Raw genomic sequence first — 57,193 nt, 5'->3', positions numbered from 1 at the left:
CGGCACCCGCACCACCCTGACCGTCGTCTGCCCGGCCTGCCACGGCACCGGCACAGCGCCCCTCTGGCTCGTCACCACCCGCCGCCCCGCCGCTGCCTCGTCCGGGCAGGAGGCAGTCCGGTGATGCGCCGATCCGCTACCTCCCGGCCGACGTCCATCCATCTGTTCTGCGGTGCCGGTGGGGACTCCGACGGGTTCCGCCGCGCCGGCTTCGACGTGGTGCTGGGCGCCAACCACTGGCCACGGGCTGTCGAGACCCATGCGGCCAACTTTCCCGAGGCCGAGCACCTCTGCGTGGATCTGGACCACTACGACATGCGGCGTCTGCCCAAGGCCCGGGTCCTGGTCGGTTCCCCGATCTGCACCGAGGGCAGCCCCGCCGACGGCATCAGCCGCCCCAAGCCCCCGCCCACCCCCGGCCAACTGGATCTGTTGGAAGAGGGACCGATCCAGGACGCCGCGTGGGAGCGCACCCGGGCCACCGCCTACGACATCCTGCGCGCCGCCGAGGTCCACAACTTCGACGCCGTCGTCTGCGAGAACGTCCCCCGCTTCGCCACCGCCTGGCCGCTGTTCTCCTGGTGGCTGCACGCCTGGGAAATCCTCGGCTTCCGCCACCAGATCGTGTCCGTCACCGCTGCTCACATCGGCGCGGACGACAACCCGCACGCCCCGCAGTGGCGGGACCGCATCTTCATCGTCTTCACCCGACGGGAATTGCGGGCGCCGAACCTCGATGTCCGCCCGCCCGCCTGGTGCTCCGGCTGCGAACAGGACGTATCGGCCGTCCAGTCCTGGCGCAACGGCCGGAAGATCGGCAAGTACCGGCAGCAGTACGACTTCCGCTGCCCCAACCCCGCCTGCCGTCATCAGATCGTCGAACCGTACGTACGGCCCGCAGCCGGTGCGATCAACTGGTCAGACCCCGGTATCCGTATCGGTGACCGGCACACCAAGGGCATGAAGCCCCTCGCCTTATCCACCCTGCGCAAGATCCGCCTCGGACTGGACAAGCACCGGGTGCCCTCCGTGGTCACGGTCAACCACAGCGACCAGGGCGACGGCCGCGCCTTCCCCGCACTGGCGGCGCCGCTGCCCACCCGCACCGTGCGGATCGGCGACGGCATCGCCATCCCGCCGCTGCTGGTCCCCGTCGGCGGCAGCTGGAACACCGATGCGGCCGCGGTCACCGTGCCCATGCGCACCCGCACCACCCGCGAAAGCGAAGCCCTGCTGCTGCCCGGCCCGTTCATCACCGAGCACCGCGGCGGCGGCTCCACCACCCGGGCCATCGGCGACCCGCTGGCCGCGATCACCGCCGGAGGCAACCACCACGGCCTGGTCATCCCCTACCGCAGGGGCGGCCCGACCACGACCCGGACACCGCTGCACACCATCGCCACCCGGGAGTCAGCGGGCGTGGTGCTCGGAGCCGACAGCCCGCCAGAGCAGATCGATCCGGAGGACTGCTACTTCCGCATGCTGTCCGCCCGTGAGCACCTGCGCGCCCAGCGCTTCACCGACGACTACACCGTCCTGGGCCACGGGGGAGAGCAGACCAAGCAGGCCGGAAACGCCGTGCCCGCCAACGTCGCCCAATGGATCGCCTCCGCTCTGCTGGAGGTGCTCTGATGCCCCAGCCCCACGCTCGCGAACTGGACACCGCCCCCGTCCTGGCGCTCACCGTGCGGCAGCCCTGGGCAAGCGCCATCGCCTATGCCACGAAGCGGATCGAGAACCGCAGCTGGCCCACCGACCACCGGGGTCTGGTCCTCATCCACGCCGGGCGCACCACTGACCCGAACGCGAAAGACGCACCGCTGGCCCGCCCGTTCCTGCGCCGCCCCTTCCCCAAGGGCGCGATCGTCGCGGTCGCCCGCCTGGAGGGCTGCCACGAAGATGACGGCTACTGCACCCTTTGGTCCGGCCGTAGCCCTTGGCATTGGCGACTGTCCACTGTCGTCCCGCTCGCCGAGCCGCTGCCGTGGCCCGGCGCACGTGGCCTGTGGAGCCCACCCCCGGGGCTGCTCGCCTCCCCGCTCCTCGCAGACGCGCTGGAGGCGGCCCGTGCCTGACACGCTGGACCCGACCACCCTGGGCGACCTGCTCAGGGTGGCTTCGGCCCCCGACTTCGACCGCTGGCAAGACCAGATCAAGAGGACCGGCGGATGCGCCCAACCCATCCACCTCACCGGCTGGAGCCTGACCCGCGACAAAACCTCGGGTCAGGTCCTGCACACCTACTCCACGCAGGACGAGCCCGGCGGCCGGCTGCGCATCGCCTGCGGCAACCGCCGCGCCTCCCGCTGCCAGCCCTGCGCCTACCTCTACGCCGGCGACGCCTACCGCCTCGTCCGCGCGGGCCTCACCGGCGACGACACCATGAACATCCCCACCGCGGTACGCGAGCGGCCCCGTGTCTTCACCACGCTGACCGCCCCGTCCTTCGGCCGTGTGCACAACATCCCCGACACCGGCCGCTGCCGCTGCGGTGCTCGCCACCGTGAGGACGATCCCGCCCTCGGCACGGCGCTCGACCCGGCAACGTACGACTACGCGGGCGCGGTGCTGTTCAACAACCACGCAGGCGAGTTGTGGCACCGGTTCATCAACCGGCTCCGCCGCGAGCTCGCCGCCGCCGCAGGACTCACGCAGAAGGCGTTCAAGGAGACAGTACGGCTGTCGTTCAACAAGGTCGCGGAGTTCCAAAAGCGCGGTGCGATCCACTTCCACGCGGTCATCCGCATCGACGGACCGAGCGGACCCGACAGCACGCCCCCGGTTTGGGCCACGCTCGACCTGCTCACCGACGCGATCCGCGCAGCCAGAAAGCATCCGTACACCACGGTGACGGTGCCCGCTGTCGACGGGCAGCCCGCCCGCACCTTGTGCTGGGGCAAGAAGCTCGACGTCCAGCCCATACAGGCCTTCGACGACGGTGACGACATCAGCGAACAGAAGGTCGCCGCCTACGTAGCCAAGTACGCCACCAAGGCAGCCGAGACCACCGGCGCACTCGATCGCCGCGTCGGCGAACTCGCCGAACTCGACCAACACCACGTGCCCGACCACGCACGCCGTCTCATCCGCGCGTGCTGGGACCTCGACCCGCTCTACCCCGAACGGAAGCTGTGGGCCTGGGCGCACATGCTCGGTTTCCGCGGCCACTTCCTCACCAAGTCCCGCCGCTACTCCTCCACCTTCGCCGAACGGCGTCAGGTCCGTGCCGACTACCGCGCAGCCGAGCAACGCCGAACCCTCGGCCTGCCCGAGCCCGACACCACACTCGTCCTCGCCGACTGGCGATACGCCGGCCACGGCCACACACCCGGCGAATCCGCTCTCGCCGCATCCATCGCCGAAGACATCCGCATCAACCGAGAAACCGCCCGCGAAGCCCTGTGCGACCAGCTCACCGACGAAAGGGAGTGCTGACCATGGCCTCAGAGCTGCCGAACCGGTTCCTGACCCCTGAGGACCTGGTCGAGATGTTCGAACTCCCCAGCGTCGAGACTGTCTACCAGTGGCGCCGCAAGCACACCGGTCCCCGCGGCTTCCGGGTCGGCCGGCACCTCCGCTTCGATCCCAACGACGTACGCGCCTGGGTGAACTCCCAGCTTGGGGAGGCTGCCTGATGGCTGGACACGTCCAAGACCGCTGGTATCGCACCGAGACCGGCCCGGACGGCAAGACTCGCAAGGTGAAAACAGAGCGCCACGGCCTCGGCCTGCGCTACCGCGCCCGCTATATCGGTCCCGACGGCACCGAGAAGTCCAAGAGCTTCCCCGACCGTCAGAAGCGGCTCGCTGAGCAGTGGCTCGCGCAGATCGAGGCGGACATGTCGCGCGGGCAGTACATCGACCCGCAAGCCGGTCGCCTCACGGTTCGCCAGCACGCCGAACGTTGGCTGGCGTCGCTCAACATGGACCCGGGCACGTTCGTGGGGACCGAGCAGCGAATCCGCCTGCACGTCCTGCCGTACCTGGGCAGTCGCACACTGGGCTCGCTCCGCCCGACGCACATTCGTGAGTGGCTGCGGAAGCTGCAGGACGGGGGAGTCGCGCCCGCCTATCAGCGAGTGATCTTCGCGAATCTCTCCACCATGCTGACGGCGGCAGTGGATGACCGCCTGATCCCCGAGAACCCTTGTCGTTCGTCGTCCGTGCGTGCGCCGAAGCTCGACCCTCGCCGGATCGTTCCTTGGCCGTGTGAGTGTGTACTTGCGGTTCGCTCGGCATTGCCGGAGCAGTACGGGGCCATGGTGGATTTGGCTGGCGGATGCGGCTTGCGTCAGGGCGAGGTCCTCGGCCTGGCGGTCGAAGACGTGGACTTCATCGAGGGAGTGGTTCACGTGGTACGTCAGGTCAAACTCATCCGTAACCGTCCGGTGTTCGCGCCGCCCAAGGGAGCCAAGGCGCGAACGGTCCCGCTGCCCGAGAGTGTTGCCCGGTCGATCGAGGAGCACATCAGCCAGCACCCGCCCGCCGCTGTGACGCTGCCGTGGCGGGCGGTCGACGGCTCGCCGGTAACGGCATCCTTGCTCTTCCATAGGGATCACGGTCGCCCGGTCAACCGCAACGACTTCAACCGCTGGGCCTGGCGCCCGGCCCTGAATGCGTCGGGCATTTCTCCCGGCCGGACGAGCGGCATGCACGCGCTGAGGCACTTCTACGCGTCCGTTCTGCTGGACGCGGGGGAGAGCATCAAGGCTGTGTCCCAGTACCTGGGGCACCACGACCCGGGCTTCACCCTGCGGACGTACACGCATCTGATGCCCAGCAGCGAGAAGCGGACCCGGGAGGCAGTGAACCGTGCCTTCGGGGACGGCCCGGACACCGATGACGGCCCCACGACGGCCCAGGGGGAGTGAGGATGCCGGAAACACGCAGGTCAGGCAGTACATGGCCTGACTTGCCGATCTACTGACGCGAGTGTGTGTGCGCTGGGCCCCGGACCGGAACGCCGGTCCGGGGCCCTTCGCGTTCGCTGCCGCAGGCCGGCCCGGGGGTGGCGGGCGAGTTCGGTGGCGGGCGAGTCCGGGGTGCGGGCGAGTCCGGGGCCCTTCGCGCTGTCGCGGACAGCTATCCGCAGGTCTTGCCGTTCGCCGGGACCTTGCCGTCGAGCAGATACGCGTCCACCGTCCCGGTCACGCACGCCCCGTTCCCGTACGCGCCGTGGCCCTCACCCTTGTTGGTGAGCAGCACACCGACGCCCGCGCCGAGCTCGTCCGCCATTTTCTTCGCGCCCTCGTACGGGGTCGCCGGGTCGCCCGTGGTGCCGACGACCAGGATCGGGGCAGCGCCCGGCGCGGCGACCTCGGGAGTCTCGGACTCGCCGGGCACCGGCCAGTTCGCGCACCAGCCCGCCAGGTCCCAGGCCAGATACGGGCCGAAGACCGGCGACACCTTCGTGAACTCGGCCAGATGGCGGGACCTGACCTCGGCGGCCGTCACCCGTCCCGTCGTGTCCGCGCACGATATGGCGCGCTGCGAGTGGTCCCGCGTGCCATAACTGCCGTCCTCGTCCCGGCCGTTGTACGACTCGGCCGACATCAGCAACCGGCTCCCGTCGCCGTTGTCGGCCTCATCCAGAGCCTTGGTCAGATACGGCCACTGGTCCTTTGCGTACAGCGGCGTGATGATGCCGGTCAGCGCGAGGCTCTGGGTGAGCGTGCGGCCCTGCGTGGTCGGCAGCGGCTTGCGGTCGAGCCTGTCGAGCAGCTTCACCACGCGCGCGGTGCCGTCCTTCGCGCCGATGCCGCGGCTCTTGAAGTAGTTGTCCAGGGCGCGCTGGAAGCCGAGGGCCTGGTTGCGCGAGTGCCCCGGGTAGTCGGCGGAGGGGTCGACCACGGCGTCCAGGACGAGGCGTCCGGCCCGCGCCGGGAACAAGTGAGCGTAGACGCCGCCCAGTTCGGTGCCGTACGAGAAGCCCAGGTAGTGCAGCTTGTCGTCGCCGAGGACCTGGCGTATCAGGTCCATGTCGCGGGCGGCGTTCGCGGTGCCGACGTGTGCCAGCACCTTGCCCGACTTCTTGGCGCAGCCGGCGCCGAAGGCAGTGGAGTCATCGAGGTACGCCTTCTCCTCCTCGGGTGTGTCCGGGGTGGAGTCCAGCCGGAACGAGGCCGCCGTCCGCTTGCTGTCCCGGCAGACCACCGCGGAGCTCTCCGCGACCCCGCGCGGGTCGAAGCTGACCAGGTCGTAACGGCTGTGCAGCTTCTTGAAGCCGTCTGCCGAGCCGGGCAGTCCGGCGACCCCCGAGCCGCCGGGGCCGCCGAAGTTGAAGAGCAGCGAGCCGATCCGCCTGTCCCCGTCGAGTGCCTTGGCGCGGATCAGGGCGATCCCGATCGTCTCGCCCGTCGGCTTGCGGTAGTCGAGTGGGGCCTTGAGCAGGGCGCACTGCCATTGCCCGCCCGGCGCCTGTGCGTAGCTGCCCCGGGCCTTCACGGGGGGCTTGCAGCGCTTGAAGTCCAACTGCTGGCCGGTGAGCGCGGCGGGCAGGGTCGGCTCGCCCGGCGCGGCCTTGCCCGGGGCGGCCCCGGGCGCCGAGGGCCGGGCGGTGTTCTTGCCGTCGGCATCCGCCTTGTCCGTACCACTGTCACAGCCGGCGACCGCCCCGGCCAGCAGCAGCGCGGCCGCGGCCAGGGCCCCCGCCCGTACCCGCATCGTCATCCCGTGCCCCCATGGCTCCGAAGATTCTTTCTGAATCCTATGCGGGCCTACTGACAGACCGTCCCGGCGGCAGGCGTCTTGCCTTCGAGGAGGTAGGCGTTCACGGTCTGCTGCACGCACTTGTTGCCGCCGTTGTACGCGCCATGGCCCTCGCCCCGGAACGTGACCTCCACGCCGACGCCCTTGCCGAGGGCGTCGGCCATCGCCCTCGCGCCTTCGTACGGGGTTGCCGGGTCGCCGGTGGTGCCGATGACGACGATGGGCGGCGCGCCGGGCGCCGTGACGGCGGGTGTGTTCCAGGTGCCGGGCACCGGCCATTCGCTGCAGCCCATCAGGCCCCAGCCGAGGTAGTCGCCGAAGACGGGCGACACCTTGCGGAACTCAGGCAGTCTCGCCTCCGTCTGCGGCAGGGACCAGCGGTCCTTGGAGTCCACGCAGTTGATGGCCGTGTTCGCCGCCGCGAGGTTGCTGTAGTGGCCGTTCTCGCTGCGCCCGTTCATCGCGTCGGAGAGCGCGAGCAGCAGCGCGCCCTTGCCGCCGTCGGCCTCGTCGAGACCCTGTTCCAGCAACTCCCAGTACTCCTTGGAGTACAGAGCCTGAGCGATTCCGTTGGTGGCCTGGCTCTGGGTCAGTTTCCGGTCGCCGATGCCGGCGATCGGCTTCTTGTCGAGCTCGTTGATCATCGCGATGATCCAGTTCTGGATCTCCTGGGCCGTGGAGCCGGGCAGCAGGCACTGATCGCCGCGGTCCACGCAGTCCTGGGCGAAGTTGGTGAGCGCCAGCTGGAAGCCCTGCGCCTGGCCCAGCGAGCTCTGTTCGGAGTTCTTGGTCGGGTCGACGACGGCGTCGAAGACGGCCCGGCCGACCTTTTTCGGGAACAAGTGGGCGTAGACGCCGCCGAGTTCGGTGCCGTACGAGATGCCGAAGTAGTAGAGCTTGTCGTCGCCGAGTACCTGGCGCATCAGGTCCATGTCGCGGGCGGCGTTGATGGTGCCGACGTACGGCAGTTGCTCGCCGGAGTTCTTCTCACAGGCCTCGGCGAAGTTCTCCAGGTTTTCCGTGTACGTCTTCTCCTCGGCTGCGTCGTCGGGCGTGAAGTCCTGGGCGAAGTACGCGTCGAGCTGCTTGTCGTCCTCGCACTCCACCGCCGCACTGCGGCCGACCCCGCGTGGGTCGAAGCTGACCAGGTCGTAGCGGGTGTGCAGGGTGGCGTAATCCGCGGCGGCGGCGGGCAGGGTGGCGATCCCGGAGCCGCCGGGGCCGCCGAAGTTGAAGATCAGGGAGCCGATCCGCCGGCCGGGGTCGCGGGCCTTCGCCCGGATGAGAGCCAGCTCGATGGTTTCGCCGTCCGGCTTGGCGTAGTCGAGTGGGGCGTCCATGAAGGCGCACTCCCAGGCGATGCCGCCGGGCAGCGGCGAGGGCGCGGGTCCGCCGCCCTCCGCCTCCGAGGGCGGCGGGCACTTCTGCCAGTCCAGTGTCTGCGAGGCGAGATCCTGCGCCCCCCGCTCCCCGCCCGCGCCCTCGTCGCTGCCGGAACAGCCGGCGGCCGTGAGCAGCACGGCGACGGAGGCGGCGAGTGCGACGGTACGCAAGGCGGTGGTGCGCACGGCCGCGGAAGAGGTCGGCATGACGCCATGGTGCGCCGCCGGGGCTTTCGGCGCGCGGGCGGCGGTCCATGCGGGTGGCGCGGGATTGGTCCTCAATCGCGGGACGGGCCTGATTTCAAGCCCGTGGGGGCCCGGACGAAGTCCGGGGGGAGCGAGGACGGCCGCCGTGCGACCCCGGCGCTACAGCGCGCCCTTGCGGGTCAGGTGGTTGAAGGCGAACCACCCCGGCAGCACCGGCAGCCACAGCGTCATCATGCGGTACAGCAGCACCGCCGGCGCAGCGACCTCCTTCGGCACCCCGGCCACGATCAGACCGAAGGTCAGCGCACCCTCGACCGCGCCCACGCCGCCCGGTGTCGGCGCGGCCGAGCCCAGTGCGTTGCCCGCCAGGAAGACCACGGCGATGCTGGCGTAGCTCAGCGGTTGGTTGCCGTTGTCGAAGGCCCGGATCGACGCGTCCAGGCACATCACGAACACGCCGGTCAGCAGCAGCATCCCGCCGATGCCTGTGAGCAGTTTCATCGGCCGCTGCAGTACGTCGAGCATGCGCGGCACCACTCCGGCGAACAGCGAGCGCAGCCGCGTCGAGACGAACTTGCGCAGGAACGGGATCGCGGTCACCACCAGCACCAGCACAGCGACCGTGAGCAGCCCCGCGATCACCGTCCTGGACGGGGTGAACGACGCCGTCCGCTCTGTACCGGTCAGATAGCCGAAGAGCAGCAGCAGCAGGATGTGCGCGCCGAGCCCGAAGAGCTGGGAGGCGCCGACGCTGGCCACCGCCAGGCCGGGGCGTACTCCCGAACGCTGCAGGAAGCGGGTGTTCAGCGCCACGCCGCCGACCGCCGCCGGGGCGACGATCTTGACGAAGGACCCGGCGACCTGCGCGACGACGGTCCGCAGGAACGACACCCGCTCGGGCACGAAGCCGAGCAGGCTCATCGCCGCCGCGAAGTAGCTGAGTACGGAGAAGGCGACCGCGGCCGCCACCCAGCCCCAGTGGGCGCGGGCGAAGACCGTGCCGAAGTCGATGCCGGCGAGCTGCGAGAGCAGGAAGTACGCGGCGACCGCGCCGGCGATGAAGCTGACGAGCGTACGCGGCCTGATGCGCTCCAGGCGGACCGGCTCGACCGGCGCCTGCGGCCTGATCAGGAGCATCTGCCGGCGGATCTGGGAGAGCAGATCCTCCTCGCGCACCTCGTCCATGGCCTCGTCCATGGCCTTCTTGTCGGCCTGCTTCTCCGCCCGTTCGGTCTTGCGGACGGCCTTGCGGTCGTCGACCGCCGCCTCTTCCGTCTCCGCCGTACGGGCCCGCCTGGCGGCCGCGGATGCCTCCAGCACCGCCTCCCGCTCGCGTTGCGAGCGCTCGCGGGCGAGTCTGCGCAGCGTCGCCCGGGTCGAGCGGCTCAGCGCGATCGGCTGGAGCAGCGGCAGACAGTCGGCGACCTTGTCGGGGCCGAGCTCCTCGACGGCGGTGGCCACCGCACGCTCGGCGCCGACCCGCAGCCCGGTCGTGGTGAGCAGCTGCGCGATGTCCATGCGCAGCACCACATCGCCCGCGGCGATCTCGCCGCCGCGCAGATCGGTCAGGATCACCTTGCCGGAACGATCCACCAAAATCGCGTCGCCGGTCAGCCGCCGGTGCGCGATACGCCTCGACTGGAGCGCCTTCACCTGCCGCCAGGCACCGCGCAGCACGTCGTCGGTGACCTCCTCGTCCGCCATGGAGTCGAGGGAACGGCCGCCCAGGTGCTCGTAGACCAGCATCACGGCGTCCGGACCGAGCTCCGACGTCGCGATCAGCTTGGGCGCGTTGGCACCGGCGGCGATCGCGGCGTACGCGAGCAGCGCCTCCTGCTCCAGGGCCTGGCGCAGCGACGGGATCGAGCGGCGCGTGGTGATGGAACGCAGTGTCAGCCGGCGCCACACCCGGTAGAAGAAGCCCTGTGCCTGCTGCTCGCGGTCGACGACGGTGACATCGAGCGGCGCGCCCTCCTCCAGCGTGACCTGGTAGCGGCGGCCGCGGTCGCCAGGCTCGGCGGAGTCGGGGACTTCCTCGGCGCGCATGGCGGTGACCGGGCGGAAGCCGACGTGGCGCAGACCGGCCAGCAGGGTCCGGCCGGTGGGCCGTACGTTCGGTGAGCCGACGGCGTACAGCGTGCCGTAGGCGACGGTCCAGCCCAGCAGCACGGTGAGGATGATCGAGAACGGGGTGGTGTAGCCGGCGACCAGCATCGCGAAGGCGTCGAGCAACAGGACCACCCACAGGACCGCACGCCAGCGGGGTCTGCGGGACATGCCGACGGCCGTCATGTACGCGATGACGGGCGCGAGATAGCCGTGGACGGGGTCGGTCAGGCCGCCGCCCGTCTGCGCCTGGGTCAGGGCCTCCTGGAGGGGGCCGGGCGCGGCCCTGGAGACCCAGAGGTCGGTGGCGAGGGTGGCGCCGTGTGCGAGTACCGCGGCGAGTACGCCGTCCGCGATCCGCAGTCCGTCCCGCTTGATCAGCCGCTCGATCGCGAAGGCGACCGGGACGAGCAGCACGGCGATGCTGGAGACCAGCCCGGCGATCTTGACGAAGAGGTCGGGGGCCTGTCCGGTGCCCTTGTTGATGTCCTGCTCGAGGCCGGATGTGGTGCCGTGGGCGAAGGCGGCGATGGCGAGTACGACGGCGATCGCGAGGATGCCGATGAGCAGGCGCAGCAGGTCGGCGGGGCGGTGGACGCGGGCGGCGAGCAACGGCTCGTCACCCGAGACCCGGTCGACGCCGGTGTCGCCCGAGGCGTCTGCCGCCTTCGCTGCCGCTTTGGCCGCAGCCGGGCCGGCGGATTTGTCCGCGGCCGGGTCGGCGGCTTCGTCCGACGCCTTGTCCGGAGCCTTGCCTGCGGCTGTGTCTGCAGCTTTGTCTGCAGCTGTGTCCGAGGCCTTGCCGATGGCGTTGTCCGCGGCTTCTTTCTTCCCCTCGGGGGCGGCGGCACCGGCCTGCGGAACGGGCGCGTCCGGGTACGACTCGGACTCAGGGGTGTCAGCCGCCTGAGGAGGCTGCACGCCCTGCTCCTTCGCCGTCTCGGTCTCTTCTTGATCTCGTATCACCAGTCACCGCCCGCATGATGGTGGCACGGCCCGATGGCAGAGGGGGGCATCAGGGTGCATTGCGAGGGCGTGAGGCGGGCAGGATACGCCCCTTTGCCCCTGGGGTCGGGCTGTCCGCTGCGTTGTCGGTGGCGTGCGGCAGGATGGGCCGGATGGAAGAGCTGCCGGAGTACGCGGAGCGGGTGCTCGAGGTCGCCGAGCTGATTCCGCCGGGCCGGGTGATGACGTACGGCGACGTCGCCGAGTGGCTCGGCGAGGGCGGGCCGCGCCAGGTCGGACGGGCGATGTCCCTCTACGGCGGCGGCGTGCCCTGGTGGCGTGTCGTGCGCGCGGACGGCGCGCTGCTGCCCGGCCATGAGCTGCGTGCCATGGAGCACTACCGCACCGAGGGGACGCCCCTGCGCGAGGCAGCGCGCAGCGCCGAGGGCCACGTGCCGCGCCTCGACATGAAGCGCGCACGATGGGACGGCGGTGGTGGTGCCGGAGACAGCGCTCATATATGACAGCTTCCGCCATTCGGCGGTCGTACGGGCGCTCCGACCACCGTATGGAGCGCGCGCCGGACTCGCTGCGTCGCGGCAGCGCGCTCGCGTAGCGTCGTCAGCCCGCGGCACGAACCGCTCCATCACCACCAGCACACCCACCAGGACCGGCGATCCACGTGAGCTCCTCCTCCACCACCGGACGTACGCCGTACCAGCAACAGGTACGGCAGGGGGTCCCCCCACGCCCGCAGGGGCGTAGAGGGAGGACCCCGGGCGCGTACCGACTGGTGCGTACCCCGCCGGACACCGTGGATCCCCCTCTCCTGGACGCGAATCAGCGTTCGGTGGTTGACCACGATCATGGCCCGCTGCTCGTTCTGGCAGGTCCTGGGACCGGCAAGACCACCACGCTGGTGGAGTCGGTCGCCGCGCGGGTGGCCAAGGGGACGGATCCGGCCCGGATTCTGGTGCTCACCTTCAGCCGCAGGGCGGCGGTGGAACTGCGCGACCGGATGGCGCTGCGGCTCGGCGGCGCGCGGGGGCCGCAGGCGACGACCTTCCACTCTTTCTGCTACGCCCTGGTCCGCGCGCACCAGGACGCCGATCTTTTCTCCGAGCCGCTGCGGCTGCTGTCGGGTCCCGAGCAGGACGTCGCCGTACGGGAACTGCTGGCGGGCCAGCTCGATCTGGAGACGGAAGGGCTGGCACGCAATCACTGGCCGGACGAGCTGCGGGCATGCCTGACGACGCGTGGCTTCGCCGACGAGGTGCGGGCGGTGCTCGCCCGGAGCCGTGAGCTGGGCCTGGGCCCCGACTCTCTGGCCCGCTTCGCGGCCCGCACCGGCCGCCCCGACTGGGGGGCGGCCGCGTCCTTCCTCGCCGAGTATCTGGACGTCCTGGACCTGCAGGGGGTGCTCGACTACGCGGAGCTGGTGCACCGGGCGGTGCTGCTGGCCCAGCGGGTCGCCTCGCCTTCCGGCTTCCCCTACGACGCGGTGTTCGTGGACGAGTACCAGGACACCGACCCGGCCCAGGTACGGCTGCTCCAGGCACTGGCCGGGCAGGGGCGCACGCTGGTCGCGTTCGGCGATCCGGACCAGTCGATCTACGCGTTCCGCGGCGCCGACGTGAACGGCATCCTCGACTTCCCCGATGCCTTCCGGCACGCGGACGGCAGTCCGGCGGACGTGGCGGTCCTGACGACGTCCCGCCGCAGCGGCGAGCACCTGCTGGCGGCGACCCGGCTGCTGACCCGCCGGATGCCGCTGCCCCGCCTGCCGTCGGAGAAGGCCCGGGCGCACCGGGAACTGGGCGCGGCCCGGGAGGGCGGCCGGGTCGAGACGTACACCTACCCGACGACCTCCACGGAACTGGACAACGTCGCGGACATCCTGCGCCGGGCCCACCTGGAGGACGGCGTCCCCTGGCATGACATGGCGGTCCTGGTCCGCGCGGGCGGCCGCACGATCCCCGCGGTCCGCCGCGCTCTGACGTCGGCGGGCGTCCCCCTGGAAATCGACGGCGACGACGTCCCTCTGCGCCACGAACCGGCGGTGTCTCCGCTGCTGACGGCACTGCGCGCGGTGGCCAGGGCGGCGACGCAGCCGCGGGGGGCGCAACCCGCGAACGCGGCGGTGGAGGCCACGGACAGCCCGGCGGACGCGGCGGTGGAGGGCGCGCACAGGCCGGCGGACGCGGCGAGGGAGGCCACGGACAGCCCGGCGGACGACGCAGGGGATGGCGCGAACCCGGCCGACGCGGCAGGGGATGGCGCGAACCCGGTCGACGCGGTCGTGGACGGTACGGCCGGCCCGGCCGACACCGCGGCGCAGGCGAAGGCGAAGGACGACCCCACCACCCCCTGGCTCAGCACAGATACCGCCCTCACCCTCCTCACCTCCCCCCTCGGCGGGATGGACGCCGCCGATCTCCGTCGTCTCGGCCGCGCCCTGCGAGAGGAGGAGCGCGCCGGCGGAAATCGCGTGCCCCCGCCCTCCGACCAGCTCCTCGCCCGCGCCCTCGCCGCGCCCGAGCGCCTCGTCGCGCACGACCCCGCGTACGCCCGCGGCGCCCAGCGGCTCGGCGCGCTCCTGCGCAAGGCACGCGCGCTCCTCGAGGGCGGCGGCACCGCAGAAGAGGCGCTGTGGGAGCTGTGGGCCGGCACCCCGTGGCCGCAGCGCCTCGAACGCGCTGCTCTCCGCGGCGGCGCGGCCGGACGCAACGCCGACCGCGATCTCGACGCCGTCTGCGCCCTGTTCGAGACCGCCGCCCGTGCCGAAGAGCGCATCGGCGGCCGAGGCGCCCTCAACTTCCTCGAGGAGATCGAGGCCCAGGACATCGCCGCCGACACCCTCGCCGGGAGAAGCGCCCGCCCCGACGCCGTACGTCTCATGACCGCCCACCGCTCCAAGGGCCTGGAATGGAGCCTCGTCGTCGTCGCCGGCGTACAGGAAGGCCTCTGGCCCGATCTGCGACGGCGGGGCTCGCTCCTGGAGGCGGACAGGATCGGGCGCGACGGGCTCGCCGAGCCCCTCACCCCCGGCGCCCTCCTCGCCGAGGAACGCCGGCTCTTCTACGTCGCAGCCACCCGCGCCCGCGACCGCCTCGTCGTCACCGCCGTCAAGGCACCCGCCGACGACGGCGACCAGCCATCTCGCTTCCTCACCGAACTCGGCGTCGAACCCAAGGACATCACCGGCCGCCCCCGCCGCCCCCTTGCCGTCGCCGCGCTCGTCGCCGAGCTGCGCGCCACCACCGTGGACCCACAGGCGACACCCGCGTTGCGCGACGCCGCCGCCCGCCGCCTCGCGCGCCTCGCGGCGCTCGCTGACGACGAGGGCCAGCCGCTCGTGCCCGCCGCGCATCCCTACCGCTGGTGGGGCCTGTACGAGCCGACCCACAGCCGGCTCCCACTGCGGGACCGGAACCAGCCCGTCACCCTCTCCGGCAGCGCACTGGACCAGCTGGCCAACACCTGCGCGCTCCAGTGGTTCCTGGGCCGCGAGGTGAAGGCGGACGCCCCGTCAACGGCCGCCCAGGGGTTCGGCAACGTCGTTCACGTACTCGCGGACGAGGTCGCCTCCGGACAGACCCCCGCCGACCTGGCCGTTCTCATGGAGCGCCTCGACTCCGTCTGGAGCGCGCTCGTATTCGACGCGCCATGGAAGTCGCAGCAGGAGAAGGAGCACGCGCGCGTGGCGCTCGAACGCTTCCTGCGCTGGCACGTCATGGATCGCGGAGGCCGGGCGCCCGCCGCCACCGAGCACGGCTTCGACGTGACCCTGGAGGCCGGCGAGTACGAGGTACGCATCCGGGGCTCCATGGATCGCGTGGAGCAGGACGCCGAAGGACGCGCGTACGTCGTCGACTTCAAGACCGGCAAGCAGACGCCGACCCGGGACGAGGTCGCCCGGCACCCTCAACTCGCCGTCTACCAGCTCGCCGTGCGCGAAGGCGCCGTGGACGAGGTCTTCGACGGCCGCCGCCCCGAGCCCGGCGGCGCCGAGCTCGTACAGCTGCGCCAGGCCGCGGCCACGAAGGAGGGTGGCGACGCCCTCCCCAGGATCCAGGCGCAGGAGCCCCTCGCGGGGGAGTGGGTCGGCGAGCTGCTGGCCACCGCCGCGGGCCGGGTACTCGACGAGCGTTTCACCCCGAGCGCGGGGCAGCACTGCACCCACTGCGCGTTCCGTTCCTCGTGCAGCGCCCAGCCGGAAGGCCGCCAAATAGTGGAATGAGCGGTGTTTTGTCGAGCATTGTCGTATTTGCTTGCATCCAATGAATGGCGACAAGGCGACAAGCGGACCTGCAAGGGGAGACACATGGCGGCCAAACGGAAGTCCTTGGTTACGGCGGTGGTCTTCTCGGCCGCGACGGCGATCGCCGCACTGGCGGGCTGCTCCAACGGCGGCGACATCAAGGCCAAGAGCGCCTCCGAGGAGAAGAAGGAGCAGCAGAAGCAGGAACCGGCGGCCGTCAGCGGCACGGCACCGGTCGACCTCAGAGGACTGACCGCCGATCAGATCGCGGACAAGGCTGTCGCGACCACACGGGCAGCACGGTCCCTGAGAATGGCCGGTCATGTCAGCAGCGAAGGCGAGCGAACGACCGTCGACCTCGCAATGGACAACAAGGGCGCGTGCACGGGCAAGCTGGGCCTCGTCGGCACAGCCGAGCTGCGCCAGGTCAACAAGATCCTCTACATGAAGGGCGACGAGAAATTCTGGCGCGCCTCGCTCAACGAGGGCAGCTCGTCCGACCCGGGCCGCGAACGCTTCGTCGAGCTGGTGAAAGACCGCTGGATCAAGATGCCGGCGAGCAGCGCGAGGGACATGGGCGGCGTCTGCGACCTCAAGGCCATGCTCGAGGACAGGGACATGAACAAGTCCGACCGGCAGGGGATGGCCAAGGGGCCCGACGCCGAGGTCAACGGTCTGCCCACGACGACCCTTGTGAAGAAGAAGGCCGGCGGCGAAACGATCACCCTGTACGTCGCCAAGAAGGGCAGGCCGTACCTCGTCAGGGTCGTCAAGACCGGCGGTGACGCGCCCGGCACGATGACCTTCTCCGACTTCGACAAACCGGTCAAGGTCGTAGCACCGCCGGCCGACCAGGTCGTCGACCTGGAGAAGCTGGACACCGGTTTGAGCGCGGGCCCGGGGTCCGACTCCGGGGCCGGCTCCAGCTCGGGCTCGGGGTTCGGGTTCGGGCTCCGGAGACTGACGCCGGTCGAGGCCGCGCCCGACGCCCGACCGGGGCGGTTGAGGCCGACGGGGGCCACCGCTGTCAGTGGTCCCCATTAGCCTCTCTGAGGTGACCGCACGCATCACCGACCCCGAGCAGCTCAACGAGCTCCTCGGCATCCCCTTCACCCCGGAGCAGACGGCCTGCATCACCGCGCCGCCCGCCCCGCAGGTGATCGTGGCCGGAGCCGGCTCGGGGAAGACGACGGTGATGGCCGCGCGGGTGGTGTGGCTCGTGGGGACCGGCCGGGTCGCCCCCGAGCAGGTCCTCGGCCTCACCTTCACCAACAAGGCGGCGGGGGAGCTCGCCGAGCGCGTCCGTAAGGCGCTCGTGCGGGCGGGGGTGACGGACCCCGACGTCATCGATCCGGACAGCCCCCCTGGCGAGCCGCGCATCTCCACGTACCACGCCTTCGCCGGGCAGCTCCTCACCGACCACGGGCTGCGGATAGGCCTGGAGCCGACCGCGCGGCTGCTTGCGGACGCCACCCGCTACCAACTCGCCGCGCGTGTGCTGCGCGAGGCGCCGGGCCCGTATCCCTCGCTGACCAGATCCTTTCCGTCCCTGGTCAGCGATCTGCTGGCGCTCGACGCCGAGCTCGCGGAGCATCTCGTACGTCCCGAGCAGCTCGGCACGTACGACTCCGAACTGCTGCGCACCCTGCAGGACGCCCGGCTGAGCAACGCCGAACTGCGCAAGGTGCCCGAAGCGGCCGAGGCCCGCCTTGAGCTGCTCGATCTGACCATCCGATACCGCGAGGCCAAGCGCGCCCGCGAACTCCTCGACTTCGGCGACCAGATCGCGCTCTCCGCGGAACTCGCGCTCACCCGGCCCGAGGTCGGGGCCATCCTGCGGAACGAGTTCCGGGTCGTGCTGCTCGACGAGTACCAGGACACGTCGGTGGCCCAACGGCTGCTTCTGTCCGGCCTGTTCGGCCAGGGAACCGGCCATGCCGTGACCGCGGTCGGCGACCCCTGCCAGGCCATCTATGGCTGGCGCGGGGCCTCCGTCGCCAACCTCGACGACTTCCCGGCGCACTTCGCGTACGCCGACGGCCGCCCCGCAACCCGCTTCTCCCTCAGCGAGAACCGCCGCAGCGGCGGTCGGCTGCTGCGCCTCGCCAACGGCCTGGCGGCCCCGCTGCGCGCCATGCACGAGGGCGTCGAGGCGCTGCGGCCCGCCCCCGGCGCCGAGCGGGACGGGTCCGTCCGCATCGCTCTCCTCCCCACCCACGCCGAGGAGATCGAGTGGCTCGCCGACTCGATCGCCCACCTGGTGCGAACGGGCAAGGAGCCGGGCGAGATCGCGGTCCTGTGCCGCACGGCGGGCGATTTCCCCGAGATCCAGGGCGCGCTGGTCGCCAGGGACGTCCCGGTCGAGGTCGTCGGCCTGTCCGGCCTGCTCCACCTGCCCGAGGTCGCCGACCTGGTCGCGATGTGCGAGGTCCTGCAGGACCCGGGGGCCAACGCCTCTCTCGTACGTCTGCTCACCGGCCCGCGCTGGCGGATCGGACCGCGCGACCTGGCCCTGCTGGGCCGACGGGCCCGGCTGCTGGTCCACCGCGCCTCGTCGGAGGGGACGGATCCGGACGAGCGGCTGGCAGCGGCCGTCGAAGGCACCGACCCGGCCGAGGTCATCTCGCTCGCGGACGGGCTGGACACGTTCCTGGAGTCGGCGGACCGCCAGGACGACGGCCTCCCCTTCTCCGCGGAGGCCCGGGTCCGTTTCGCCCGCCTCGCCGCCGAACTGCGCGACCTGCGCCGCTCCCTGGCCGACCCGCTGATGGACGTCCTGCACCGCGTTCTGTCCACCACCGGCCTCGAGGTCGAACTCTCCGCATCACCGCACGCCCTGGCCGCCCGCCGCCGCGAGACCCTCGCCAACTTCCTTGACACGGCGGCCGGGTTCGCGGCGCTGGACGGGGAGGCCACGCTGCTGGCCTTCCTCGCCTTCCTGCGTACGGCCGCGCAGTACGAGAAGGGCCTGGACAACGCCCTTCCGGGTGGCGAGAACACCGTCAAGGTCCTGACGGCCCACAAGTCAAAGGGCCTGGAGTGGGACGTGGTCGCGGTCCCGGGCCTGGTCGCCAAGCACTTCCCCAGCGACCAGGCGCGCGAGGCCTGGACCTCCCAGTCCAAGGTTCTGCCGCACGCGCTGCGGGGCGACGCGGCCACCCTTCCCTCCGTCGAGTCCTGGGACGCCAAGGGCCTCAAGTCCTTCAAGGACGCGATGAAGGACCACCAGCACACGGAAGAACTGCGCCTCGGCTACGTCACCTTCACCCGCCCCCGCTCGCTGCTCCTGGGATCGGCCCACTGGTGGGGCCCGACCCAGAAGCGCCGCCGCGGTCCCTCGCCGTTCCTGCGGGCGCTGTACGACCACTGCGTGGAGGGCTTCGGCGAGATCGAGGTCTGGGCGGACGAACCGGAGGAGGACGCGGAGAACCCGAGCCTGCATGAAACGACCGCGGACCGGGCTTGGCCGCTGCCACTGGATGCGACTTCACTGACGCGCCGCCGTGCCGCGGCGGATACGGTGCTGGCGTATCTGGACGGGCCGGAGGAGTTCCGGCCCGAACCGGTCCCATTCGGATCGGAGGAGATCCTGTCCGAGCCGGAGGAGGGTCTCGCGTTCGAGCCGGAAGAGCCGGAAGAGCTGGAGGAGCTGGAGGATCTCCCGTCCGAGCCGGAGGAGGGTCTCCTGTTCGAGGCGGATCAGCCGGATCAGCCGGACTGGGACGACCCCTGGGACGAGCCGGGCCTCCCGGAGGACACGGCGGCCGGCCTGCCGCACCCGCGCCGCGAAGCCGACCCTCTGGAGGCGGCGGCCACCACCCCCGAGGACGCCCGCACCATCGCCTCCTGGGACCGCGACCTCGACGCTCTCGCCGGCGAGCTGCGCCGTAGTCGCGCGACCGTCCGTGACGTCCTCCTGCCCTCCGCCCTCTCCGCCTCCCAGCTCATACGCCTCGCCGCCGGCCCCGACGGCTTCGCCCAGGAGCTGGCCCGCCCCATGCCGCGCCGCCCGCACCCCGCGGCCCGCCGAGGCACCCGCTTCCACGCCTGGGTGGAGTCGCGGTTCGAGGAGCTGCCGCTCCCGATGCTCGGCCCGGACGAGCTCCCCGGCGGTGACGCCGACGATCCCGAGATCGCGGACGAGCGTGACCTGGCCGCGCTGAAGGAGGCGTTCGAGCGCACCCCGTACGCGCGCCGTACCCCTTACCGCGTGGAGTCCCCGTTCCAGCTCACCCTCGCGGGCCGCGTGATCCGCGGCCGTATCGACGCCGTCTACCGCAACGAAGCAGCGGACGGAACAGCGGACGGAACGGCAGACGAATCGGCAGAGGAGACGACAGGGGCGTACGAAATCGTCGACTGGAAGACCAGCCGCACGAACACCGCCGACCCCCTCCAGCTCGCCATCTACCGGCTCGCCTGGGCCGAGGAGCACGACCTCCCCCTCGAAGCCGTCAACGCCGCGTTCGTATACGTACGCACCGGGGAGATCGTCCGTCCCGGCCCTCTCCCCACCCGCGCCGAGCTGGAGCGCATCCTGCTGGGCGAGACGGCCGACGAGACGGTCATCCGTGCCCGTTAGGCTCGGGTGCATGAGCGACACCCCGGACAGCGCCGTCCGTACGTACATCGAGCAGCACCGCTCCGCCTTCCTCGACGACCTCGCCGACTGGCTGCGCATCCCGTCCGTGTCGGCCCAGCCCGACCACGCCGCGGACGTCCGGCGCAGTGCCGACTGGCTCGCGGCCAAGCTCAAGGAGACCGGCTTCCCGGTCACCGAGGTCTGGTCCACCCCCGGCGCCCCCGCGGTTTTCGCCGAGTGGCCTTCCGGCGACCCGGATGCGCCCACCGTCCTGGTCTACGGCCATCACGACGTCCAGCCCGCCGCTCGTGAGGACGGCTGGCACACGAACCCCTTCGAGCCGCGGATCCTCGACGGCCGGATGTACGGGCGCGGCGCGGCGGACGACAAGGGGCAGGTCTTCTTCCACACCCTGGGCGTACGGGCGCACCTCGCCGCCACCGGACGCACCACCCCCGCGGTCAATCTCAAGCTGCTGATCGAGGGCGAGGAGGAGTCGGGTTCGCCGAACTTCCGGGTTCTGGTCGAGGCCAACTCCGCACGCCTCGCCGCCGACACCGTGATCGTGTCCGACACCGGCATGTGGTCCGAGACGACCCCCACCGTCTGCACCGGTATGCGGGGCCTCGCCGATTGCGAGATCGAGCTGTACGGCCCTGACCAGGACATCCACTCCGGTTCGTTCGGCGGGGCGGTACCCAACCCGGCCACCGTCGCCGCCCGTCTCGTCGCGGCGCTGCACGACGCCGACGAGCGCGTCACCATCCCCGGCTTCTACGACGGCGTCGCACCGCTCACGGACGCCGAGCGCGAGCTGTTCGCCGAGCTCCCCTTCGATGAGGCCTCCTGGCTGAGCACGGCCAAGTCGCACGGCACGCTCGGCGAGGCCGGCTACTCCACGCTGGAGCGCATCTGGGCCCGCCCGACGGCCGAGCTCAACGGCATCGGCGGCGGCTACCAGGGTCCCGGCGGCAAGACGATCATCCCGGCGTCCGCCCAGCTGAAGCTCACGTTCCGTCTTGTCGCGGGCCAGGACCCGGAGAAGATCGAGCAGGCGGTCGGCGACTGGGTCGCGGCCCGGGTGCCGGCCGGTGTCCGCCACAAGATCACCTTCCGCGCCTCGACCCGTCCCTGTCTGACGCCGCTGGACCACCCGGCCCTGCAGGCGGTCGTACGGGCGATGAGCCGCGCCTTCGACGGGCAGAAGATCCGCTTCACCCGCGAGGGCGGATCGGGTCCCGCTGCGGATCTTCAGGACGTGCTGGCGGCCCCCGTGCTCTTCCTGGGGATCTCCGTTCCGTCCGACGGCTGGCACGCGCCCAACGAGAAGGTCGAACTGGACCTGCTCATCAAGGGTGTGGAGACCACCGCGCACCTGTGGGGCGACCTCGCCGGCGCCCTCCGCTGAACTGCCATCCAATCCACCCGGGGGAGTTGGAAGTACCTGTGAGCACCACCAGCAACGACATCACACACCGTCCGATCGATCTCGACGCGCCGATCGGTCTCACCGCTCCGAGCGGCATCGACCGCGAGGCGCACCACCGACTCGACGAGGCCTGGCTGGCGGCGGCGTGGAGCCACCCCACGACCCGGGTGTTCGTGGTCTCGGGCGGCCAGGCGCTGGTCGACGACACCCCCGACGGCCGCACCGAACTGGTCATGACCCCGGCCTTCGAGGCTCCCGTGACCGAGACCCACCGCTACTTCCTCGGCACCGACGAGGACGGTGTGCGCTACTTCGCGCTGCAGAAGGACGCCCTGCCCGGCCGCATTGACCAGTCGGCCCGCGCCGCGGGCCTGCGCGAGGCCGGACTGCTGCTCTCCCCGCGCGACGCGGGACTTCTGGTGCACGCCGTCGCGCTGGAGAACTGGCAGCGGCTGCACCGCTTCTGCTCACGCTGCGGCGAGCGCACGGTCATCGCGGCCGCCGGCCATATCCGCCGCTGCCAGGCATGCGGGGCCGAGCACTACCCCCGTACCGATCCCGCCGTGATCATGCTCGTCACCGACGAGGAGGACCGCGCGCTGCTGGGCCGCCAGGTGCACTGGCCGGAGGGGCGCTTCTCCACGCTGGCCGGCTTCGTCGAGCCGGGCGAGTCGATCGAGCAGTCGGTGCGCCGCGAAGTCTTCGAGGAAGCGGGCGTCACAGTCGGCGACGTCGAGTACATCGCCAGCCAGCCCTGGCCCTTCCCGTCCAGCCTGATGCTCGGCTTCATGGCGCGGGCCACGTCCTCCGAGATCAACGTCGACGGCGAAGAGATCCACGAGGCGCGCTGGTTCTCCCGGGACGACCTGCGGGCCGCATTCGAGTCCGGGGAGGTGCTGCCTCCCTATGGGATCTCGATTGCGGCCCGCCTTATCGAGCTCTGGTACGGCAAGCCGTTGCCGAAGCCCGGAGATGTGGTCTGAGCGGTCCCTGCTCAGACGCCGATCTTCTGCTTGACCTGGGCCAGCGAGGGGTTGGTCAGCGTCGAACCGTCCGCGAAGAGCACGGTCGGGACGGTCTGGTTGCCCCCGTTGGCCTTCTCGACGAAGGCCGCGGAATCCGGGTCCTGCTCGATGTTGATCTCGTTGTACGCGATGCCTTCGCGCTCCATCTGGCTCTTCAGCCGACGGCAGTAGCCGCACCACGTGGTGCTGTACATCGTCACAGTCCCCTGCATGGTTTCCCGCGCTCCTATGTCTCGTTCGTCTCGGTCGTGTGAATTCGCCCGATGCGTGCTCCGTGCGAGTTCGCTCGGTGCGTGTTCGCACGGCGTAGAACGTACGTGATCCGGCCGCCATTCCCGCATTAGTACGACCGGACCCGGCCCCCTGTGGACAACCGTCACAGCCATCTCTGCCGACCTGGCAGCATGGCGGTGTGACAGCAGCAACGCACTCCTCCCTTTTCCCGCAGGTCCCTGAGTCGGCGGACGCGGTGCTCGACGGGCTCGACCCCGAGCAGCGCGAAGTGGCGACGGCCCTGCACGGTCCGGTCTGCGTGCTGGCAGGCGCCGGCACGGGCAAGACGCGCGCGATCACCCACCGCATCGCGTACGGAGTGCGCGCGGGCATACTCCAGCCCGCCACTGTGCTGGCCGTCACCTTCACCAACCGAGCCGCGGGTGAGATGCGCGGCCGACTGCGCCAGCTCGGCGCGGGCGGCGTCCAGGCGCGTACGTTCCACTCAGCCGCGCTGCGCCAGCTCCAGTACTTCTGGCCGAAGGCGGTCGGCGGCGATCTGCCCCGCCTCCTCGAGCGCAAGGTCCAGCTGGTCGCCGAGGCCTCCGCCCGCTGCCGCATCCGCCTCGACCGAAATGAGCTGCGGGACGTCACGAGCGAGATCGAGTGGGCCAAGGTCACTCAGACCGTGCCCGCCGACTATCCGGCAGCGGTCGCCAAATCGAACCGCGACGCCCCGCGTGATCCGGCCGAGATCAGCCAGATCTACGGGATGTACGAACAGCTCAAGCGCGATCGCTCGGTGATCGACTTCGAGGATGTCCTGCTCCTGACGGTCGGCATCCTCCAGGACCGGCATGACATCGCCGACCAGATCCGCCGTCAGTACCACCACTTCGTGGTGGACGAGTACCAGGACGTCAGCCCGCTCCAGCAGCGGATGCTCGACCTGTGGCTCGGCGACCGCGACAGCCTCTGTGTCGTCGGCGACGCCAGCCAGACGATCTACTCCTTCACCGGCGCCACCCCCGACCACTTGCTGAACTTCCGTACCCGCCACCCGGGTGCGACCGTCGTCAAGCTGGTCCGTGACTACCGTTCCACCCCCCAGGTGGTCCATCTCGCCAACGGCCTGCTGAGCCAGGCCCACGGTCGCGCCGCCGAGCACCGCCTCGAACTGATCTCACAGCGCGCAGCCGGCCCCGACCCCGCCTACACCGAGTACGCGGACGAACCGGCCGAGGCCGAGGGCACCGCCCGCCGTATCCGCGACCTGATCGCCGCAGGGGTCCCGGCCGGTGAGATCGCCGTGCTCTACCGGATCAACGCCCAGTCGGAGGTCTACGAGCAGGCGCTCGCGGACGCCGGAGTCCCCTACCAACTGCGCGGCGCCGAGCGCTTCTTCGAACGCCAGGAGGTGCGGGAGGCGGGTGTCGCCCTGCGCGGCGCGGCCCGCGCAGGTGGCAACGACTCCCTGCTCGACGACGCCGGGGACCTCCCCTCCCAGGTCCGGGCGGTGCTCTCCACCAAGGGCTGGACCACCGAGCCGCCCGCCGGATCGGGAGCGGTGCGCGACCGCTGGGAGTCCCTTGCCGCGCTCGTCCGCCTCGCCGAGGACTATGTACGGGTCAAGCCGGACGCGAGCCTCGGCGATCTCGTGGCCGAGCTGGACGAGCGCGCCGCGGCCCAGCACGCCCCCACCGTCCAGGGCGTCACTCTCGCCTCGCTCCACTCGGCGAAGGGCCTGGAGTGGGACGCCGTGTTCCTTGTCGGCCTCACCGAGGGCATGATGCCGATCACCTATGCCAAGACCGACGAGCAGGTCGAGGAGGAGCGCCGACTGCTCTATGTCGGCGTCACCCGCGCCCGGCTCCATCTCACCCTCTCCTGGGCGCTGTCCCGCTCACCCGGCGGCCGCGCCTCCCGCCGTCCCACCCGCTTCCTGAACGGGATGCGGCCGGGCTCCGTGTCACCCGGCGCAGGCGCCGCGGGCGGTGCCGGCGGCATCGAGCGAGGCAGCGCCGGCCGCCGCAAACGCCGAGGCCCTGTGCTCTGCCGGGTCTGCGGCAAGACGCTCACCGACGCGGGCGAGATGAAACTGACACGCTGTGAGGACTGTCCCTCCGACATGGACGAGGCGCTGTACGAGCGCCTTCGCGAGTGGCGCTCGGACCAGGCGAAGGAGCTGGGCCAGCCCGCGTACTGCGTCTTCACCGACAAGACTCTGATGGCGATCGCCGAGACGGTGCCGGGCAGCGATGGGGAGTTGGCTCAGATCGCCGGTGTCGGTGGACGCAAACTTGAGCGTTTCGGAGCCGATGTCCTGACCATTTGTGCAGGTCAGGAGGTCGAGGGGGCCGACGAAGAGGACTGATACAAACTCGTCGAAAAAATAGTTTGCGCCTGCCCCAGCAAGCCCCATAGGTTCTTAACCACGGGAACAGCGACTTCTCTGAAGCCCTGTCCTCGTGCTGTACTTATCCGAATACGCGTGACTGGCCCCGGCCGGTCCTCTAGACGCCGAGAGGAGGCGATTCCAGTGATCAGCATCAAGACCAGCTTCATCAGCACCGCCAAAATGACCGATCGCTCGGTCGTCTCCGCCTGCTCGCTCGGCTTCTCCGCGGCGTTCAACGGCACCGGTGTGTCCGGCATCTCTGCCGTGCTTCCGGTCTCCGGTCTGGGTGGACTCCCCGTCCGGGAGCGCAATGAGCGACCGACCAAGGCACTGGAAGCAGCAGTAGCAGCGGCAAAGGCTCGCGCCTATGCCTTTGCGGCAGCCAGTGCCGGCACCAAGAAGCAGCAGACGCAGCACCACACGATGTGGGCCTTCCGTGGGCTCGAACCCTGGAGTGATCCAGCCTGATCCAGATCAGGCCGGCGCCTTCAGGGCCGCGGAACCCCACCCGGGATCCGCGGCCCTTCTGTTTTCCCCGAACGGGGCGGACGGAGCGAAGGGGCCTCGGGACATGAAGCACCCGGTACCAAGCCGACACCCGGCCAACAGGCCGGACCGACCAGACGAGGAACGACACCACCGTGCAACTCGAAGCGCACGCCCCGTCCGTACCGCCTTCCGAGACGTTCCCCCCGCCCGCCCTCACGGAGGACTCCACCTTGACTCCGCTCACTACGCTCACCGCGCTCGACGACGCCATCGAGAACCTGGGCGTACCCGTCCCCTGCCGTTCGTATGACCCGGAGGTCTTCTTCGCCGAGTCGCCGGCTGATGTCGAGTACGCCAAGTCCCTCTGCCGTACCTGCCCGCTGATGGAGGCCTGCCTTGCGGGCGCCAAGGAGCGGCGTGAGCCGTGGGGCGTCTGGGGCGGAGAGCTCTTCGTCCAGGGTGTGGTCGTCGCCCGCAAGCGGCCGCGTGGTCGCCCGCGCAAGAACCCGGTCATGGCATGAGTGTCATTTCCTGGGGGACGGCCAAACCCCCGCTGCGCACCGGAACGATCGACCGACCCATCACGCACGATCCCCAGAAGCTGGCCCCAATGACCTCTTCCACCAGCGAGCCGTCTGGCTCCGCCACCCCGGACGTCACCACCAGCGGCGCGAACGCCTCGCGCCAGAACAGGACCCGTGAGATGCAACTCATCCCAGAAGCCATGGCGCGTGCGCATATGCACGATCGCCTGCGGGAAGCCGAAGCGGAACGCCAGGCCGTGCGCCTGATCGCCGCCCGGAGGATGCAGCGCCGTGCCGAGCGCGCGTCGATGCGTGCCCGCCGCGCACTGGCCATGGCCGTCATGAACTGACCGCGGTCAAGGCACTGACAGCACACACTGACCCGGGGGCCGGTCCGAACGGACCGGCCCCCGCGGTGCGTTGTCCCCGCGACCCGTGCCCGACGGGGCTATCGTCACGACGTGGATCAGCAGCAGACTCCTCACCCTGTGCAGCCGGGTCCCGAGAGCATCGTGTGTTCCCACTGCGGCGCCGTCGCCGAGGGACCACCGCCCACCTGGACCTGCTCCGTGGAGAACGGCACCCGTCACTTCTTCTGCGACGACTGCGCGCGCGCCAACATCAGGGCGATCGAGGGCAGGCTCGACTCGGCCTGGTGGTGACCGCCTCCCGCTGACCGCCGGCTGTTGTCGCGCTCCCGGTCCTCGGCGCCGGCCCCTCAGGCCTGCGCCTCGATCGCCGTGACGTCCTCCTCGTCCTCCAGCAGGAAACCGGGCAGCCACGACTCCAGTTCGTCCCGCAGCCGCACCGTCGCGTTCAGCTGGCACAGCACCCCGATCGTGCTCAGCGTCACCCGGTGGATCAGCAGGTAGGAGGGCGGCAGATTGAGCTGCTTTCCCAACTGATGTGCGGGAGACCGGATATCCGCGATCCGGGCTGCCTGTGTGCGCATCCAGCTCCGGGTGAAGGTGAACTCCTCCAACTCCGCCGGCTCTATGATCGGCACCAGATACTCGAGCACCGCCTCCGGGTCGAGCTCTATGGCCTCCTTGACGAAGCCTTCGAGGCACAGCAGCTCGTAGACCCCTTCGGCCTCACCCGCCAGCGTCATCCGCAGACACTCGCCGATGGTCGACGGCAGTCCGCCGGGCAGTCGGTCCACCGTGCCGAAGTCCAGCACCCCGAGCCGCCAGCCCTCGCCGTCGTCCTCCGGGAGCAGCCGGAAGTTTCCCGGGTGCGGATCCGCGTGCAGCAGCCCCGTGCGGGCCGGGCCCGAGAAGAGGAAGCGGGCCAGCAACTGGCCCGCCCGGTCCCGCTGCTCGTCCGTGCCGTCGGCGATCACCTCGGCAAGCGGGATCCCGTCGATCCACTCGGTCACCAGCACCTGGTCGCACTGGTGCACCACATCCGGCACCAGCACATCCGGATCGTCCGCGAACTCCGCCGCATGCTCCCGCTGCGCCTGTCCCTCCAGCTCATAGTCCAGCTCCTCCGACACCCGGTCACGGAGCTCGGCGATCAGCGGCTTGATGTCCATGCCGGGGATAAGCGGACCCAGCAGCCGGGCAAAGCGGCTGAGCTGCGTCAGATCGGACAGCAATGCCTCCCCCGCGCCCGGGTACTGCACTTTCACCGCGACCTCGCGCCCGTCGTGCCACACCGCCCGGTGCACCTGGCCGATGGAGGCGGCGGCCGACGGCTTGTCCTCGAAGCTGAGGAACAGTTCGCGCCACTCCTCGCCCAGCCGCTCGGCCAGGACCGCGTGGACCGTACGCGTCGGCATCGGCGGTGCCGCGTCCTGGAGCTTGGTGAGGGCCGCGCGGTAGGGGCCGGCGATTTCCTCGGGAAGCGCCGACTCGAAGACGGACATGGCCTGCCCGAACTTCATCGCACCCCCTTTGAGCTCGCCGAGCACCTTGAACAGCTGGTCCGCCGTGCGTTGTTGCAGTTCCCTGGCCACGATCTCCGCGGACTTCCCGCCGATCCGCTTGCCCAGACCCCAAGTGGCACGCCCGGCGAAGCCCAGTGGCAGCGCGGCCAACTTGGCGGTCCGGGTGACCGCCTTCCGGGGAAGATCAGACATGAGCCCCTCCAAATCCCAGACAGCCGTGCCGCGTGTGCCTGACGGCGTTACTTCTTTGACGGCGGTTACCCGGCCATTGTCTCGTGCAGCGGGTGGAATCCTGAGGTGTGCTCCCTCTCACTCTTCCCCGACGCGCTGCAGACACAGTCGAGGTGGGGCGTGACGCTCTCCGAACGCCACTCCAGCAGCGGCAGTGACGCCTCCCACCGCGCTCCCGTACTCGCGGGCAGCTCTCCGTCGAGGAACGAGAGCGCGTGCGCCGCGGTCAATCCCGCCACAGCCGTGGCCAGGGCGACATCGCAGGCCGGCACAGCGTTGCGCCGGCGGCCCGAGCGCCACTGCGCGAGCAGCCTCGCCCTGCCCGGGTCGCGGTCCGCCCGGCCCAGTTCCAGACAGCCGGCGCAGGGCGTGCCGCCGGGCAGCACCAGCGGCCCCACCAGTCCGGTCGCTTCCACAACTCCCGCGTACAGATGGGGTGTCCCGGTGGCGATCCAGTCCTCGGCCGCTGCCGGGTCGGGCGCGTAGGCCTCCAGCCCGTCCCGTGGCGCCGCCACGACCAGTGAGAGGCCGGGCTCGCCCGTGCCCGAACCCGCCGCCGACTCGGCCGCTCGTGGCGGGCGGTCGGGCGCCCGCCGCCGCACCAGTTGCCGGGCCGCCGTGTCGCGCCGCTCACCGACCGCCTCCGGCGGCAGCCCGCCGGGCGCCACGTCCCACGGCTCCGTACACCCGCCGTCCAGCACCTCGACCCCGCCCACCCCGGAGGCGGACAACACCGCGGCGATCGTCGCGCCCACCCGGCCCGCGCCCCGGACCTGGACGCGCATCGCCCGCCGGGCCGCCATGCGCGCCGCAGCGCCGCCCGGTTCCGGGTGGACAACGGAGAGCGATGCCATATCGGGGCGCAGCCGGTCGAGAGCGCCGGTCCGAGCCCGTAACGCATCGGCCGCCGGACCGCCCGCCGTCGGATCGTCGAGCAGGCCTGCCGACGTCAACCGCTTCACCAGGGCGTCCGCTTGTCCGTCCGGCAGTCCTATCGCCCGCGCCTCCTCCCGCAGCAGCGGCAGCCCTCGAGTCCCGTCCAGCAGCTCGAGCAGGGCGCCTGTCGCCGTGTCCACCGGGCCGACCATCACCGCATGCGCGGGAGTCACCCCGAACTGCACGGTCTGCCGCTCCCGCCATGCCCGCCTGAGGGCAGGTTTCACCATCGGATGCATATCCACTTCCCCCGTCCACTTCCACCGTTGAGCGGTGCCGGATATCTCCGCTTGATCTGTTGTCAGAATGCACGGTCTCGTCGACGTGTGTGAAAAGTTATCCACAGGCACCGGGTATTAGTCGTTCAAATGGTGCAAGCCATGGAGTGGATCAAGATCGACCCGTCCCGGAGGCGGGACTTCCCCCACTCACAGCGGGTAACGTCGGGGCGTGTCCGTCGATCCGTCCACTCGCTTCGCTGGGGAGACCCCACCCCCTGGCCTTGTCGGCGAGGGCCCACCGCACAGCGCCGGAAGCCAACAGCGCAGCGCGACAAACCGACCGCCCCGCGGATCGGGGACGAGCGCGGTCGAGGTCCGCAGGAGCGCCCGGCGCAGCAGAACGGTCTCGGCCTACCGGGAGGGCGACCGGACCATCGTGCTCATCCCCGCCCGCATGTCGGAGGCGGAGGAGCAGCGCTGGGTCAGCGTGATGCTCGACAAACTCGCCGCCCAGGAGAGCAAGCGCGTCCTTGGTGACGCCGAACTGACCGAGCGCGCGGAGCGATTGTCCGCTCAGTACTTCGACGGACGCGCAAGACCGACATCCGTGAGATGGGTGACGAATCAGAACACCCGCTGGGGTTCCTGCACCCCGGCCGAGGGCAGCATCCGACTCTCGCACCGCCTGCAGGGGATGCCCGAGTACGTCGTTGACTATGTGCTCGTCCATGAGCTCGCCCATCTCCTCGTGCCGGGGCACGGGCCGCGGTTCTGGCGGCTCCTCGAGGCGTATCCCCGCACCGAGCGGGCGCGGGGCTATCTAGAGGGCGTCGTCGCCGCCGACCGGCTGCCGCACTTGCCCGCATCGCGCGGAGAGTAACTGTCGACGGTCCTGTACCGAATGTGTACCGGCTTGGCTCAATGTCGTACGCAGCCGTTAGCCTGACGCGACGCATTCACATTTCGGGATGGGGGACGGTCGTTACGCATGGCCAGGGAATTCCAACGCGGCCACAAGGCCAAGATCAGTGACCTCACGCCCGGAACGGATCTGTACGTAGGTGTGCAGATCGCCGCTCCTGGGCTGACCTTCGACATCAGCTGTTTCGGACTCGACGCCAACGAGCAGCTCTCGGACGACCGGTACTTCATCTTCTTCAACCAGCCGAAGTCGCCCGAGGAGTCCATCCAGCTGCTCGGCGCGCAGGCCGGTGACACCCAGTCCTTCCGCGTCACTCTCGACCGCATTCCGGCGAACATCCACCGGCTCTCCTTCACCGCGACGATCGACGGCGCGGGGCAGATGTCGAACGTCGGCCCCGGCTACATCCGCATCGTCGCGGGTGGCGAAGAGGTCGTACGGTACGCCTTCAGCGGCTCGGAGTTCACCACCGAGCGAGCCGTGATGCTCGGCGACTTCTACCTGAAGGACGTGTGGCGCTTCGCCGCCATCGGCCAGGGCTTCGACGGTGGACTCGACGCGCTGCTCAAGAACTTCGGCGGCGAGGTCGCCGAAGAGCAGCCGGCCGCGCAGCAGCCACAGGGCGCCGCGCCGTCCTTCGGACCGCCCGCGCAGGCCACCGCGCCCCCGGCGTTCGGCGCACCGGCCGCACCACCTGCGCCTCAAATGCCCCAAGTGCCGCAGCCCGCGCCCTCCTTCGGAGCGCCGGCCGCCCAGGCCCCGGCGCCGGCCCCCGCCCCTGCGCAGCCCAACCCGCAGATGCACGCCGCGCCCACCATCGCTGCTCCCATGACGCCGTACGGACAGCCGCCCCAGCCGCCTCAGTACGGCCAGGTGCCGGGCCAAGTCCCCGGCCAGATGCCGGGGCAGGCCCCGCCGGGTGCGCCTTCGCCGTACGGACAGCAGGCACCATCCCCGTACGGACAGCAGCTTCCGGGCGTCCCGCAGGGCATTCCCCAGGGAGCCCCACCGACCGGCGCCGGTCTGCAGGCCGCCCTGCAGCCCTACCGCGAAACTCCCACCGGCCAGCGCTGGACCCCGCAGAACCAGCAGCTCATGCGGGTCGATCTGACCATGGGCGGCACGCCCGTCCTCGCTCGCCAGGGCAGCATGGTGATGTACCAGGGCAAGGTCGACTTCAGCTACAAGGGCGCCGGTTTCGCCGGGCGTATCGTCGGCAATGCGACCGGCCAGGAGATGCAGCTGATGCGCTGCTCCGGCCGCGGCCAGGTCTTCCTCGCCGAGGACGGCGCGCATCTGCACTCCATCGAGCTGCAGGGTGACGGCATCTGCGTGTCCGCGGAGAACGTCCTCGCGTTCGACGAGTCCTTGCAGCACGAGGTCCGCAGGATCGAAGGCCACGGCATTCCCGGCGGCGCCCTGTTCACCATGCAGTTCCAGGGCACCGGCACGGTCATCGTGAAGACCCACGGTATCCCCGTGGTCCTCCCGGTCACACCGACCACCTTCGCCGACTGCAATGCCGTCGTCGCCTGGTCGTCGGCGTCCCAGGTGATCCTCTCCAGTCAGGTCCGGCTGCGGCGCAACGCGTACCCGGGGCACAGCGGAGAGACCGTCAACCTCCAGTTCCGGGGCGCCCCCGGCAACTTCATCGTCGTCCAGCCGTACGAGGTCTGAGGGAGCCCGAAGAAATGAACCAGCAACTCGCGGGCTTCGCCCCGACCCCGACCGCGGCCAGGATGGAGAACCACGGCCGCACCATGCTCAAGGTCGCCATGGCCAGTGGCCAGGACCTGTTCGCACGCACCGGCTCGATGGTCGCCTATGAAGGCTTCGTGCAGTACGAGCCGAACCCGCCCGCCGTCCGCCAGATCGCCTCCCAGTGGGTGACCGGTGAAGGCACGCCCATCATGAAGTGCTCCGGCGACGGACTGCTGTACCTCGCCGACTACGGCGCGGACGTCGTCGTCATCAACCTCAACAACGATTCGCTTTCGGTCAACGGCACCAATCTGCTGGCCTTCGACGCGCACCTCCAGTGGGGCGTTGAGAAGGTCAAGGGCATGGCGAAGTTCGCCGGCCAGGGCCTGTGGAACGTGGAGATCTCGGGCACCGGATGGGTGGCCCTCACCTCTCGCGGCACCCCGATCGTCGTCGACTGCGGTCGTGGCGAGGACGAGACATACGTCGACCCGGACGCCCTTGTCGCCTGGTCCCCGAACCTCAAGGTGAAGGGGAAGCGCAGCTTCAAGGCCTCCTCGCTCGTCGGGCGGGGCAGCGGTGAGGCGTACCAGATGGCCTTCTCGGGCCAGGGCATCGTCGTCGTACAGCCGAGCGAGGACAGTACCGACCGCCTGCGGATCCGGCACTGAAGGGGGAGCGAGAACACATCATGCAGAGTCCGCTTTTCAGCCACACGGAACAGCAGTCCCAGGACCGGTACGTCGTGCAGAACCCGCAACTGCTGCGGGTTGCGCTGACCGGTCATGACGACATCCTCGCCCGCAAGGGCGCCATGGTCGCGTACCAGGGGCTTGTCGACTTCGACGGCGAGTACCAGACGAACAATCAGCGGCGGGCCCGCGCCAACACCGGTGAGGGCCTGGACCTGATGCGCTGCTCCGGGCAGGGCACTGTCTACTTCGCCAACCTCGCGCAGTACGTCCATGTCGTGGACGTCGACCAGGAGGGCATGACGGTCGACAGCGCCTACGTCCTGGCGCTCGACTCCACGCTGCACACCGAGGTCATAGCGGTGGACAGCCAGTACGGAATCTCTGGCTCCGGTAAGTACCAGCTCAATATCTCCGGCCGCGGCAAGGTCGCGCTGATGACCTCGGGCCAGCCGCTGATGATGCAGGTCACGCCGGACAAGTACGTCAGTGTCGACGCCGACGCGATCGTCGCCTGGTCCTCCGCACTTCGGGTCCAGATGCAGGCGCAGACGCACTCGTCCGGCGTGCGCCGAAGGCGCGGCAACACCGGCGAGGGCTGGGAGTTGAGCTTCCTCGGCCAGGGCTTCGCGCTTGTGCAGCCCAGCGAGGTCATGCCGCCACAGGCCGCGGAGATCGGACAGGGCCTGCGCGCGCAGTACGGCATGGGTCAGCAGGGCGCCCACGCCCAGAACCAGAACAACGCCTGGAGCTGACGAGCAAGGACACACGGGTGAGAGCACGGGTAAGGGGCGGTCTCCGTGGAGACCGCCCCTTACCCGTGCTCAGTCACAGTGCCGCGCGGGTACGCTCCAGCAGTCGCACGACCGACTCGTCGGCAACGTCCGCCACCTCGTCGTAAGCGAACCAGCGCAGATCCAGTGACTCATCACTGATCTCCTCGACCGCCCCGGCCGGCGCCAACGCCGCGTACTGCACATCGAGATGCCAGTGGCAGGGCGCCGGAATCGCATGCCGGTCCAGCCGCACGGGACCGCCGGGCAGCAGCGTCAGCCCTCGGATCCCGGACTCCTCCGTGGCCTCGCGCAGAGCGGCGTCCGCCAGGGTCGCGTCATCCGGCTCGCAGTGGCCGCCCATCTGCAGCCACATGCCGAGCTTTTTGTGCAGCGTCAGCAGCACCCGCCCGCGCTCCGATTCGACGACCAGCGCGCTCGCCGTGACATGCCCGGCCTCGCAGGCCTTCCACATCCCGTCCGGGTGCGCTGCCAGATGGTCGAGATAGAGCTGTCGCAGCTCCTCCTGATGCTCGTAGCTCTTCAGTACGAAAGCGGCGTCGTCATGCAGGCTCACTGGTCCTTGTCGCCCTCGTCGTCCTTGTCACCCTCGGCGCCCTGGTCGTCCTTGCCGGAGCCCTTGTCCTTGTCGAGGTTCGGCTTTCCGCCGCCCGCCGCCTCGCCGAGCATCTTGTCCAGCTCCGAGAAGTCGAGCTGCTCACGGTGCACAAAGCCGTCCGGGTCGTCCAGATCCGTGGCCGTCGGCAGCATGTCCGGGTGCTCCCACAGGCTGTCGCGCCCGTCCACACCCCGCGCGTCCGTGAGCGAGGCCCACAGCCGCGAGGCGTCCCGCAGCCGGCGCGGACGCAGCTGAAGGCCGATGAGGGTCGCGAAGGTCTGCTCGGCGGGACCGCCGGAGGCGCGCCGCCTGCGCAGCGTCTCGCGCAGGGCGTCCGCCGAGGTCAGCCGCCTGGACGCGGCCTCGTGCACCACCGCGTCCACCCAACCCTCGACCAGCGCGAGCGCGGTCTCCAGACGGGCCAGCGACGCCTTCTGCTCCGCGGTGTCCTCGGGCTGGAACATGCCCTGCTGGAGGGCATCCTGCAGCTGCTCGGGGTGCGAGGGGTCGAACTGGCCGACCACGTCCTCCAGCTTGCTCGTGTCGACCTTGATCCCGCGGGCGTACGCCTCTACCGCACCGAACAGATGCGACCGCAGCCAGGGCACATGGGCGAAGAGACGCTGGTGGGCGGCCTCGCGCAGGGCCAGATACAGCCGCACCTCCTCCTTCGGCACACCGAGGTCCTTGCCGAACGTCTCGATGTTCAGCGGCAGCAGCGCGGCCTTGCCGGCCGGGCCGAGCGGCAGGCCGATGTCGGTCGAGCCGACCACCTCGCCCGCCAGCACGCCCACGGCCTGCCCGATCTGCTGGCCGAACATCGCGCCGCCCATGGAGCGCATCATGCCGATCAGCGGGCCCGCCATGGCCTGCATCTCCTCCGGCAGCACATCGCCCATGGCCAGGCCGACGCGCTCGGCGACCGGATCGACAAGCTGCTGCCACGCGGGCAGCGTCGCCTCGACCCACTCCGCGCGGCTCCACGCCACGGCGGTGCTCGCGCCGGAGGGCAGGGACGTCACGTTGTCCAGCCACAGATCGGCGAGGCGCACGGCCTCCTCGACCGCGGTCCGCTCGGCCGGGCCCACGCTCCTGTCCTTGGTGCCGTCCTGTGTGCCCTGGGAGACCGACTGGCGCGCGATCTGCTTGGCCATGTCCCAGTTCACGGGACCGCCCTCGTAGCTCAGCATCTGGCCGAGCTGCTGGAACGCCGCGCCCAGGTCATTGGGGTTCAGGGAGCCGAACATCGCGGCGAACGGATTGTCCGCGCCTTCCCCGAAACCGAAAGGGTTTGTCGGTGACGGCCCGCCGGAGCCCTGGCCACCTCCGGCGGGATCCTTCTTCTTGCCCTCGTCGCCGTTCTCCGGCTCCTCCGGCGGAAGGCCGAATCCGAATGGGGTGTCACTCACGGGGTTCCTCGGCTCGTAGGGCCGCCGGCTTCCTGCCGACGGCGAATGCCCGACAACACCACCCAGCGTAGACATCCGGGCCCCATATGGGCTCGGGTGCTCCGCCGACTCTTGGCCTGCGGCAGGATGGACGCCACCTGGTGCGCACGCGTCATTCGCGTTCGTACTGAAGACAACCGCTGGAGACGCCTGGTGAGTTCCCCAGATCCGCAGGTTCGCGCAGCGCGAAACCCCTCAACCCCGACCTCAGGCCGCGGGTCGGCCGGCCGTGGCCCCGTCGTCGCGGTCACCGGCGCCGCCTCCGGGGTCGGCGAACTGCTCACCCGGCGTCTCGCCGCGTCCGAGGAGATCAAGCAGGTCATCGCGATCGACGAGCGCCGGGGCGAGGTTTTCGAGGCGCAGTGGCACATTCTCGACGTGCGGGATCCGGCCATCGCCGAGAAACTGCGCGGCGCGGACGTGGTCGTGCACCTGGCGCTCGACCTCGACCTGGAGACCGACTCCGCCGCCCGTACGGCGTACAACGTGCGCGGTACACAGACCGTACTGACCGCCGCTGCGGCGGCCGGTGTCCACCGGGTCGTCCTGTGCACGTCGGCGATGGTTTACGGCGCGCTGCCGGACAACGACATCCCCCTGTCGGAGGACGCGGAACTGCGTGCCACCGCCGAGGCCACGGGCGTCGGCGACCTACTGGAGATCGAACGTCTGAGCCGCCGCGCGCCGCGCGCCCACCCCGGGCTCAACGTCACGGTGGTAAGGCCCGCCGTCCTGGTGGGCGGTACTGACACCGCGCTGACCCGCTACTTCGAGTCGCCACGGCTCCTTGTGGTCGCCGGATCCCGTCCCACCTGGCAGTTCTGTCATGTCGAGGACCTGGTGAGCGCGCTGGAGTACGCCGCGCTGGAGAAGGTGGACGGCGAGCTGGCGGTCGGCTGCGACGGCTGGCTGGAGCAGGAGGAGGTCGAGGAGCTCAGCGGCATCCGCCGGATGGAGCTGCCCTCGGCGGTCGCCCTGGGCGCGGCGGCCCGACTGCACCGGATCGGGCTCACCCCGTCCCCGGCCGGGGACCTGGCGTACACCATGCACCCCTGGGTGGTCAGCGTGAGCCGCCTCCACGACGCCGGCTGGCGGCCCCAGTGGACGAACGAGGAGGTCCTCGCCGCGCTGCTGGAGGAGGTGGAGGGGCGCCACACGGTCGCCGGCCGCCGCCTGGGCCGCAAGGACGCGACAGCTGCGGGCGCCGCGGGTGCGACGGTCGCGCTGCTCGGCACGGCCGCGCTGGTGCGGCGTGCGCGCAAGGCGCGGCGCCGCCTGTAGGAGGCTCCGAGCAGGCGTGTTCGCGGCCGGTCGAAGGTGCTGTTCCGCGATGTCAGTGGCGTACGGCACGATGGACGGCATGGCAAGCAGGTACGACCACCCCGGCGAGCAGGCGGCGAACGACCCCATCCGCCTGCTCGCGATCCGCGACACCCCGCTCTCCGTCGACGAGGTCTTCGCAGCCGTCGGCGACGACGCGGCGGGCGGCACCGCGCTCTTCGTCGGCACCGTGCGCAATCACGACGGCGGAGCCGATGTCGACACGCTGGGGTACTCCTGCCACCCCACGGCCGAGGCGGAGATGCGTCGTGTCGCCGAGAAGGTCACGGCGGAATTCCCCGTTCGGGCGCTTGCCGCCGTCCACCGTGTGGGTGACTTGGCAGTCGGTGATCTGGCCGTCGTCGTCGCCGTGTCGTGCCCGCACCGCGGGGAGGCCTTCGAGGCCTGCCGAAAGCTGATCGACGACCTCAAGCACGAGGTGCCCATCTGGAAGCACCAGAAATTCTCCGACGGCACGGAGGAGTGGGTCGGCGCCTGCTGAGGCGGTGAGCGGGTCGAGGCCTGCTGAAACCCGGTCGGCTCCCATGCGCCCCGATTTGCGTAACCGCACCCCTGGCCTGAGCGTTGAATCTGCGGATGACTAGTCTGCTGATCATTCAGGTGCGTTTGCTCATGGGGTAGGGAGGTCGCGATGGCAGCACTTGCCTGGTTGCTGATTCCGCTTTTCGCTGCCGTCGGCGCTGCGATATGGGGAAGCTGGGCTTCCCGGAACCGGACGACCGGGGATGTCGCCGAGCTTGCCGGTTATGCGCGGTTCCGCGACGCGATGGAGAAAACAGACTCCGGTACTGACGCTGCTTGACTCAGGTGACCCGCCGCGGACCGTACGCGATTGCCAAGTGCCCGTACGTAGCGGCCCCGACAGCGGTCTGACAGACCTGTCCCGTACTGTCGTTCCATGCCACGCCGCACCGCGACGATGCTCGCCTCCACCCTGACTTTCATCGCGCTGCTCTGCGCAGGGGTGTTCATCACTGTGCCGTATTCGGAGATGTCGCCCGGACCGACGGTCAACACTCTCGGCGAGGCTGGTGGCGAGCCGGTCCTGCAGATCTCCGGCCGCAAGACGTACCCGGCGACCGGCCATCTCAATATGACGACGGTCCGGGTCACCGGTGCGGACTACAAGATGAACCTCGTCGAGGCGGTGTACGGCTGGCTGGCCCACGACAACGTGGTCGTGCCCCACGACACGCTCTACCCGGACGGGAAGACCGAGGAGCAGTCGACTCAGGAGAACGCCGAGGAGTTCACCCAGTCGCAGGAGAGCGCCAAGGTGGCCGCGCTGAAGCAGCTGAAGGTCCCGGTGAAGTCGCGGGTCGTGGTCTCCACGGTCCTCAAGGACACGCCTTCGGAGAACCGGCTGCACGCGGGCGATGTCATTCGCGCCGTTGACGGTACGTCGGTGAAGGAGCCCGGCGACGTGGCCAAGCTCGTCGTGAAGCACAAGCCCGGCGAGGACGTGGTCTTCACGATCGTCCCCGCGAAGGAGGCGGCCGCGGCGGAGAAGGCGGGCAAGGAGCCCGAGGGGACCGAAAAGGTCACGATCACCACGGTGAAGGCGGACAAGGGCGACCGGGCGATCGTCGGCATCCATGCCGGGACCGACCACACCTTCCCGTTGGCCATCAACATCAATCTGGCGGATGTGGGGGGTCCCAGCGCAGGTCTGATGTTCGCGCTCGGGATCGTCGACAAGCTGACGCCGGGGGACCTCACGGGCGGGAAGTTCGTGGCAGGTACCGGCACGATCGACGACCAGGGGAAGGTCGGTCCGATCGGCGGGATCGAGATGAAGCTTGTAGGGGCGCGCAATGCGGGCGCGGAGTATTTCCTGACGCCGGGTGAGAACTGCGCGACGGCGGCGTCGGACATTCCGGACGGGCTGACGCTGGTGAAGGTGAACACGATCGACGACGCGGCGAAGTCGCTGGAGAAGATCAAGTCGGGGGACACGGCGGGCCTCGTGGGCTGCTCGGCAAGCTGACGCCGGGGTCTTGGCGGGCCTCCTGCGTCAGCGCCGGCGCCGCCCCGGCGGTGCCCCTCGCGCCGCCGGCCTCGACCTAAGCGCGCCCCGCGCGCCTGCTCGGGCAGTCGCCCGCGGCCGGCCGCTTGCCGTTCCGAGCCGCTGCCGCGGCGGCTGCTTCGAGCCGCCGCAAGCCCGCCCCGCGCTGAGCTCCGCTGCAGCGGCCCCGTGGTCCGGCCGGGTCCTCCCCGCTCACCGCGTCCGCGCCGCTTTCGCGGGTCGGCTCAGAGCGCTCCTTCGCCTGCCGGGCCGTCGCCCGCGCCGCTGCCCGCGGCTTGGCCACTGTCCCGCCCCGCGCGCCCTGCCGCGGCGCCGGGCTCGGCGTCCGAAGGCATGCCGGGCCGACCATGGCGAACCGCCGTACCCGGTCCTGCCGACCCGGTACGGCAGCTTCCTTCGTGGTGTCAGTTCGTCCTGTTACGCCTCGAACGTCGTCTCAAGCGCCGCCGCGAGGCCCGGGACCAGGGCCGAGCCCGTCAGGACCTCCTTTGCGGAGTCCTTCTCGCGCAGGCGCAGCGCCGATTCACGGGCGCCGTCGCGGAGGACCGCCACCGTCATCCGGACCTCCTGGCGGTCCGGATGGGCCGCGACCCACTTGGTGAGGGCGTCGTCATCGAGGCCGTCCGGGACGGAGGCCTCCGCCGACGGCGGGAGCATCTGGCGTTCCACGGTGAGCGCGCAGCCGGCCACCGCGTCCGGCCAGGCGATGGTGGCCAAGAACTCGTCGAGCGGTGTGCCGGCCGGGATCTCGTCCTGCTCGATCGGGGTCAGCGGCGCGGCCGCCTCCTCGCTGTCGAGGCCGAGCTGGGCCGCGAGGCCCGGCTCCTGGGAACGCAGTTGCGCGGTGTCGACGAGCGCGAAGAGCCGGGCCGGCTGGTCCCAGCCGAGCCCGGATGCGTATTCGTCGATTTCGAGCACTGCGCGGGTCAGCGGGGTCGCGGCGATCGGGCCCGAGGCCGGAGTCGGCTGGTCGGATGGGCTGGAACTGGAGGGGGAATCGTTGGACATGGCTAATATCCTGCCTCCTTTCGACCCCGAGACGGGAACTAGGTAAAGCCTCAGTAAGTTGCAGTAGTGGGCTCTACGATCGCGGGGCCCGTTTCACACGACCGCGAACTTCGAGGTGCGCACGTTGGCTTTCCAGATGCCGGACCGCGGCGGAGGCCCGACCGGGCCACGGATCAGAGTGGGCCGGCCGTCCCGGCGTATCCGTACCCTGCTCATGACATTGGGCGTCCTGGCCGTGCTGGCCATGGTGTTCGTCATGTTCGCCGGGTTCTGGACCGACTGGCTCTGGTACCGATCGGTTCACTACTCGTCCGTCTTCACCACCACCCTGTGGACCAAGGTCGGACTGTTCGCGGTCTTCGGCCTGCTGATGGCCGCGGCTGTCGGCCTGAACATCTGGCTCGCGCACCGGCTGCGCCCGCCGCTGAGCGCGATGTCGCTCGAGCAGCAGAGCCTTGACCGGTACCGGATGAGCATCGCCCCGTACAAGAAGTGGGTGCTCCTCGGGATCACCGCTCTTGTCGGGCTGATCGCCGGAGCGTCCGCCACCGGTCAGTGGCGGACCTGGCTGATGTGGGTCAACGGCGTCTCCTTCGGCCAGAAGGACCCGCAGTTCCAGATGGACGTGTCGTTCTACGCGTTCGACCTGCCCTGGTACCGGTTCCTGCTCGGCTTCGGCTTCGCGGCCGCCGTGCTCTCGCTCATCGCCGCCGCCCTCACGCACTATCTGTACGGCGGACTGCGCATCACCAGCCCCGGCGCCCGGGCGACGGGCGCGGCCACCGGCCATCTCTCGGTGCTGCTCGGCGTCTTCGTCTCGCTCAAGGCCGTGGCGTACTGGCTCGACCGGTACGGCCTCGCGGTGAAGTCCAGCGACTTCAAGGCGGCCGGCAACTGGACGGGCCTGCGGTACGTCGACGCCAACGCCTACCTCCCGGCGAAGACGATCCTCTTCTGCATCGCCGTCATCTGCGCCGTGCTCTTCTTCGCGACGCTCTGGCGCCGCACCTGGCAGCTGCCGGTGATCGGCTTCGGTCTGATGGTCCTGTCGGCGATCCTCATCGGCGGCCTCTACCCGGCGATCGTGCAGAAGTTCCAGGTCCAGCCGAACGAGCAGGCCAAGGAAAGTCCGTACATCAAGAAGAACATCGAGGCCACGCGGCACGCGTACGGCATCGACAAGGCCAAGCCCGAGGACTACTCCGGTAAGGGCGACCCCAAGCGGAAGGCCCAGCAGCGCACCGACGCCACCACGGCGGCCAGCTACCGCCTGGTCGACTCCAACGTCGTCTCGCCCGCCTTCCAGCAGCTCCAGCAGGAGCGCAAGTACTACCAGTTCCCCGCGACTCTGGACGTCGACCGGTACACCGGCACCGACGGCAGGCCGCAGGACACGGTCATCGGTCTGCGTGAGCTCAACATCACGGGCATCCAGAAGCGCAACTGGATCAATGACCACTTCACGTACACCCATGGCTATGGCGCGATCGCGGCCAAGGGCACGAACACCATCACGGACCCCGACCAGGGCACCGTCGGTTCGCCGGACTTCACCGAGTCCGGGCTGCCCACCACCGGGCAGCTCGGCAAGTACGAGCAGCGGATCTACTACGGCGAGAAGACCGAGCAGTACTCCATCGTCGGCGGCCCGCAAAAGGAGCTCGACTACGAGAAGAACGGCGAGGAGACCACCAGCTACAAGGGCAAGAGCGGGGTCAACCTCTCCAGCCCGCTGAACCGCGCCGCGTACGCCGTCGCCTTCAGCGAGCCGCAGATTCTCTACTCGGGAGCTGTCGGCGACGGTTCGCGGATTCTCTACAACCGCACGCCCAAGGAGCGCGTCGAGGCGGTCGCCCCCTGGCTGACCATCGACGGCGACGCCTACCCGGCGGTCGTCAACGGCCGCATCCAGTGGATCGTCGACGCGTACACCACGACCAACGGCTACCCCTACGCCTCGCGTACGACGCTGGGGGACACCACGGCCGATTCGCTGACCACCAATCAGCGCGCGGTCGTCGCCCAGCAGAACCAGGTCAACTACATCCGCAACTCGGTGAAGGCCACCGTCGACGCGTACGACGGCACAATCAACCTGTACCAGTGGGACACCGAAGACCCGGTGCTCAAGACCTGGATGAAGGCATTCCCCGGCACGGTGAAGTCCAAGAGCGACATCGCGCCGGCGCTCAAGGCCCATCTGCGGTACCCGCAGGACATGTTCAAGGTGCAGCGTGAGCTGCTCACCAGGTACCACGTCACCGAGGCCGAGCAGTTCTACAGCGGCAGTGATGCCTGGCAGGTGCCGGACGACCCGACGAACAAGGACACCAGTGCCGTCCCGCCGTACTACCTGAGCCTGAAGATGCCCGGGGAGAAGAGCCAGAAGTTCTCGCTGACGACGACGTTCACACCGGCCGGACGGCCCAACTTGGGTGCGTTCATGGCCGTCGACGCCGACGCCACCAGCAAGAACTACGGCGCGATAAGGCTGTTGAGAGTCACCGAGACCGTCCAAGGGCCACAACAGGTGCAGAGTGAACTCAACGGTGTGCCCGAGGTGGCGACCTTCGTCCGGGACCTCAGGGGCACCGACTCGGACATCGAGTACGGCAACCTGCTGACGGTGCCGCTCGATGGCGGGTTCCTCTACATCGAGCCGGTGTACGCACGAGGCGGAAGCGCCAACTATCCGCTGCTGAAGAAGGTCGCCGTCGCGTACGGCGGAGGCAAGCCGGTCTTCAAGGACAGCCTCACGGAGGCGCTCAACGCCGTCTTCCTGCAGGAGGGCGCGGAGCAGCCACCGACGACGACACCACCGCCGGGCGACACCACCAAGCCGCCGCCGGCGACCGGTGACGCGGCGCTGAAGGCTGCGATCGCGGACGCCCAGAAGGCATACGACGACGCCGAGGCGGCGCTGGAGAAGAAGCCGACGGACTGGGAGGCGTACGGCAAGGCGCAGGCTGCCCTGCAGGATGCGCTGGCGCGAGCCGCGGCGGCGCAGGCCAGTCCCGCACCGAAGACCACCCCATAGGGCCGCTGAGCAGGCACCATCCCGCGTCGTGGTACGGTTGCAACACAACGACGCGGGGTGGAGCAGCTCGGTAGCTCGCTGGGCTCATAACCCAGAGGTCGCAGGTTCAAATCCTGTCCCCGCTACTGAAAAGAAAGAGGGCCCGGATCCTTTGAGGATCCGGGCCCTCTTCGTGCGTATGTGCTGCTGGTGAGAACTGTGTGCCGCGTGGGGGGAGTTGGGGTCGAGCGTGTTTGACTTATCTCTCTGTGGGCAAGTCGACAAAACGCTGAAGTGACCTCACTGGCTGCGGTATACCAGGTGTACGCGGGTTGCAGGTGGTGCGACGATGGAATTTATGGGGGACAGGGCAACTCTGTTGGAGACAGGGCGGTTTGTGCACCGGCATGCCGGAAAGGTGGCGGACGCGACCAGTCCTGCCAACGCCGTTGTCAACACTGACAACGTTGACAACACTCACAACACTGACGGTGCGGGCAGCGATGCGGGCGTCGACCCGGTGGAGACCGCTGGGGCCGAGGCACGCCACCGGCGCGCGGCCGAAGGCGGCGACACCGCGTCGATGAGTGTGCTCGGCGCGCTTCTGCTGCGGCGAGGCGATCTCGACGGCGCCGAGGCCTATCTGCGTGCCGCGACCGCCGAGGGCGACCGTGCCGCCGCGAACAATCTGGGTGTTCTGCTCCATCAGAGGGGATACGCCGACGAGGCGGCCGGGTGGTGGCGTATCGCCGCCGTCGCCGGTTCCGCTGCTGCGGCGCACGCGCTGGGACGGCACTTCCGCGAGCGCGGCGACGAGCCCGCCGCGGAGTACTGGCTGCGCCAGTCCGCCGAGCAGGGGCACGCGTTGGGCGCATACGCTCTCGCCGATCTGCTGGAGCACCGCGGCGATGCGGGCGCGGAGCGCTGGCTGCGCGCGGCGGCGGAGCAGGGGCACCGCGAGGCCGCCTACCGGCTCGCCCGCGCGCTGGAGCGCCGGGCGGCACAGGAGGCCCGAGCGGGCGGGGCCGTGGCCCTGGTGATGGGACGCTCGGGGCCCGCGGCGCGCGACGCCGAGGGCGCCTGCAGGAGGGCGCTCTCCGCTTCCGACGCCGTGATCTCGGGTTCCGGCGCCGTCGTTTCCGGGCGCGGTGCCGGGCGCGGTGCCGGGGGCGGCGCCCCCGTGAGCGGCTCGGCCGCCACGGCCCGGGTGGATTCGGCGGGCAGTGCTTCCGCGCGCCAGGACCGTGGCGCGACGGCCGCGGCAGGCTCGCGCGCCGGACTCGCGCAGCGGAGCGGTTCCGGTGCCGGGGACGTCGCCACTGGGCCTGTCGGCGAGGACGGCGCGAGCGGCGAGCTCGGCGATCGGGCTGAGCTGTCCGTACTCGACGAGGCGGCGCAGTGGTACCAGCAGGCCGCCGCCCGTGGGCATCGGCGGGCCGCGCTGCACCTCGGCGCGATCCTCGAGCAGCGCGGCGAGCTCAAGGAGGCCGGCCGCTGGTACCTCACCGCCGCAAAGGACGGCGAGGCCCGTGCCGCCTGCGCGCTCGGGTTTCTGCTGCGGGATGCCGGCGACGAGGAGAGCGCCGCCGTCTGGTGGCTGCGTGCTGCCCAGGACGGCGACGGCAATGCCGCCAACGCCCTGGGCGCGCTGCATGCCGCCCGAGGCGAGCAGCAGACCGCCGAGCGCTGGTACCGCGCCGCCATGGACGCGGGCGACGTCAACGGCGCGTACAACCTGGGGCTGCTCTGCGCTGCCCAGGACCGTACGCCGCAGGCCGAGCAGTGGTACCGCCGCGCCGCCTACGCCGGGCACCGCGAAGCCGCCAACGCGCTCGCCGTACTGCTCCTGCAGGCGGGCGACGCGACCGGCGCCGAGCCCTGGTTCTCCAAGGCGGCCGAGGCCGGGAGCGTCGACGCCGCCTTCAACCTGGGCATCCTCCACGTCGGTCGCGACGACGACCGTACGGCCCTGACCTGGTACGAGCGGGCAGCGGCGGCCGGCCACACCGAGGCCGCCCTCCAGGTCGGCATCGCGCTGCTCAGGGACGGCGACGAGCAGGCCGCCGAGCGTCATCTGCGCTGCGCGGCGGGCGGCGGCAGCGCCGAGGCCGCCTTCCGGCTCGCCACCGTGCTCGACTCGCGCCAGCCGCCGCCCGGGCCGCCCGCGCTCGGCGAGCCGGTGGCCGAGAAGAGCGAGTGCGAGGAGTGGTACGAGCGCGCCGCCGAGATGGGGCACCGTCGTGCCCAGGTACGTGTCGGGATGCTCGCAGCCGCCCGCGGCGACATGGCCGAGGCCGCCCGCTGGTACCGGGAGGCGGCCGAGGCGGGCAGCCGCAACGGCGCGTTCAACCTCGGGCTGCTCCTCGCCCGCGAGGGCAGCGAGCGTGAGGCTGCCCTGTGGTGGTCCCGCGCCGCCCGCGCGGGGCACGGCAGGGCCGCGCTGCGCCTGGCGCTGCTCGCCGCCCGCAGGGGTGAGCTGACCGAGGGCCAGCGGTGGTGCGCGCGTGCCGTCGAGCTGGGCCCCGCCGAGGTGGCGGAGCGGGCCGCGCGGCTGCGCGAGGCGCTGCACCAGGAGCTCACGGCGTAGCGCGGTGTAGCGGTGCATATCGATTTGCGCTGGTCGACGGGGTGCCGTAAGGTCGTGTTTACCGACGCGGGGTGGAGCAGCTCGGTAGCTCGCTGGGCTCATAACCCAGAGGTCGCAGGTTCAAATCCTGTCCCCGCTACTGACAGACGAAGGCCCGGATCCATACAGGATCCGGGCCTTCGTCGTATGTCCGGGTGCCTGCACCGCGGGTCCGCGAGGGCCATGCGTGATCGTCGAGCCGAGCGGCACATTGCGTGCCGTACGCCGCGGATCCGCGAAGGACGCGTGCTGTTGCCAGGGGCCCTACGCCGCGCAAACGTGAAGGGCCCGGCACCTCATCGGTGCCGGGCCCTTCGGATGCGTAAGTCTCAGGCCGGCCTCAGGCCGACGCGCAGTTCGGGCACGTGCCGCGGTAGGTGACCTCCACGTCGGAGACCGTGAAGCCGAAGCGCTCCGTGTCCGGAAGGTCCGCCAGCGGGTTGCCCGAGGGGTGGACGTCCCGGATGGCGCCGCACTGGGCGCAGACCAGGTGCTGGTGCGGCTGGTGGGCGTTCGGGTCGTAGCGCTTGGCGCGGCGGTCCGTTGAGACTTCCAGGACTTCGCCAAGGCTGACCAGCTCGCCCAGCGTGTTGTACACCGTCGCCCGGGAGATCTCGGGGAGCCTCTGCACGGCGCGCGCGTGCACCTCGTCGGCCGTCAGGTGGACGTGGTCGCCGTCGAGGACCTCTGCCACGACACGCCGCTGGGCGGTCAGGCGCCAGCCGCGTTCGCGAAGTCGTTCCAACAGGTCACTCATAAGGACCAGCCTAACAGTGGTGGGACCCAGGTCCCGAACGTGTGTGACTTTGGATGTTCCCTTGACTTAGACAAAGTCCATTGTAGGATCGAGACCAGGCAAACGCCAAGGAACAGGACTCGCAGTTATGACGCAGGAGGCGCATGTGACGCAGGGACCGCTCACTACGGAGGCCGGCGCGCCGGTCGGCGACAATCAGAACAGCGAGACCGCGGGCGTCGGCGGTCCGGTTCTCGTCCAGGACCAGGCTCTTCTCGAGAAGCTCGCGCACTTCAACCGTGAGCGGATCCCGGAGCGCATCGTGCACGCGCGCGGCGCCGGCGCGTACGGCACCTTCACGCTGACCCGCGACGTATCGCAGTGGACGCGTGCGAAGTTCCTCTCAGAGGTGGGCAAGCAGACGGAGACCTTCCTCCGGTTCTCCACCGTCGCCGGCAACCTCGGCTCCGCCGACGCCGTGCGCGACCCCCGCGGCTTCGCGCTGAAGTTCTACACCGAAGAGGGCAACTACGACCTCGTCGGCAACAACACCCCGGTGTTCTTCATCAAGGACGCCATCAAGTTCCCGGACTTCATCCACACGCAGAAGCGCGACCCCTACACGGGTTCGCAGGAAGCCGACAATGTGTGGGACTTCTGGGGCCTCAGCCCGGAATCGACCCACCAGGTGACCTGGCTCTTCGGCGACCGTGGCATCCCGGCGACGCTGCGCCACATGAACGGCTACGGCTCCCACACGTACCAGTGGAACAACGAGGCCGGCGAGGTCTTCTGGGTCAAGTACCACTTCAAGACCGACCAGGGCATCAAGAACCTCACCACCGACGAGGCCAACCGCCTCTCCGGCGTGGACCCGGACTCGCACCAGCGCGACCTGCGTGAGGCCATCGAGCGCGGTGACTTCCCGTCCTGGACCGTGCAGGTGCAGATCATGCCGGCGGCCGAGGCGGCCACGTACCGCTTCAACCCGTTCGACCTGACGAAGGTCTGGCCGCACGAGGACTACCCGCCGATCGAGATCGGCAAGCTGGAGCTCAACCGCAACCCGGAGAACATCTTCGCGGAGGTCGAGCAGTCGATCTTCAGCCCCGCGCACTTCGTGCCGGGCATCGGCCCGTCGCCCGACAAGATGCTGCAGGGCCGGCTCTTCGCGTACGGCGACGCCCACCGCTACCGCGTCGGCATCAACGCCGACCACCTGCCGGTGAACCGCCCGCACGCCACCGAGGCGCGCACCAACAGCCGTGACGGCTACCTGTACGACGGTCGCCACAAGGGAACCAAGAACTACGAGCCGAACAGCTTCGGCGGCCCTTTCCAGACGGACAGGCCGCTGTGGGTGTCGACCCCCGTCACCGGTGACACCGGCAACCACGAGGCTCCCGCGCACGCCGAGGACAACGACTTCGTGCAGGCGGGCAACCTCTACCGGCTGATGTCGGAAGACGAGAAGGGCCGCCTCATCGAGAACCTCGCCGGGTTCATCTCGAAGGTGTCGCGCGACGACATCGCCGAGCGCGCGGTCAACAACTTCCGTCAGGCCGACGGCGACCTCGGCAAGCGGCTGGAGGCCGCGGTCCAGGCCCTGCGTGGCTGACGGGCGCTTGCCGTAGAACAGAGGGCCGGATCCCTGTCCAGGGGGTCCGGCCCTCTTGTGTGCCCAGTCGCGTGAGTCCACTCGGCGTTTGTCCGGTCGGCGTGTGTCCGGTCGGTGTTGCCCGGCCGCCCGCTTGTGTGCGCCGACGGTTGGGCGCGCTGACCGGCTGGTGCGCGTGCTAGCCGACGAGCCTCGCCGGGTGCCGCCTCGCCGGGGCCCAGCACCGGATGATGTCGCGTACGGAGACGATGCCGACAGGCCCGTCGCCGTCGAGCACGATCAGATGCCGGAACCCTCCGTGCGTCATGGCCTCCGCGGCCTCCTCCAGGGTCCAGGACGGCGCGGCGAAGACGACGTCGGTGGTGGTGTGGGCGCCGGCGTTCTCGAGGTCGGGGTCCTGCCCCGCGCCCACCGAGTTCAGAACGTCGCGCTCGGTCAGAATGCCGAGCCCGCCGGCGTCGGTGTCGAGTACGACGGCGGCGCCGATACGGCGCGAGGCCATCAGGCACGCTGCCTGGCGGAGTGTGTGTGCGGGTCCGATGGTGAGGACCACCGTGCTCATGGCGTCACGGACGAGCATGGATGGAGCCACCTCCTTGGTGTTCGGTCGTTCGAGAACCGATTCACAAGTTCACAAGTGTGGGGACCTTCAGAGTCTCAGTCCCACGGGGTGGCAGCAAGAGGGCAGGCACAGCCGGTTGGAAGGGTGTAGGTGCCCGTCAAATACGCCCGTCAGTAGCGCTGATTCAGGTATCCCAGCAGCTCCTCGTGGAGCAAACCGTTGGACGCGGCCGCGTTTCCGCTGTGCGGGCCCCGGCGTCCGTCCAGGCCGGTGAAGGATCCGCCCGCTTCCTGTACGACGATCGCGGTCGCCGCCATGTCCCACAGCGAGAGCTCCGGCTCCGCGCAGATGTCCACCGAACCCTCGGCGACCATCATGTACGGCCAGAAGTCGCCATAGCCGCGGGTGCGCCAGCAGGCCCGGGACAGGTCCAGGAATCCGTCGAGCCGCCCCTGCTCCTCCCAGCCGCTCAGCGAGGAGTACGCGAACGACGCGTCCTGGATCCGGCCGACCTTGGAGACCCGTAGCCGGGTCGCGGATGTCAGGCTGCGCCCGGTGTACGCGCCGCCGCCCTGTGCGGCCCACCAGCGGCGGCCCAGCGCCGGGGCCGACACCACGCCCACGACGGGCTGGTAGCCGCCCTCGCCCTGCACCATCAAGGAGATCAGCGTCGCCCAGACCGGCACGCCGCGCACATAGTTCTTCGTACCGTCGATCGGGTCGATGACCCAGCGGCGCGGGCCCGTGCCCTCGATGCCGTACTCCTCGCCGAGGATCGCGTCGCGTGGCCTGGCCCGTTGCAGCTGTCCGCGGATCAGCTCCTCCGCCGACTTGTCGGCCTCGCTCACCGGCGTCATGTCCGGCTTGGTCTCGACCTTCAGGTCCATCGCCTTGAACCGGTCCATCGTGGCGGCGTCGGCGGCGTCCGCGAGGACATGGGCGAGACGCAGATCGTCGTGGTAGTCGGGCATGGTCGTCACTCTATCGGGGCTCACGGGGCTCATCCCGGGGCCCTGTCCGCCATGGCTATTGACAGTGGATGGCGGCCCGTCAACCCTGAGCGCAGCGCCGCACGGCCTGGGAGGCGCACGGCTGCAGAGCCGGATGGCCGCATGGCCGGAGAGCCGCATGGCCCGGGAGGCGACGATGCCTACAGCGCGAGAGTCCTTGCTGAACGCCGCTCTCATGGCGCTCGCCCAGCTGCCCTGGTCAGGGGTACGGATGGTCGATGTCGCGTCTGCCGCCGGGGTCTCGCGGCAGACCCTCTACAACGAGTTCGGCAGCAAGGACGGCCTCGCCCGCGGGCTGGCACGGCGCGAGGCAGATACGTATCTCCACGGTGTCGACCGGCTGCTCGCCGAGCGGACCGGAGCGGCGGACCGACTGGTGGCGATCGCCGAGTGGACGGTCGGAGAGGCACGGGCGAAGCCGCTGCTGCGGGCCCTGCTCACCGGCTGCTGGAGCGAGCGGCTGCCCGTGCCGAGGCCCGCCCGCCGGGGCGCCGTGCTGTCCAAAGCGCCCGCCCAGCGCCGCGCCGACGCGGGGCTGCCGTCCCCTGCCGATCTGGTCGCAGCCGTACGCGACCGCTCGCTGGCCGCGCTGGAGAAGGGGTCTCGCCCGAGCCGTACGAAGGAGGAGTCGGCCGAGCTCGCCCACCGCAGCGAGCAGGCGGTGCGGCTCGCGCTCTCGTATGTGATCGCGCCTGTCGGCGAAGGGGTCGGGCCGCTGGTGCGTACGGCCGTCGGCGGAGCTGTCGGTACGACTGTCAGCGCGACCGTCAGTGCGACGAGCCCGACAGCTGCAGACCGACGACGCCTACAATCACCAGTGTGATCGAGACGATCTTCAGGGTGGAGACCAGGTCGCCCAGGAAAACCATTCCGTAGATCGCGGTGCCCGCGGCGCCGATGCCCGTCCACACCGCGTACGCGGGCCCCACATCGAGCTTCCTCAGCGCGAGCGTCAGCAGACCGAAGCTGCCCAGTGCGAAGGCGGCGAACGCGATCGTCGGCCAGAGCCGGGTGAAACCGTGCGAGAGCTTGAGGCAGACGGCGAAGCCCGTCTCCAGGAATCCAGCGACCACCACCAGCAGCCACGCCATGATCTGTGCCTCCCGCATCAGTCGGTGACTGCTTCGTCGCACTTGGTGCGATTATGCACTTACCAAGAGCGGGGGCCCGCAAACGTGCGGGATCAGTCCCCTTCGCGTCGCTCCCGGGTGGAGAGCAGTCGCCGCAGTGAGTACAGCCGCGCCGGATCCGCATGCCCCCCGGCCACCCAGTCGTCGAGCGCGCAGTCCGGCTCGTCGTGGCTGCATGCCCGTGGACAGCCTTCCGTACCCGGTACGAGATCGGGGAAAGCGAGGATCACCCGGGACGGGTTGACATGGTGCAGCCCGAAGGAGCGCACGCCAGGGGTGTCGATCACCCAGCCGCCCTCCTCGGCCGCCAGCGGGAGCGCGAGGGCCGATGTGGTGGTGTGCCGGCCGCGGCCGGTGACCGCGTTGACCACGCCGGTGGAGCGTCGGCGGTTCTTCGGTACGAGGGCGTTGACCAGGGTTGTCTTGCCGACGCCGGAGTGGCCGACGAACACGGTGGTCCGGCCCTTGAGGTGCTCATGGACCCGCTCGGCGGCGACGCCGTCCACGAACTCGTCGCGGGTGGTGACGATATGGGGGATACCCAGCGCGCCGTACTTCTCCAGCAGCTCGTCGGGCGAGGCCAGATCCGATTTGGTCAGTACGAGGAGTGGCGTGAGTCCGCCGTCGTACGCCGCGACGATGCAGCGGTCGATCAGGCGCGGGCGGGGTTCGGGGTCGGCGAGCGCCGTGACGATCGCCAGCTGGTCGGCGTTGGCGACGACGACACGCTCGTAGGGATCGTCGTCGTCTGCCGTGCGCCGCAGGACGGATTTCCGCTCCTCGATGCGCACGATGCGGGCGAGGGTGTCCTTCTCGCCGGAGAGATCGCCGACGATCCCGACCCGGTCACCCACCACCGCGGCCTTGCGGCCCAGCTCGCGGGCCTTCATCGCCATGACGACGCGGTCGTCGACGAGGCAGGTGAGCCGGCCGCGGTCGACGGTCAGGACCATGCCCTCGATCGCGTCCTCGTGCTTGGGCCGGATATTGGTCCGGGGGCGGTTGCCCTTGCGGTTGGGGCGGACGCGGATGTCGTCCTCGTCGGGGTTCTTGCCGTAGCGGCGCATCTCGTCAGGCCCCGAGCATTCCGGCCCACATCCGCGGGAAGTCGGGCAGGGTCTTGGCGGTAGTCGCGACGTTCTCGATCTCCACGCCCTCGACGGCGAGGCCGATGACCGCGCCGGCCGTGGCCATCCGGTGGTCGTCGTACGTATGGAAGACGCCGCCGTGCAGCGGGCGCGGGCGGATGTGCAGGCCGTCCTCGGTCTCCGTGACATCGCCGCCGAGCTCGTTGATCTCCTTGGTCAGGGCCGCGAGGCGGTCCGTCTCATGGAGGCGCAGATGGGCGACGCCACGCAGCGTGGAGGGGGAGTCGGCGAGCGCGGCGACGGCCGCGATGCCGGGGGTCAACTCGCCGACCTCGCCGAGGTCGGTGTCGATGCCGTGGATACGGCCGGTGCCGGTGAAGGTCAGACCCGCCTCGGTCAGCTCGCAGGAGCCGCCCATTTCGGTGAAGATCCGACGCAGCGCGTCACCGGGCTGGGTGGTCCGCTCGGGCCAGTCGGGGATGGTGACCCGGCCGCCGGTGATCAGCGCGGCGGCGAGGAACGGCTGGGCGTTCGACAGGTCCGGCTCGACGGTCAGATCGCGGCCGAGCAGCGCGGACGGGGAGACCCGCCAGACATTGGGCTCGCCGCCGGTCTCCGGCTCGTCGACCTGGGCGCCGACGGCGCGCAGCATGTCGACGGTCATCCGGATGTGCGGCATGGACGGCAGGGTGCCGCCGATGTGCCGTACCTCCACGCCCTGGTTGAAGCGCGGGGCGGACAGCAGCAGGGCGGAGACGAACTGCGAGGACGAGGACGCGTCGATGCTGACCGACCCGCCGTCGAGCGCGCCGCTGCCGTGCACGGTCATCGGGAGGGAGCCGCGGCCGTCGTCGTCGATACGGGCGCCGAGGACGCGCAGGGCGTCGATCACGCCGTTCAGGGGGCGTTCGTAGGAGCGGGGGTCGCCGTCGAAGCGGACCGCGCCGTCGGCGAGGGCGGCGACCGGGGGCAGAAAGCGCATGACGGTGCCTGCGTTGCCGACGTCGACCGAGGCCGGGCCGTGCAGGCCGGCCGGGATCACCCGCCAGGTCTCGCCCTCGCCGTCGGCGCCCACGCCCTCCTCGATGCCGACACCGAGGGCGCGCAGCGCCTCCGCCATCAGGAAGCTGTCGCGGGAACGCAGCGGGCGGCGCAGCCAGCCCGGCTCGGCGGCGAGTGCGGCCAGCACCAAGGCGCGGTTGGTGACCGATTTGGATCCGGGCACGGTGACCGTCGCTTCGACGGCCCCGGTCGCGTAGAGGGCGGGCCAGAGGGCGGGGTGGACGGAGCTTTCGGTCATGGCCATCACTTTAGTGGCTCGGCGGAGACCCCGATCTTGATCAAATACGCCGAAATGGGGGCGTAACCGAGGAGTGATAGAGGGCTGCGCGGGGTTGTGCGGGGCTGTGCGGCTCTCCGGACACCGGTCAGAGGCCCAGCAGCCAGCGGCCGCCGCCGATCAGGGAGCACAACGACACCGCGTGGAAGAGGAACAGCCACATCGCGGGGGGTACGTGCGTCAGCCGGGAGAGCTGATCGGCGTCCGAGTCGGGGGCCCCGCCGTGGCGGCGCTTGGACTGCAGCTCGAAGGCCGGTCGTACGCCGCCGAGCAGCAGGAACCAGACGGCGGCGTAGGCGAAGGCGGCCTGTACGCCGGGTTCTGTCAGCCAGGAGACCAGGAGGAAGGCGGCGCCGGTGACGATTACGGTGAGCGCGCCGTACGCATTGCGGATCATCACCAGCATCGCGAGGAGCAGGGCGGTGGTCAGCCACAGGAGCAGGGTGATGTGGTGCGCGGCGAGCAGCCAGGCCCCGCCGAGGCCGAGCAGGGGCGGCGCTGTGTAGCCGGCCGCGGCGGTCAGGATCATGCCGAGGCCGGTCGGCTTGCCGGCGCTGACGGTGAGGCCGCTGGTGTCCGAGTGCAGCCGGATGCCGTCCAGGCGGCGGCCGGTGAGCAGAGCGACGAGGCCGTGGCCGCCTTCGTGGGCGATGGTGACGGCGCTGCGTGACAGACGCCATATGGGGCGGGGGACGACGGCGGCGAGCGCGACGAGGCCGGTGGCGATGACCAGCCACTCGTCGGGGGCGGGCTGAGTGCCGAAGACGCGGTCCCACAGGTCGGCGGCGGACTGGGTGCTGGCCATTTGTCGGGCGGCTCCTCGGTCGGCGGGCGGGAGTGGCAGTGTGGCACTTATGTGCGGACGGTATGCAGCGAGTCGTAGACCCGAAGATCTCACCGGACTCTTCGAGGTCGAGAAGTGGGAGCCGGAGGAGACGCTGGCGCCCGACTGGAACGTGGCCCCCACGAAAGAGGTCTACGCGATCCTCGAACGCCCTGTGAAAGACGTGGGTGATCCCCGTCCGGTTCGCCAGCTGCGGACGCTGAAGTGGGGGCTTGTGCCGTCGTGGGCGAAGTCGCCGGAGGGCGGTGCGCGGATGATCAATGCGCGGGCGGAGACGGTGCACGAGAAGCCGTCCTTCCGCAGGCCCTTCCTGACGCGGCGCTGCATTCTGCCGGCGGACGGCTATTACGAGTGGGTGACCGGGGCGGGGGAGCGGGAACTCGAGGCCGAGGGCAAGAGGAAGCGCCCGCGGAAGCAGCCGTACTTCGTGACGCCGGCGGACGGGTCGGTCTTCGCGATGGCGGGGGTGTACGAGTTCTGGCGCGACCGGACGCTGCCGGACGACCATCCGCAGGCGTGGTGGGCGACCTGCTCGGTGATCACGACGGAGGCGGAGAAGGGGCCGCTGGGGGTGGCGCCGGCACAGGGGCCGCGGTCGCTTTCGGACATCCACCCGCGGATGCCGCTGATGCTGACGCCCGACCGGTGGGACGCGTGGCTGGCCCCGTCGCGGAGGGATCCGGAGCAGGTACGGGCGCTGCTGGAGCCGCCGCCGGAGGGCTTGATGCGGGCGTACGCGGTGACGACGGCGGTGAGCAATGTGCGGAACAACGGGCCGGAGCTGCTGGAGGAGCTGTCGGCCCCGGAGGAGGGCACGCTGTTCTGACCGGGGGTTTTCCCCAGCCCGCCCCTTCCCGAACTGGGGGCGGGCCCCACTCCGGGGGTCGCGGCGGCTTCGCGTTCGCGTGCGGTGCGAGTGGGTGGCTTCGCGCCCGTGCGGTCCCGAGAGCGGTCCGTCCAGGGGAGCACGCGCACAATCACCGCCGGGTCGGCGGCTTCCCGGCGCCGGGCGGCTCCGGGGGCGGCCCTGAGGCCGGCGCTCCACCCCAGTGGGCGGTTTCGCCGCGCGCGCACTCCCCGGTGCGCCGCCTCGCGGTCCGGGTCCGAGCCTGTCCCGCTCCGGCGCGGCAGGATGGACGTGTGAGTGGCACTGAGATCGTAGAGACCGGCGCCGGTGACGCCCGCGTCACCTGGGTGTCCGCCAGGCGGGCTCGGCTGGTGGTGGCCGTCAGTCATGGGGCCGGGGGCGGGATCGAGGCGCGGGATGTGCAGGCCATTGCCCGGGCGCTGCCCGCGGACGGGGTCACCGTGGCGCTTGTCGAGCAGCCGTGGCGGGTGGCCGGAAAGAAGGTGGCTCCCGCGCCGAAGACGCTGGATGCCGGGTGGCGCGGGGTCTGGCCCGTGCTTGAGAAGCGCGGGCTGCCCGTCGTCGCCGGAGGCCGCAGTGCCGGGGCCCGGGTCGCCTGCCGGACCGCGCGGGAGCTCGGGGCCGTCGGCGTGCTCGCGTTGAGCTTCCCGTTGCATCCGCCCGGCAGGCCGGAGAAGTCCCGCGCGGACGAGCTGCTCGGCGCGGGCGTGCCCACCCTCGTCGTACAAGGGGGCAATGATCCCTTCGGACGCCCGGAGGAGTTCCCCGAGGGGGACCACGAACTCGTGGCGGTGCCGTACGGCGATCATGGTTTTGCCGTGCCCAAACGCGCCGGGATCAGCGAGGAGGAGACCCTGCGGACCATCACCGACGCCGTCCGGACCTGGGTCGGCGGACTGCGGGAATGATGCGCGTGCGCGCACTGTTATGGCGGTTGTCGAAATGTTGGTCAAGACAGCTTGCAGTAGGGAGTCCGTCGCATGGGTTCGACCATCTGCCCGAGCCGCTCGCACGCCGCTGACCTGGAGTGGACGGTGCTTTCCGCGGCCAGGACCGCCCCTGCTCGGGCGGCGGGCGGAGGGGATCGTCGTCTATCCTCCGATTCGAGCGGGTCGGCATTCGGCCTCGCCACAGCGTTGGAGGAGGTGGGTCCGGTCACTGGGACCGACGCAGGGACCGACGACGGCCAGGCGGAGCAGTCCGAGGAGACGACCGTCGAGCGCAATGCCCGTTTCGAGCGGGACGCCCTCGGCTACCTGGACCAGATGTATTCGGCTGCGCTGCGCATGACGCGCAACCCGGCCGATGCCGAGGATCTCGTGCAGGAGATGTACGCCAAGGCGTACGGATCCTTCCACCAGTTCCGCGAGGGCACCAACCTCAAGGCGTGGCTGTACCGGATCCTCACGAACACTTTTATCAACTCGTACCGCAAGAAGCAGCGCGAGCCCCAGCGCAGCGCAGCCGAGGACATCGAGGACTGGCAGCTCGCCCGCGCCGAGTCGCACATGTCGACCGGGCTGCGCTCCGCCGAGTCGCAGGCCCTGGACCACCTGCCGGACTCGGACGTGAAGGCAGCACTGCAGGCGATTCCGGAGGAGTTCCGCATCGCGGTATATCTCGCGGACGTAGAGGGCTTTGCGTACAAGGAGATCGCGGACATCATGGGAACACCCATCGGGACGGTCATGTCCCGTCTGCACCGCGGCCGCCGTCAACTGCGCGGCATGCTGGAGGACTACGCCCGTGAGCGCGGACTCGTCCCGGCCGGTGCGGGGGAGTCGAACGACGCGAAAGGCTCGGGCTCATGAGCTGCGGAGAGCCGCACGAGACGGATTGCTCAGAGGTCCTGGACCATCTCTACGAGTTTCTCGACCGTGAGATGCCCGACGCCGACTGCACCAAGTTCGAAGTGCACTTCGAGGAGTGCTCGCCGTGCCTGGAGAAGTACGGTCTTGAGCAGGCTGTGAAGAAGCTGGTCAAGCGTTGCTGCGGCCATGATGACGTGCCCAGCGATCTGCGGGCCAAGGTCATGGGTCGCATCGACCTGATCCGGTCCGGTCAGGCTGTGCCCGACCACGACGTGACCGTCGCCGGCGCGGACCTGCCGGGCGTCGCCGCCCAGGAGTAGGCACCGGCACAGTACGTACCTGACGTACCCGAAAGGTGCGCCGCGATTGTCGCGGCGCGCCTTTTGCGCGTGCCCACTTCACATATGCCCGTTTTCTGTACCCGGGTCTGTCACCCGTAGGTGCGAAAAGCCGACTACTCGCCGCCAC

49 protein-coding genes and 2 tRNA genes (1 of these 51 running past the window's edge) are annotated in these 57,193 nt (G+C 70.2%); 35 read left to right on the top strand and 16 right to left on the bottom strand.

Going from position 1 to position 57,193, the window contains the following annotated elements:
• The 6 genes in view from J7E87_RS18710 to J7E87_RS18685 are tightly spaced (at most 2 nt apart) and all read left to right on the top strand, a layout consistent with a single transcriptional unit that may run on beyond the window.
• A protein-coding gene (locus J7E87_RS18710; RefSeq protein WP_374195193.1) for a hypothetical protein crosses the window boundary here: on the top strand, window positions 1-124 show its 3' portion. It extends 95 nt beyond the left edge of the window; 124 of the gene's 219 nt are visible here — the last part of the coding sequence; its start codon lies beyond the left edge, outside the window; its stop codon occupies window positions 122-124.
• A complete protein-coding gene (locus J7E87_RS18705; RefSeq protein ID WP_215095398.1) occupies window positions 124-1,632 on the top strand; it encodes a DNA cytosine methyltransferase in 1,509 nt (502 codons plus the stop codon). The genes J7E87_RS18710 and J7E87_RS18705 overlap by 1 nt, the downstream gene beginning before the upstream one ends.
• The gene (locus J7E87_RS18700; RefSeq protein WP_215095396.1) at window positions 1,632-2,075 is read left to right on the top strand and encodes an ASCH domain-containing protein; all 444 of its coding nucleotides are present in this window, start codon (window positions 1,632-1,634) and stop codon (window positions 2,073-2,075) included. Before J7E87_RS18705 ends, J7E87_RS18700 begins: the two co-directional genes overlap by 1 nt.
• Window positions 2,068-3,435, top strand: coding sequence for a replication initiator protein RepSA (repSA, locus tag J7E87_RS18695; RefSeq protein ID WP_215095394.1), 1,368 nt, complete (start codon window positions 2,068-2,070; stop codon window positions 3,433-3,435). The genes J7E87_RS18700 and repSA overlap by 8 nt, the downstream gene beginning before the upstream one ends.
• A 2-nt stretch (window positions 3,436-3,437) precedes the next feature.
• Entirely contained in the window at window positions 3,438-3,635 is a 198-nt protein-coding gene (locus J7E87_RS18690; RefSeq protein WP_215095392.1) for an AlpA family transcriptional regulator, read from the top strand.
• A complete protein-coding gene (locus J7E87_RS18685; protein WP_215095390.1) occupies window positions 3,635-4,870 on the top strand; it encodes a site-specific integrase in 1,236 nt (411 codons plus the stop codon). The genes J7E87_RS18690 and J7E87_RS18685 overlap by 1 nt, the downstream gene beginning before the upstream one ends.
• Window positions 4,871-5,081: 211 nt before the next feature.
• Here J7E87_RS18685 and J7E87_RS18680 read toward each other — a convergent pair whose 3' ends face one another.
• The 3 genes from J7E87_RS18680 to J7E87_RS18670 all read right to left on the bottom strand — a co-directional run bounded on the left by J7E87_RS18680 (window position 5,082) and on the right by J7E87_RS18670 (window position 11,323).
• A complete protein-coding gene (locus tag J7E87_RS18680; protein ID WP_215095388.1) occupies window positions 5,082-6,668 on the bottom strand; it encodes an alpha/beta hydrolase in 1,587 nt (528 codons plus the stop codon).
• Between the two features lie 47 nt (window positions 6,669-6,715).
• On the bottom strand, window positions 6,716-8,296 hold the full coding sequence (locus J7E87_RS18675; protein ID WP_251017635.1) for an alpha/beta hydrolase: 1,581 nt from the start codon (window positions 8,294-8,296) through the stop codon (window positions 6,716-6,718).
• 159 nt (window positions 8,297-8,455) lie between these two features.
• Window positions 8,456-11,323 (bottom strand): lysylphosphatidylglycerol synthase transmembrane domain-containing protein, encoded by a 2,868-nt coding sequence (locus tag J7E87_RS18670; protein ID WP_215095386.1) that lies wholly within the window; start codon window positions 11,321-11,323, stop codon window positions 8,456-8,458.
• A gap of 188 nt (window positions 11,324-11,511) precedes the next feature.
• Between J7E87_RS18670 and J7E87_RS18665 the strand changes: the two genes are divergently transcribed.
• From J7E87_RS18665 to nudC, 6 genes are all read left to right on the top strand, one after another.
• Window positions 11,512-11,871 (top strand): MGMT family protein, encoded by a 360-nt coding sequence (locus J7E87_RS18665; protein ID WP_251017634.1) that lies wholly within the window; start codon window positions 11,512-11,514, stop codon window positions 11,869-11,871.
• A gap of 158 nt (window positions 11,872-12,029) precedes the next feature.
• A complete protein-coding gene (locus J7E87_RS18660; RefSeq protein WP_215095384.1) occupies window positions 12,030-15,587 on the top strand; it encodes an ATP-dependent DNA helicase in 3,558 nt (1,185 codons plus the stop codon).
• 84 nt (window positions 15,588-15,671) lie between these two features.
• The gene (locus J7E87_RS18655) at window positions 15,672-16,652 is read left to right on the top strand and encodes a hypothetical protein (protein ID WP_215095382.1); all 981 of its coding nucleotides are present in this window, start codon (window positions 15,672-15,674) and stop codon (window positions 16,650-16,652) included.
• Window positions 16,653-16,662: 10 nt separating this feature from the next.
• Window positions 16,663-20,190, top strand: coding sequence for an ATP-dependent DNA helicase (locus J7E87_RS18650; protein ID WP_215095380.1), 3,528 nt, complete (start codon window positions 16,663-16,665; stop codon window positions 20,188-20,190).
• 10 nt (window positions 20,191-20,200) lie between these two features.
• The gene (locus J7E87_RS18645; RefSeq protein ID WP_215095378.1) at window positions 20,201-21,598 is read left to right on the top strand and encodes a dipeptidase; all 1,398 of its coding nucleotides are present in this window, start codon (window positions 20,201-20,203) and stop codon (window positions 21,596-21,598) included.
• 38 nt (window positions 21,599-21,636) lie between these two features.
• Window positions 21,637-22,602 (top strand): NAD(+) diphosphatase, encoded by a 966-nt coding sequence (gene nudC, locus J7E87_RS18640; protein WP_374195192.1) that lies wholly within the window; start codon window positions 21,637-21,639, stop codon window positions 22,600-22,602.
• An 11-nt stretch (window positions 22,603-22,613) separates the two neighbouring features.
• On the opposite strand, the gene J7E87_RS18635 is transcribed toward nudC, so the two are convergent.
• On the bottom strand, window positions 22,614-22,856 hold the full coding sequence (locus J7E87_RS18635; RefSeq protein ID WP_215095376.1) for a mycoredoxin: 243 nt from the start codon (window positions 22,854-22,856) through the stop codon (window positions 22,614-22,616).
• 200 nt (window positions 22,857-23,056) lie between these two features.
• On the opposite strand from J7E87_RS18635, the gene J7E87_RS18630 reads away from it, so the two are divergent.
• From J7E87_RS18630 to J7E87_RS18610, 5 genes are all read left to right on the top strand, one after another.
• On the top strand, window positions 23,057-25,231 hold the full coding sequence (locus J7E87_RS18630) for an ATP-dependent DNA helicase UvrD2 (protein ID WP_215095374.1): 2,175 nt from the start codon (window positions 23,057-23,059) through the stop codon (window positions 25,229-25,231).
• A gap of 165 nt (window positions 25,232-25,396) precedes the next feature.
• The gene (locus J7E87_RS18625; protein ID WP_215095372.1) at window positions 25,397-25,723 is read left to right on the top strand and encodes a hypothetical protein; all 327 of its coding nucleotides are present in this window, start codon (window positions 25,397-25,399) and stop codon (window positions 25,721-25,723) included.
• Window positions 25,724-25,896: 173 nt separating this feature from the next.
• Window positions 25,897-26,265 (top strand): WhiB family transcriptional regulator, encoded by a 369-nt coding sequence (locus J7E87_RS18620; RefSeq protein ID WP_215095370.1) that lies wholly within the window; start codon window positions 25,897-25,899, stop codon window positions 26,263-26,265.
• Entirely contained in the window at window positions 26,262-26,618 is a 357-nt protein-coding gene (locus J7E87_RS18615; protein ID WP_215095368.1) for a hypothetical protein, read from the top strand. Before J7E87_RS18620 ends, J7E87_RS18615 begins: the two co-directional genes overlap by 4 nt.
• A 111-nt stretch (window positions 26,619-26,729) precedes the next feature.
• Entirely contained in the window at window positions 26,730-26,930 is a 201-nt protein-coding gene (locus J7E87_RS18610; protein WP_215095366.1) for a hypothetical protein, read from the top strand.
• A gap of 56 nt (window positions 26,931-26,986) precedes the next feature.
• On the opposite strand, the gene J7E87_RS18605 is transcribed toward J7E87_RS18610, so the two are convergent.
• Window positions 26,987-28,351 (bottom strand): AarF/ABC1/UbiB kinase family protein, encoded by a 1,365-nt coding sequence (locus J7E87_RS18605; RefSeq protein WP_215095364.1) that lies wholly within the window; start codon window positions 28,349-28,351, stop codon window positions 26,987-26,989.
• Between the two features lie 65 nt (window positions 28,352-28,416).
• Entirely contained in the window at window positions 28,417-29,565 is a 1,149-nt protein-coding gene (locus tag J7E87_RS18600; protein ID WP_215095362.1) for a ThiF family adenylyltransferase, read from the bottom strand.
• Window positions 29,566-29,776: 211 nt separating this feature from the next.
• Here J7E87_RS18600 and J7E87_RS18595 point away from each other — a divergent pair, with 211 nt between their 5' ends.
• From J7E87_RS18595 to J7E87_RS18580, 4 genes are all read left to right on the top strand, one after another.
• Window positions 29,777-30,427, top strand: coding sequence for a M48 family metallopeptidase (locus J7E87_RS18595; protein ID WP_215095360.1), 651 nt, complete (start codon window positions 29,777-29,779; stop codon window positions 30,425-30,427).
• 108 nt (window positions 30,428-30,535) lie between these two features.
• The gene (locus J7E87_RS18590) at window positions 30,536-32,146 is read left to right on the top strand and encodes a TerD family protein (protein WP_215095358.1); all 1,611 of its coding nucleotides are present in this window, start codon (window positions 30,536-30,538) and stop codon (window positions 32,144-32,146) included.
• A gap of 14 nt (window positions 32,147-32,160) precedes the next feature.
• Window positions 32,161-32,841, top strand: a complete 681-nt coding sequence (locus tag J7E87_RS18585; protein ID WP_215095356.1) for an AIM24 family protein — start codon at window positions 32,161-32,163, stop codon at window positions 32,839-32,841.
• Between the two features lie 20 nt (window positions 32,842-32,861).
• A complete protein-coding gene (locus J7E87_RS18580; protein WP_215095353.1) occupies window positions 32,862-33,617 on the top strand; it encodes an AIM24 family protein in 756 nt (251 codons plus the stop codon).
• A gap of 73 nt (window positions 33,618-33,690) precedes the next feature.
• Here J7E87_RS18580 and J7E87_RS18575 read toward each other — a convergent pair whose 3' ends face one another.
• Together J7E87_RS18575 and J7E87_RS18570 are read right to left on the bottom strand one after the other, a co-directional pair.
• Window positions 33,691-34,212, bottom strand: a complete 522-nt coding sequence (locus J7E87_RS18575) for an NUDIX hydrolase (protein ID WP_215095351.1) — start codon at window positions 34,210-34,212, stop codon at window positions 33,691-33,693.
• On the bottom strand, window positions 34,209-35,663 hold the full coding sequence (locus J7E87_RS18570) for a zinc-dependent metalloprotease (RefSeq protein WP_215095349.1): 1,455 nt from the start codon (window positions 35,661-35,663) through the stop codon (window positions 34,209-34,211). The genes J7E87_RS18575 and J7E87_RS18570 overlap by 4 nt, the downstream gene beginning before the upstream one ends.
• A 192-nt stretch (window positions 35,664-35,855) precedes the next feature.
• Between J7E87_RS18570 and J7E87_RS18565 the strand changes: the two genes are divergently transcribed.
• The 4 genes from J7E87_RS18565 (at window position 35,856) to J7E87_RS18550 (ending at window position 39,030) form a co-directional block, all read left to right on the top strand.
• Window positions 35,856-36,983 carry an SDR family oxidoreductase gene (locus J7E87_RS18565; protein WP_215095347.1) on the top strand — a complete coding sequence of 376 codons (1,128 nt, stop codon included), beginning with the start codon at window positions 35,856-35,858 and terminating at the stop codon, window positions 36,981-36,983.
• A 79-nt stretch (window positions 36,984-37,062) separates the two neighbouring features.
• Complete coding sequence (locus tag J7E87_RS18560; protein ID WP_215095456.1) at window positions 37,063-37,524, top strand: molybdenum cofactor biosynthesis protein MoaE; 462 nt, start codon at window positions 37,063-37,065, stop codon at window positions 37,522-37,524.
• 150 nt (window positions 37,525-37,674) lie between these two features.
• Window positions 37,675-37,845, top strand: coding sequence for a hypothetical protein (locus J7E87_RS18555; RefSeq protein WP_215095345.1), 171 nt, complete (start codon window positions 37,675-37,677; stop codon window positions 37,843-37,845).
• A 96-nt stretch (window positions 37,846-37,941) separates the two neighbouring features.
• Entirely contained in the window at window positions 37,942-39,030 is a 1,089-nt protein-coding gene (locus J7E87_RS18550; RefSeq protein WP_215095342.1) for a PDZ domain-containing protein, read from the top strand.
• Window positions 39,031-39,486: 456 nt separating this feature from the next.
• Here the strand turns inward: J7E87_RS18550 and J7E87_RS18545 are convergent, their stop codons facing one another.
• Window positions 39,487-40,077, bottom strand: a complete 591-nt coding sequence (locus J7E87_RS18545; RefSeq protein WP_215095340.1) for a PPA1309 family protein — start codon at window positions 40,075-40,077, stop codon at window positions 39,487-39,489.
• A 136-nt stretch (window positions 40,078-40,213) separates the two neighbouring features.
• Here J7E87_RS18545 and J7E87_RS18540 point away from each other — a divergent pair, with 136 nt between their 5' ends.
• From J7E87_RS18540 to J7E87_RS18525, 4 genes are all read left to right on the top strand, one after another.
• Window positions 40,214-43,114 (top strand): UPF0182 family protein, encoded by a 2,901-nt coding sequence (locus tag J7E87_RS18540; protein ID WP_215095453.1) that lies wholly within the window; start codon window positions 40,214-40,216, stop codon window positions 43,112-43,114.
• A 51-nt stretch (window positions 43,115-43,165) separates the two neighbouring features.
• Window positions 43,166-43,239: transfer RNA gene (locus J7E87_RS18535), tRNA-Met, on the top strand.
• Window positions 43,240-43,442: 203 nt separating this feature from the next.
• A complete protein-coding gene (locus tag J7E87_RS18530) occupies window positions 43,443-45,680 on the top strand; it encodes a tetratricopeptide repeat protein (RefSeq protein WP_215095338.1) in 2,238 nt (745 codons plus the stop codon).
• 65 nt (window positions 45,681-45,745) lie between these two features.
• Window positions 45,746-45,819, top strand: a tRNA-Met gene (locus J7E87_RS18525).
• Window positions 45,820-46,059: 240 nt separating this feature from the next.
• Here the strand turns inward: J7E87_RS18525 and J7E87_RS18520 are convergent.
• Window positions 46,060-46,476, bottom strand: coding sequence for a Fur family transcriptional regulator (locus J7E87_RS18520; RefSeq protein ID WP_215095335.1), 417 nt, complete (start codon window positions 46,474-46,476; stop codon window positions 46,060-46,062).
• Between the two features lie 127 nt (window positions 46,477-46,603).
• Here J7E87_RS18520 and J7E87_RS18515 point away from each other — a divergent pair, with 127 nt between their 5' ends.
• Complete coding sequence (locus J7E87_RS18515; RefSeq protein WP_251017630.1) at window positions 46,604-48,073, top strand: catalase; 1,470 nt, start codon at window positions 46,604-46,606, stop codon at window positions 48,071-48,073.
• A 178-nt stretch (window positions 48,074-48,251) separates the two neighbouring features.
• Here J7E87_RS18515 and J7E87_RS18510 read toward each other — a convergent pair whose 3' ends face one another.
• Together J7E87_RS18510 and hisN are read right to left on the bottom strand one after the other, a co-directional pair.
• Entirely contained in the window at window positions 48,252-48,653 is a 402-nt protein-coding gene (locus J7E87_RS18510; protein ID WP_215095332.1) for a cyclic nucleotide-binding/CBS domain-containing protein, read from the bottom strand.
• A 152-nt stretch (window positions 48,654-48,805) separates the two neighbouring features.
• Window positions 48,806-49,606 (bottom strand): histidinol-phosphatase, encoded by an 801-nt coding sequence (gene hisN / locus J7E87_RS18505; RefSeq protein ID WP_215095329.1) that lies wholly within the window; start codon window positions 49,604-49,606, stop codon window positions 48,806-48,808.
• Window positions 49,607-49,781: 175 nt separating this feature from the next.
• Between hisN and J7E87_RS18500 the strand changes: the two genes are divergently transcribed.
• Window positions 49,782-50,468 (top strand): TetR/AcrR family transcriptional regulator, encoded by a 687-nt coding sequence (locus J7E87_RS18500; protein ID WP_215095327.1) that lies wholly within the window; start codon window positions 49,782-49,784, stop codon window positions 50,466-50,468.
• Here J7E87_RS18500 and J7E87_RS18495 read toward each other — a convergent pair.
• The 4 genes from J7E87_RS18495 to J7E87_RS18480 all read right to left on the bottom strand — a co-directional run bounded on the left by J7E87_RS18495 (window position 50,413) and on the right by J7E87_RS18480 (window position 54,007).
• Window positions 50,413-50,736, bottom strand: coding sequence for a multidrug efflux SMR transporter (locus J7E87_RS18495; protein WP_215095451.1), 324 nt, complete (start codon window positions 50,734-50,736; stop codon window positions 50,413-50,415). The two genes, J7E87_RS18500 and J7E87_RS18495, sit on opposite strands and share 56 nt — an antisense overlap.
• Window positions 50,737-50,828: 92 nt before the next feature.
• Complete coding sequence (gene rsgA / locus J7E87_RS18490) at window positions 50,829-51,842, bottom strand: ribosome small subunit-dependent GTPase A (RefSeq protein WP_215095325.1); 1,014 nt, start codon at window positions 51,840-51,842, stop codon at window positions 50,829-50,831.
• A 4-nt stretch (window positions 51,843-51,846) separates the two neighbouring features.
• Window positions 51,847-53,163, bottom strand: a complete 1,317-nt coding sequence (gene aroA, locus J7E87_RS18485; protein WP_215095323.1) for a 3-phosphoshikimate 1-carboxyvinyltransferase — start codon at window positions 53,161-53,163, stop codon at window positions 51,847-51,849.
• A gap of 127 nt (window positions 53,164-53,290) precedes the next feature.
• On the bottom strand, window positions 53,291-54,007 hold the full coding sequence (locus J7E87_RS18480) for a M50 family metallopeptidase (RefSeq protein ID WP_215095321.1): 717 nt from the start codon (window positions 54,005-54,007) through the stop codon (window positions 53,291-53,293).
• 49 nt (window positions 54,008-54,056) lie between these two features.
• Between J7E87_RS18480 and J7E87_RS18475 the strand changes: the two genes are divergently transcribed.
• From J7E87_RS18475 to rsrA, 4 genes are all read left to right on the top strand, one after another.
• Window positions 54,057-54,872 carry an SOS response-associated peptidase gene (locus J7E87_RS18475; protein WP_215095320.1) on the top strand — a complete coding sequence of 272 codons (816 nt, stop codon included), beginning with the start codon at window positions 54,057-54,059 and terminating at the stop codon, window positions 54,870-54,872.
• 314 nt (window positions 54,873-55,186) lie between these two features.
• Window positions 55,187-55,822 (top strand): alpha/beta family hydrolase, encoded by a 636-nt coding sequence (locus J7E87_RS18470; protein WP_215095317.1) that lies wholly within the window; start codon window positions 55,187-55,189, stop codon window positions 55,820-55,822.
• A gap of 237 nt (window positions 55,823-56,059) precedes the next feature.
• The gene (locus tag J7E87_RS18465) at window positions 56,060-56,725 is read left to right on the top strand and encodes a sigma-70 family RNA polymerase sigma factor (protein ID WP_215095315.1); all 666 of its coding nucleotides are present in this window, start codon (window positions 56,060-56,062) and stop codon (window positions 56,723-56,725) included.
• Window positions 56,722-57,045 (top strand): mycothiol system anti-sigma-R factor, encoded by a 324-nt coding sequence (gene rsrA / locus J7E87_RS18460; RefSeq protein WP_215095314.1) that lies wholly within the window; start codon window positions 56,722-56,724, stop codon window positions 57,043-57,045. Before J7E87_RS18465 ends, rsrA begins: the two co-directional genes overlap by 4 nt.
• Window positions 57,046-57,193 lie beyond the last annotated feature (148 nt).

The organism is Streptomyces sp. ISL-1 (genome assembly GCF_018614585.1).
Classification (GTDB): Bacteria; Actinomycetota; Actinomycetes; order Streptomycetales; family Streptomycetaceae; genus Streptomyces; species Streptomyces maoxianensis.
This window is presented reverse-complemented; position numbering and strand designations above follow the sequence as displayed.

What these genes read in the sequence shown, in the direction of transcription:
- J7E87_RS18500 (WP_215095327.1), top strand. Translation starts at nt 49,782, where the DNA reads ATGCCTACAGCGCGAGAGTCCTTGCTGAACGCCGCTCTCATGGCGCTC.
- J7E87_RS18585 (WP_215095356.1), top strand. Translation starts at nt 32,161, where the DNA reads ATGAACCAGCAACTCGCGGGCTTCGCCCCGACCCCGACCGCGGCCAGG.
- J7E87_RS18700 (WP_215095396.1), top strand. Translation starts at nt 1,632, where the DNA reads ATGCCCCAGCCCCACGCTCGCGAACTGGACACCGCCCCCGTCCTGGCG.
- J7E87_RS18550 (WP_215095342.1), top strand. Translation starts at nt 37,942, where the DNA reads ATGCCACGCCGCACCGCGACGATGCTCGCCTCCACCCTGACTTTCATC.
- J7E87_RS18705 (WP_215095398.1), top strand. Translation starts at nt 124, where the DNA reads ATGCGCCGATCCGCTACCTCCCGGCCGACGTCCATCCATCTGTTCTGC.
- J7E87_RS18605 (WP_215095364.1), bottom strand. Translation starts at nt 28,351, where the DNA reads ATGTCTGATCTTCCCCGGAAGGCGGTCACCCGGACCGCCAAGTTGGCC.
- J7E87_RS18580 (WP_215095353.1), top strand. Translation starts at nt 32,862, where the DNA reads ATGCAGAGTCCGCTTTTCAGCCACACGGAACAGCAGTCCCAGGACCGG.
- J7E87_RS18635 (WP_215095376.1), bottom strand. Translation starts at nt 22,856, where the DNA reads ATGCAGGGGACTGTGACGATGTACAGCACCACGTGGTGCGGCTACTGC.
- J7E87_RS18655 (WP_215095382.1), top strand. Translation starts at nt 15,672, where the DNA reads ATGGCGGCCAAACGGAAGTCCTTGGTTACGGCGGTGGTCTTCTCGGCC.
- J7E87_RS18645 (WP_215095378.1), top strand. Translation starts at nt 20,201, where the DNA reads ATGAGCGACACCCCGGACAGCGCCGTCCGTACGTACATCGAGCAGCAC.
- rsrA (WP_215095314.1), top strand. Translation starts at nt 56,722, where the DNA reads ATGAGCTGCGGAGAGCCGCACGAGACGGATTGCTCAGAGGTCCTGGAC.
- J7E87_RS18530 (WP_215095338.1), top strand. Translation starts at nt 43,443, where the DNA reads ATGGAATTTATGGGGGACAGGGCAACTCTGTTGGAGACAGGGCGGTTT.
- J7E87_RS18510 (WP_215095332.1), bottom strand. Translation starts at nt 48,653, where the DNA reads ATGCTCGTCCGTGACGCCATGAGCACGGTGGTCCTCACCATCGGACCC.
- J7E87_RS18665 (WP_251017634.1), top strand. Translation starts at nt 11,512, where the DNA reads ATGGGCCGGATGGAAGAGCTGCCGGAGTACGCGGAGCGGGTGCTCGAG.
- J7E87_RS18515 (WP_251017630.1), top strand. Translation starts at nt 46,604, where the DNA reads ATGACGCAGGAGGCGCATGTGACGCAGGGACCGCTCACTACGGAGGCC.
- J7E87_RS18600 (WP_215095362.1), bottom strand. Translation starts at nt 29,565, where the DNA reads ATGCATCCGATGGTGAAACCTGCCCTCAGGCGGGCATGGCGGGAGCGG.
- rsgA (WP_215095325.1), bottom strand. Translation starts at nt 51,842, where the DNA reads ATGCGCCGCTACGGCAAGAACCCCGACGAGGACGACATCCGCGTCCGC.
- aroA (WP_215095323.1), bottom strand. Translation starts at nt 53,163, where the DNA reads ATGACCGAAAGCTCCGTCCACCCCGCCCTCTGGCCCGCCCTCTACGCG.
- J7E87_RS18480 (WP_215095321.1), bottom strand. Translation starts at nt 54,007, where the DNA reads ATGGCCAGCACCCAGTCCGCCGCCGACCTGTGGGACCGCGTCTTCGGC.
- J7E87_RS18590 (WP_215095358.1), top strand. Translation starts at nt 30,536, where the DNA reads ATGGCCAGGGAATTCCAACGCGGCCACAAGGCCAAGATCAGTGACCTC.
- J7E87_RS18680 (WP_215095388.1), bottom strand. Translation starts at nt 6,668, where the DNA reads ATGACGATGCGGGTACGGGCGGGGGCCCTGGCCGCGGCCGCGCTGCTG.
- J7E87_RS18545 (WP_215095340.1), bottom strand. Translation starts at nt 40,077, where the DNA reads ATGTCCAACGATTCCCCCTCCAGTTCCAGCCCATCCGACCAGCCGACT.
- J7E87_RS18685 (WP_215095390.1), top strand. Translation starts at nt 3,635, where the DNA reads ATGGCTGGACACGTCCAAGACCGCTGGTATCGCACCGAGACCGGCCCG.
- J7E87_RS18520 (WP_215095335.1), bottom strand. Translation starts at nt 46,476, where the DNA reads ATGAGTGACCTGTTGGAACGACTTCGCGAACGCGGCTGGCGCCTGACC.
- J7E87_RS18540 (WP_215095453.1), top strand. Translation starts at nt 40,214, where the DNA reads ATGCCGGACCGCGGCGGAGGCCCGACCGGGCCACGGATCAGAGTGGGC.
- J7E87_RS18495 (WP_215095451.1), bottom strand. Translation starts at nt 50,736, where the DNA reads ATGGCGTGGCTGCTGGTGGTGGTCGCTGGATTCCTGGAGACGGGCTTC.
- J7E87_RS18555 (WP_215095345.1), top strand. Translation starts at nt 37,675, where the DNA reads ATGGCAGCACTTGCCTGGTTGCTGATTCCGCTTTTCGCTGCCGTCGGC.
- J7E87_RS18675 (WP_251017635.1), bottom strand. Translation starts at nt 8,296, where the DNA reads ATGCCGACCTCTTCCGCGGCCGTGCGCACCACCGCCTTGCGTACCGTC.
- hisN (WP_215095329.1), bottom strand. Translation starts at nt 49,606, where the DNA reads ATGCCCGACTACCACGACGATCTGCGTCTCGCCCATGTCCTCGCGGAC.
- J7E87_RS18560 (WP_215095456.1), top strand. Translation starts at nt 37,063, where the DNA reads ATGGCAAGCAGGTACGACCACCCCGGCGAGCAGGCGGCGAACGACCCC.
- J7E87_RS18615 (WP_215095368.1), top strand. Translation starts at nt 26,262, where the DNA reads ATGAGTGTCATTTCCTGGGGGACGGCCAAACCCCCGCTGCGCACCGGA.
- J7E87_RS18475 (WP_215095320.1), top strand. Translation starts at nt 54,057, where the DNA reads ATGTGCGGACGGTATGCAGCGAGTCGTAGACCCGAAGATCTCACCGGA.
- J7E87_RS18690 (WP_215095392.1), top strand. Translation starts at nt 3,438, where the DNA reads ATGGCCTCAGAGCTGCCGAACCGGTTCCTGACCCCTGAGGACCTGGTC.